Here is a 57,671-nt window from a genome sequence, read left to right on the forward strand (position 1 = left end):
CCCAATCAGCCTTCAAATTGCTTTCATTGCGTGTCGACGACGAAGTGAGTCCGCAAACCGGCGCGAACTCAGTCGGACCTTGAAGTGTTTTGAATTACGCTTCACCTCAACTCCGACGGTCTCCTAGAGGCGAGGAACAAAATTGTGCAAAGAACGGGAACAAATTTATGCAAACCGACGGCGACGCATGAGCAAACTGCGATGCTGCGGATTAAACTTGACATAATCCTAATTATCAACATTTGAACGATCGTGCTTTTTTGCGAGATCGCACCCGAGGGACCGCGATCGGAGTCAATTCAATACCATTTTCCGCTTACTGTGCCCGAGACGCGGCCTCCATAACGTCTCGCGGCGAAGTCGTGACTGGTCAGTCGAACCGGATAGCCCGGCCGAGCCCGCATTTTTCTTTGCGCGACCGCGACGACACGATTCCGGCCGTCGTCGCACGCCTTGAGCATGCGGCTCGCATTAGCGCGTGGTGCGGTCAATTGGCTCCAATAGGCGTTGGTGACAACGCCTATTCGCGTTAAGCTTGGTCCGCCCCCTAATTCTGGCGCCCCTTCCGGGTACCCAGCGTCTTCTCTTCAGACTGTGACAATGTGGCGCCCATCAGATAGCAAATGATGGGCATCACTTTTGGTGTCTCTCTCAGTCACCGGCTATAACGGCCGGCGCCAGTTCCCCATGGCCACCCGACCTGACAAATGCCGGCCTTCGGCGAGCCGGCGACAAGCAGTTCGCATAGGATATGCAGTCGACTTCCTGTATCAACAGAGTGTCGGGCCGAAGTCCGGGTGCGCAACGCGCAACCGGACATCCATACCACTAAGCCTATAGCCAGCAAGACCGAACTTCCCCCACCAAAAGTTCGGCATCTTCAACGATTCACTCTTCCGTTCTAGTCGGGTCTACCCATCGCCTCCTGGAAGATGGAACTCTCAGCGAACCTCGCCATCCTGCGGTTACGGGGGCAGTTGGTTCGCGGTCAGCTCGTTCGTCCTCGTTGCTGAACTTCCAGCCTAAGGCCGCAATACTGGTGCTAGCGGTCAATGCGCATTCCCGCCGAAGGCTGGCCATCGCCGAGGGGTACCAATCAGGCCGTCCTGCTTGCAAAGAACGTTTTCAAACGCTACTATGGTACGCATGCACACTATACATATTACGTACTAGTTTGCCTGAATCGAGCGGCGCTCGTCGATAGAACGGAGCACGCCACCCATGGCGGAGACACTGCCGGCGCTTCCCCGCGTCCGAGACGATCATGGTCCGTCTGATTCGAATCGTTGCGCTTAAAGACGCGCGGAAGTCCCGACATCGAATTGCAACGTCGAGGCCATCGACACAACGTGAGGAGAAGCGAGTATGGATGACAGAACGAGTCTCAAGTATCAGCTCATCAGCGCATGGTGCGGTCCCGCTTTTCTGGTGACATTCGTTTTCTTTTGGGGGGTCTTGGGGCACAACCTGCCTAACCCGTCGCCAGCGCTGAGCGCCTCGGACCTGGCAGCGCGTTATCTCGCCAACCTCGGTCAAATTCGTCTTGGCTTCATCGTTTCGATGATCACGGTGGTCTTATACATGCCGTGGACCGCGGTACTCACCGCACAAATGGCGCGGATCGAAGGGAAGTTCCCGGTTCTTAGCTTTCTTCAATTGCTAGGCGGCGGGTTAACAGTGATGGTGGTCTCTTTCAGTGTCATGTTCTGGGCCGTCGCTGCTTTCCGACCCGAACGGGATCCGGCGTCTATTCAACTGCTCACCGATCTGGGCTGGCTGTGCATCGATCTCCAGTACGCCTGCACGACGCTACAAATGGTGGCAGCAGCGCTGGTCGGACTGGCCGACAAGAGCAAGGTTCCGCTGTTCCCCCGATGGGTCTGCTTCCTGACAATCTGGTGCGGCATCAGCTTCTTCCCGGCAAGCCTGACTGGCGTGCTACAGACGGGGCCATTCGCGTGGAGCGGGGTACTGAGCTACTACTTTCCGTATTTCTGTTGGCTGTGTTGGTACATTACGGCAAGCATCTACATGATCAAAGAGATTCGCCGTCGTATGGCTGTTTCCGGTATTCCGGAAACAGCTGGCGGCTTTGCGCACCGTATGGGCAGTTGAAGTTTCGCATACAGCGTCCAAGCTGATCTCCTCCGACCTCGGCCGTTCCGAGATCGGAGGAGTGCCTAGTTTAACTTGCCCATCTTTTCGACGGAGGTGCCACCCGCGTGGCAACCGCCGCTTGCTCCGGGAGCTTTTACTCATGGCGGTCGGTACAGCGCCCCCGGCGGTTGGCACAAGCCCCATAGCGCGCCACCTGCCGGGAGACAAGGATGTCTGGGTCTTCATCATTGCCGAGCTTCTTATGTTCGGCGTCTTCTTCGCCATTTACATCGTGAATCGGTTCTTCGAAGTCGAGATGTTTAACGCCTCGCAACTCACGCTGAATCGGAATCTGGGTGTCGCCAACACGTTTTTTTTAGTGACAAGTTCCTGGGCTGTGGCGTTATCCGTGCACGCAGCACGCAGGAACAGGCGGTCCAAAATATCACTATATCTCGGTGTCGGGATAACGCTAAGTTTCGCCTTCATGTTGGTGAAGTACGTCGAGTATTCGGCCAAGTTCAACGCCGGCGTCACAATGACGACCAACACGTTCTACACGTTCTATTTCTGCCTGACGATGATTCACCTGCTACACGTCATCGGCGGGACAATCATCCTGATTGTCATGTGGATGAAAGCGAAAGAAGGCGTCTACCATGCGCGGAACACCAAGGGACTGGAGACCGGCGCGTCATACTGGCACATGGTCGATCTGCTCTGGATTTTCCTTTTCCCTCTGCTCTATCTGTTGAGGTAACCGGCCATGCTCCGACTGCTGCGAGAGCCGCTTCACCGAACCTGGATAGTGCTGATCATCGCAACCAGCGTGACGTTCTGGCTCCGTGCCGACGGCGTTGTGGGACTCGCCGCTGGTGCGGGCACTCTGGCGATCGCCTATCTCAAGGGGCGACTCGTCGTTCTCGATTTCATGGAACTCAGGCACGCCCCACCCGTCTGGCGGGGTATTCTTGAAGGATGGCTTCTAGTGATTTCTGTCGCCCTGCTGGGCGTTTACTGGATCGGACTGAATGACTTTCACCGTGTGTGACGTTGAGACATTCATGCGGCGAATCATACGGGGCAAGTCCTGGCTCTTATTCCAGCAACTGCAAACGCAAGCGTCTTGACCGCGCAGAATCCAGTCCACACGCTAGTGCGAGATAGGCCACCATACTGCCAAAATCGCGTTCGATGGCGTGCAGGGCGGCCCCAAGATACTCTTCGCGGACATCCGCAATGGTGAGCATGGCGGCGCGGGTGGTTGGCGACTGTTGGGTGAGGTCTGGGCCCACCAATGTGCGCAACAATGCTTCGGGAGATCGCCGATTGCGGGTCAAGAGATAGTCTTCGAACACCTCATCACGGGAAACGCCCAGTGCCAGCAACACCATGGCACTGGTAAATCCAGTCCGGTCCTTGCCGGCAGTGCAGTGGATCAAGGTCGCGGGCGCGGAGGGCGCGCCAAGACGGTCAAATACCGAGACGAGGACCCCGGCAAACAATCCTGGCATTTTGGCGTAAGCATCCTGCATCCAGTGGCAAGCGGCCGCTGCATCAAACGTCGGATCGGCGATGCGCGCGCGCCAGCCGAATACGCTGAGGGCCTCAAACTCGAGCGAATCGATCCCGGCTACGGTTTCAGGTGTCTTGCCAGGTGGCCATCGATTCGATGCGCGTGTTCGCTCGTCAGCATTGCGCAAATCGTACACCAGTGCAATGTCCAGGCTCGCGACCTGTGCGAGATCGGCATCCGTCAGCCGCGCGAGCGACTCGGAGCGGAATAGCCGCCCCGGTCGAACGCGAGATCCGCCGGCAGCACGGAAGCCACCGAGGTCGCGAAAATTGGGTGCGCCTTCAAGCCCCGATGGGGAGATTTTCATCAACGTCGCTCACCTTAGGATGGAGGGGGAAGTCCTCTTCTGGCCCCTCGCCGTGCCGATCGAAAATGAACGTGCCGGCCGACGCTGCCTGAAGATGGTTGAATGTCAGTGTTGCGCCAATAGGTCTTCGATATCCGGCAGCGCAGCCGGATCCGCCTCCCACCCCTGCATCTTCATCAGCGAGCGGTCGCGCAGGAGTTGGTCCTTTGACATGTTGAGAACAATTTTTTCCACGCGCAACTGCGTGTCGAGATCGGCGGTGCCAGCCGCCGCGACCACGACTGATCCCATGGCCACGCGCATGTCGCGGACGCTCTGCGTGAGTAGCACAGGATCGAGCGTACATCGATCCAGTACGGTGCAGGCGGCGGCACTGATGACGGCGAGTTTGTCCAATGCCGCCCTGGTGCCTGGATCGTTTGCGGGAGTTGCCTTCAGGGTTTCCGCATTCGCAAGCAGCCGGCCAAGTTCATCGCGATCAAAGCGGAACTGCAGGGGCAACTGGGTATTCAACAGACTCAACAGCCCGATGATCAGTTGGGATTGTTCGATCGCAAGCCTGTTGGCAGGATCGATCGCCGGAATTACCACATCCGTCATCGCCTTGATCACGCTGGCGATCTGTACTTCTGGCCGCATCTGCATATCAGTTCTCCATCGCTATCAGGGTTCGCACTTCCTCGAGAATCATGTACCCGATTCCTATCAGCCAGGTCACCATTACATCCTGGTGCGTCTTGCCATTACGCGCGATCCGGTAGCCGGTGGCAAGCGTAAGGACAGCGATGCTGTAACTGTTGTAAATCTTGTACCAATGCACAGTCCTGGCGGACACCGGCATCCCCGATGCCTTCTCGTATTGTTCAAAAAATTGCGCTTCCGGCATGAGTCCGCAAACAAGAAAGGTTTTGCCATCCTCATCGAGGTGGCCGAACGCACGATTGGTCGTCCACGCCAGGTCCTGGTGTCGATCGCCAATGCGCCCGAGTTCCCAATCCAGCCAGGCGGAAATCTTGAGGTCATGCTCGGTGAACAGGAAATTGCCCGTGCGGTAGTCCGAGTGCACAATGGATGCGCGATCCAGAAGAGGCATATTGCGGCGCAGCCACGCGGAGACGACCCGCATCAGCGGAATATCCTCATCGCTGTCTTCTTCCCAGATCCGGTCCCAATGGTCGATGCCCCACTCGGCACACTGCGTCGTGCCGATGCGTGGCACGTCGAACGCACTAAGGTCCGCATTGCGATAGTCATGAAGATGGATTGCTGCGAGGTTGGCGACGAATTGCGGCGCGAGGCCGTTGCGCACAAGTTCGGGCAGGTGGGTTGCCAGGCCGGAAACGCCGCTGCTGGCATTGGAAGGCTTGGTCACGCCGGGCGCAAAACCATAGATCAGTGCCGGATAGGGCAAATGCCTTGCTTGCGCGTCGCACCAGAAAACAGATGGGACGGGTACCACGGCTTCGCACGCCTTGAGCAACTGAAACTCGCGCAGGCGGCTGGTTTCGACGATCGACTCGGCCGGTTCCATGCGCAGCACCATCGCGGTATTTTCAAAGCCTGCTCCGGGACGATTCCATTCAAGCGTGAACGCCATTTGCAATTTCGAGGCGCCACCGGATAACCAGCGCGTATCCTTGATTTCGAAGGTATCGCCGATTTCGGTGCGGAGCAAGGACTCGACACTCTGCACCAGCGACGCGAGCGTTACGGGTGAATAACCCGGCCCGCTGCGCCGTTCAAGCTTGCGGGTCAGGATGTGGTCGATTTCCTTCTCGACGGTGAAGCGCTGGCGGATGGCGCTGATCCATTCCGCCGACGGACTGTCCTTGTTGATCTCTTGCATTCTCGTCTCCTCAGTATGGAACGAGCCATAACGGCTTTCGGCGATACATGTTTTTTTAGAGGTGGAGCATGCTGCGGTTGGAGAGGGCCGCGGATTCAGGTCGCGCCTGTTTTCGCCATATAGTCCAGGTAGGATTTCGGCCAGCACATCTCGACATGGCCGACACCCTTGACGCCATCGATCTCGACCGACATCGATCCTTCATTCAGGGTCGCGAGCGGACTGGCCTTGAATTCGAATAGCGCAAACGTAGTGCCGCGCACATGCGTGGTTCTTCCGAGTGCATCGGTCACGGTGGCATCGATGCCCGTATGCTTGAGCAGCGCATCGTGCTGGAATGCAACGTCAACCGCGCTCACTTCGGCAATTTTTCCATCGCGCTGCACGTAGCCGCGCAGAATATTGCGACCGAGTGCCTGGATATCAAAAAAATGCACGGAAGTATCCGGCCCGGCTTGCGCCTCCAGCCACTTCCAGTGCTGTGCCACACCCCAATCACGCGTACCCCAGGAGTGGTCGCGGTGACCCATTGTGTCGAAAGGAATCTCGCGATCGCCCAGGCGCAATACGCCGCTGACCTGGCCGGCCTGCTCGAAGCGGTCGTCGGCCAGCCATTGCGGACAGCCGTCGGCATGCGAGCCGTAGTTGTACGCGGAATGCGTTGCTTCGAAGTGGTATTGCAGGCTTACCCCATCGCCGGAATAGGAAAGGTCCGCCGTCTGCAATGCCGCACCATGCGCGACGCGCACCTTGCCGACGCGCCAGTCGTCGAACCCCTGTTCGTGCGGAACGGGAATGCCGTCGACCGCTTCAAAAATTGGCACGGAACCCGCTCCAGGGCCAAAGACGCATAGTGCGGCGCCGGCTTTGCTTTCGCCATTGACCCATGTATAGACAAATGCCGCAATTCTCTCCTCGGGCAGTTGCAACATGAATACCAATGATTCGCGCGCGAGGGGATCATTGCGCAGGCGATGGCGACCGTCATGCACCGGGGCGAGGGAAAACTTCGTTTTGAACTGCTCTGATGGTTCGCTCATGTCACCTCGTTGTCAGAGAAAGTTTCAGCAATGTTGCAATACGTTTCGGCCCTAACGCAGGTACGTGATCAAAATGACTGCCGTACAAGCCACTGTCCATGCTTCGAACAGCAAGCGCCACCGAACCGGAGCGCGACCCAGCTCCATAAAATTAATCATGATCAGTCTCACTTTGATGGCCGCAATCGCCAGGATCAGAACCGTCACGGTAGCCGGGGCAATGCCATCTTTCGACAGCCACCAGGTGCTCGCACAGGTAGCGAGCATGAGAAGCATCCAGACAGCACTCAATGGACTTAACAGGATGCGCATGTTCTACTTCATCAAATAAAGGAGTGGGAAAAGAAAGATCCACAGCAGATCGACCATATGCCAGAACGAGGCACCGCTTTCGAGCCCAGCGCAATTCGTGCCGTTGTAGGCGCCAAGCCGCGCTTTCTTCCAGAGGATGACGAGAACTACGATGCCGCCGGCGACATGTAATAGATGGATACCCGTCAAAATGAAATAGAACATGTAGAAATCGTTAGTGAGCATCGATATCCCGGCGCTCAGCTTCCCGGTGTATTCAACGATTTTCAACACACCGAACGTGATCCCGCAAAGAACTGCAAGTGCGAGGAAACGGGGCACCTGCCGCAGCCTGTTCGCTTTGGCGGCGTGCACCGCGAGGACCACGAACCAGGAACTGGTCAGCAGGATCAGCGTATTGATCCCGCCGTAGTTGAAGTTGAGCGCGTGCCTGGAGAGATTGAAGAGATCGACGTTTTTGCCGCGCTCAAGAACGAACGAGGCAAAGAGCAGGCCGAACACCATCATGTCGGCGGCGATAAAGACCCAGACGCCTTCCGCTCCCGGCAAGCGTCGTGGGTGATTCAGAGTGGCTATCACGATCTTTCAAGTTGAAGGGATTGCTGGAAATCCGGCGTCGGAAATGGAACTGGCAACAAGGTCCTTGTCCTCTTGCTCGATCCGAGTGATTGCACGAATCACATAGAAGGACGTGGCGAATACCCACGCATACCAGGCGAGAAAGGCGACCCAGAAATTGAACATGCCCTGGAAGGCGAATGGACCGGTCTTGAAGAAGGGGATGAGGCTGACTGGAAAGAATGTTGCGCAGGTAAAGAAGCCCCACCAGCAGACCCAGGCCGGCATCAAGGGCTCGGCGCGCTTGTCGCGCAGAAACACCACACAGATCGCGAAAATCTGGAACGTTGTCACCATGTAAGCGAGGTCGATAATCATCCAGCCCATGTAATAGAGCGTGTGAATGAGTTCCGGTGTCAGAATTGATGTTTCCATGGCGGCGGTCAGCCAGGTACCGCAGGCGATCAGCAGAGGACAAACGGTGATGGTGGCGCCCATCATCTCAAGACTGGACAGAAGACCGTCCGGCCCCTCGATGCGGCGCATGACTTTGGACACCGCACAACCCCAGGCCATGTAAAAGGCTGCGCCGACCATGCAAACTGACATGCCTACACGCAGCGCCAGATTGTTTTCAAGGTAGTGGGCCGCGATCTGCGTTGGTGTGACGTCGGCGCCGATCGGGGGCATGTTATGGGACAGGATGCCCCAGAAGTAACAGAAAACCGCCATGAAGATGGGACCGCACCAGGCGAGCAACCGCCACATCCCGTAGTCAGTACCTTGAGCATTTTGATTCATGATTGCCTCTTCCAAATTGAGTTGACACTACGCCAATAAAAGGCTGGGATCACTACACTACGTCCAGAGTCGGCGCCGGCACGGCGGCCGCCCGTGCTACACCGACGGTGAAACCCGTGAGGACCGCATTGCCACTGGGAATGTCGATGTCGAATTCCGAGGCGACCAGATTCGAATTGACGCCAGGCCGTGTGCGCGCGTAGGACAGACGCGCATCGGGTGCGTCGTGTCCCCAGCCGTGCGGCATGCTGATGACACCGGGCATGATTTCGTTCGAAACGGTCACCGGCACGGTGATCGTCTTGTCGTGCCGGCTGATCTCGACGCGGTCGCCCGTCTTGACGTGAAGGCGCTCCGCGTCGTTCGGATGCAGCAGGGCCGTGCACTTGTCGGGGCCGCGATTCAAGGCGCGGATGTTGTGCATCCATGAATTGATCGAGTGCAGTTGGCGCCGGCCGATCATGATCATTCGGTCGCTGGTCATGTACTGCGTCATCGCTTCGCGCAGGCGCGGCGCTTCCCGCATCAGCAGTTCGGGCGCCAGTTCGACCTTGCCGCTCGGCGTGCCCAGCGCCTGCGGCAGGCGCTCGAATAGCGGGCCCAGGTCAATGCCGTGATCCGCCGCCTTGACCTTCGATAAGGTAAGGCCGTCAGGCCTGGCTCCGAACTTGTCGCCGAAATGATGCGTGCGCAGCAGGATTTCATAGATGCGGTCGCTGCCCTGTTTTTCCTCGAGCAGCCCTAGGGCCTGGGCAGCCGTCTTGCCGCCCAGGCCACCGCCGGCCTGCGCGCCCTGCAGGAAGAACCCGGCGAGCGCATTGTCGACGGCCTGCTCGGAGGTGTCGGAGAGCCTGGCGGCCAGGGACAGCATGATCTCGCCATCGGACTTCGTACCCGGGATCGGCTCGAAAACCTTGTCGACCCACTTGGCGACATGGCGCACGGCCAGCGTCGTCGTGAAAATCGGCCAGTCCGAACGGTCCAGGTGGCCTGAGCCGGGCAGGATCAGATCCGCGTGGCGGCTCGTCTCGCCCACATAGATATCGACCGCCACCATGAAATCAAGCGAGGACAGCGCCTTCGACAACTGCGGGCCATTGGGCACGCTGATGACCGGATTGGCGCACATCGTGAGCAGGCCCCGGATCTGTCCTTGTCCGGGCGTGAGAATCTCCTCGGCCAGGACGACCGCGGGCAACTGGCCGGCGACTTCCGGCAGTCCGCGCACCCGCGAATGCCAGCGGTGATGCGGCGCCACACCGTTCCGGTAACGTTCGTTCAGGAAGATCGAAGGCGTCACTCCCATAGGGATCATGGCGCCGCCGGGACGGTCGAGATTTCCTGTCAGCGCATTGACCACGTCGATCAGCCAGCTGGTCACCGAGCCGAAAGGCTGCTGGGATGACCCGGTTCGCCCATAGCAGACGGCCGATGGAGCGCCGGCAAAATCGCGGGCGATCTCCCTGATCGTCTCGGCAGGGATGCCACTGGCCGCGGCGAGCTCCGGCAGCGAGAACGACCTCGCCAAGGCGGCGACCTCCTGCACGCCATTGACATGGGTCTCCAGTCTGCCGAGCTTGACAAGGTCTTCGTCGAAGAGCACCCGCAACAGCCCCAGCAGGAAGTAAGGGTCGGTGCCCGGTCGGATGGACAGGTGTCGATTCGCCAAGGCCGCTGTTTCGGTTCGGCGCGGGTCCACCACTACCACCTGGCCACCACGCTGCCGGATTTCCTCCATGCGCCGGCCGAAGCCGGGCGCCGTCATCAGGCTCCCCCCCGAGATACAGGGGTTAGCGCCCAGAATGAGAAGGTAGTCGGTGCGCTCGACGTCCGGCACCGGAATCAACGACTGGTCGCCGAATATCAGGCCCGTTGACAGCACCTTGGGCAGATGGTCGACCGAGGTTGAAGAGTACAGCGAGCGTGTGCCCAGCGCCATCGCGCAGCTCAGCGTGTACAGCAGTGCGCCCGGATTGTGTGCGGTAGGATTGCCGACGTAAATCGCGTTGGCGTCCGCGCCATACTTGTGCGAAATGTCCTTGAAGCGTTCGGCCGCCAACTCGAAGGCATCCTGCCAGCTGATTTCCTCGAAATGCTTGCCTCGGCGGCGCAGTGGTTTGGTGAGTACATCACGGTCTTCACGCAACACTTTCATGCCCTGGCTTTTTGGGCAGACGAAACCACGGCTGAGCGGGTCATGCTCGTCGCCGCGAATATCCAGCACGGTTCGCTTTTCCCTGTCGACAGTCACCACGACGCCGCACCCTGCTTCGCAGATGGGGCACTTGCGAACGTGCCGGCTCAGACTTCCTTCCATGCTTGTAGCGCTCATCGTACGTTCCTCCAACTTCACACCTAACGGCGATCACTCGCTCTGTGGCTGTTCGCTGAAGAATTTCTCGAACTTGCCCGACATCCCCTTGTATTCGTCGGCGTCGGGGAAGTCCCGTCGGTGTTCGACCATTTTTGGCCAGACGGCCGAGAGCTGCCTGTTGAGCGCCAGCCAGCGCTCGGCTTCCGGGTTGCTGCCAGCGACAATGGCTTGACTGGGGCAGATCGGGACGCAGGCAGCGCAATCGATGCAGGTCACCGGATCGATGACCAGCATGACTTCGACGCCGCGAAAGCACTCCACCGGGCATACGTCAACGCAGTCTGTGTATTTGCATCGTATGCAGGAGTCTGTAACGACATAGGTCATGATCGTTTCCTCACTTCGTTTTACGCGCTCGCAGCGCTCACTCGGTCAATACCGCATATGCCTAACATTTCTTCGACGGTTTGAAATTTCCTGCGGGGCGCTCCTCCGGTCGCGCGTGTGCATTCAGCGCGATCGATTGCCTTCCAGTCCTCGAACACGACAGGACGGATGCCGCGTTCTGCCAGCAACTTGTCCAGCCCAGAAGGACCTTCACCACCGATAGCGGAGACTTCCTTACTGATGCGAGCGGCGATCTGAGCGGCATCGGCTCTATTGGTTGCGATGGTTCCACCCGGCCCTCGTCTCGCCCATCCGGTGCAGTACAGGCCTTCCTCGATTCGACCATCCTCATGCAGGAAGGACCCGCGCCGCTCATCGATATTCAGAGGCGCCAATCGCTTCACGCGGTAGCCGATACAACTGATCACCACATCGCACGGAACATTAAAAAATGAGCGCGTGCCTTCGACGATGTTTCCATTCATCCGCATTCGCTCGAAGCGCATCGCTTCCACTCGCGTGCGGCCGATGATCTCGACTGGCCTTCCGAGGAATTGAAGCTCGATAGCGCGGGCCTTTCCTGACATTGCAGAGTTGGAGAAGCGGGCCAGAGCATTCAGCATGGACGCTTGCGGCGCCGGAAGGCCCGCGACGACCGCGCTATCCGGAAAAGCTGTTCCCGTCGGCAAGGATAGGGAAACATCTGCTGCATCGCCCAACTCCTCCAACTCCTTGACCGAAAAGCGAGCATCCATGGGGCCGCGCCGTCCGGCCAGCACGACTTTTCGTACGCGCGACTCGCGCAGCATGTCCATCGCGCGAGGAGATATATCGGTCTGCGCAAGCGAATCGACGGGCTTTGTGAGTAGCCGAGCCACGTCAATCGCGACATTGCCGTTGCCGATAACCATCACGGTTTCCGGCAGCTCGGCAATTTCCAACTCTGCGTGATCAGGATGGGCGTTGTACCAACCGGTGAATCGAGCCGATCCCCACACGCCAGGCAGGTGTTCTCCAGGGATATCCAGCGTGTTGTCGACAGGACAACCACAGGCTAGTACCACTGCGTCGTAGAGTTCTCGCAGACGGTCGAGTGAAACCGCCTGGCCAATCTCGACGCCGCCGAGAAACCGAACACCATGCCTGGAAAAGGCCTGTTCGAAACGCTGCGTCACCGCTCTGACAGACGCGTGATCTGGCGCAACGCCGGAGCGAACGAGCCCGAACGGCGTCGGCAGCCGATCTATTACGTCGATCAGCGGTGGAGTCGGTACATGCCTTTGCAGAGCCTCCACGAGATACATACCCGCTGGACCGCTGCCAACGACTGCTACAGAAATCGGCATCACAAATTCCTCTCCTCTCACAACGCGCGCAGCGACGTCTGCGTCAATCATTGGCGACGCTCCGGCCTGGTTTGTTGCTCACTGCCCGGGTGGGGCACTCCCACGCCGGATCCTCCACCTTCCGATGCCGTTTGGCCGGCGTGCTGTATTTTGACTCGCTGCGTTTTCCCACGATGAACTCTGGCCTGAAGACGTAGACCATGGCGGGCATGATGAACAAGGCACTGAATGCCGAAACGAAGAGCCAGATCGCCATCAACAGCCCCATTTCCGCCTGAAAACGCAGCGACGACTGCAGCCACAGCACCACGCTCACGGTCAGCGTCAGAGACGTGATCAGCACGCCTTTGCCCGCAGTGCGCAACGACTGTTGAATTGCCATCTTCAGATCGTTGTGGTGATGGAGTTCCTCGCGGATCCCATCGACGACGTAGAACGCATAATCGACACCTAGCCCAATCCCGAGTGCGGCGACAGGCAACGTGCTCAGAGTCATGCCAATACCCTTCCAGGCCATGAAGCTGAAGGTAATGGTGTTGGAAAGCATGACCGGCACCATGAAAAAGATCCCTGCCCGCGTCGAGCGATAGGCGACGGCGCAGCAGATGACCAGCCAGAGTAGTGCCAGCGCAACGCTTTCGATCTGCCCGGAGAGGATCACTTCGTTGACGGCCGCGGTGACGCCGATCACGCCCCCGGCCAGTAGGTAGGAGCCTTGCTTCAACGGGTTGTCAGCGATGAATTCCTTGAGCCGTTGCACCGCCGTCCGAATGCTGCCACCGCGATGATCCTTGAAATAGAAGGTCACCGGTGCGTGTTGAAACTTGGCATCTACAAATTGAGCAGACTCACCGGCATCGGCCCCCCACATGTAGAACAACTCGCCATTCTCGTTCTTGGTTTTGCCGAACTCCTGATAGCGCGGATTGTCCTCGCGCAGGATCCGGTTGACTGACGGAATGATGTCCGCGATCGACAGACTCCCCCCGATCTCCGGCTGCGCGGCCATGAAGCGCTGCATTGAAACCATATTTTCGAGCACCGCAGGCTCTTTGACGTCGTCAGGCTTCGTTCCTGCGAAGACCGCGTACATGCGGTCCGCCCCCTGGAACTGCCGGTTGACCGCCGCAGAGTCCTGGTTATAGCGCGAGTCTTGCCAAAGAATCGGCGAACCGGCATCTGCGTCGCCGATCTGAAGCCTGAAGGCATAGAGGCCCGAGCCGACGAAAACCGCCGCGGCACCTGCCACCACTACGTAACGCCATCTGGAGGCGGCAACCGAGATGGCCAGCGTAAGCACGCGATCGAGCAGCGGCGAAACGTCGAACGGGTGAGCGCAGCCCTTGGGTTTCTTGAGCCACGACAGTAGCACCGGCGTCATGACGCAGGCGCTTACGGCGATGGTCAGTACCCAGATGGTCCCGATGACCGCTACCTTCTGCATGAGCGGAATCGGCGTGAGCACCACCACGACCATGCAGCCCGCGTCGGCGATCACCCCGAGCATGCCTGGCTTGAAGAGCTGGAGCATCGCGGAGCTGGCAGCCGCACGCGTCGTCTCGGCCCCAGCCGCCAGTTCATCGCCGAATCTCGACACCAGTTGCACCGAATGCGAGATGGATCGGGCGGTAATCAGGAAAGCGATGACAATGACCAGTGGATCGAGGTTGAAACCAAGGAGCGAGGCGAAGCCGAGCGCCCAGATCGCACTGGTCAGGCCTGCCAGCAGGGGCAGTAGCGTGCCGCGCCAGGTCCGCGCGATCAGAAACAGGAGTGCTACCAGGCAGCCGATAGTGAAAAGAAAGATGTGCAAGGTTTCCGGGACGTAATAGTTCACCCAGCCATAGAGCATCGGCTCGCCGACCACGCTGACCTGCACGCCTTCGCCCTGCGCGGCCTCGGCCAGCTTGTTGATCTGCGGAAAGATCTTGTTGTAGTCGACCAGGCTCTCATAGAAGTCGACCGTAATCAGCGTTGACTTCAGATCTCGTGAAACGTACGGCCCGTAGATCAACGGACTGTTGAGCACAGAGGACTTCAGCGCCTGCATCTCTTGTTGCGTCTTCGGAATATCCGGCCACATGACAGGCCGTGCTTCAATGGCGTCGGTCGACGCCCTGATTTCCCTTAGCTTGTTCGAAGCAAGCGAAACGATCTGGGTCGAGTTCACGCCATCGACCAATGGCAGTTCATTCGTAATTTTTCTGACTTTTTCGAGCACCTTCTGATTGAAGATATCGCCCTGCTTTACCTCAAGCATGATGCTGATCACGTTTGAGCCGCCAAAGTGCTCCTGAAATCGCTCATGTACCTGAACGTAAGGGTGACTGCGCGGCAGCAGGTCTTCAAATACCGTCTTGACGTGTACGCGTGCGGCGAAGAGCGTCAGCACCAGCGTCAACAGGAGGTAAACTCCGGCCACGGCCACACGGTTTCGGATGCAGAACTCGACGAAGTTCTGAAGCTTGGTATACGTAAGGTCTTTCACAGTGTTGCTCTCCGGATTGCCGCGCTCTTTGCTCGCCCCGTGCCTACAGGGCCTTCATTTCCTGGGTGGTGACCACTCGCGAACCTACGAGGTAATACTGCGTTGGGCTCCGTGCAATGCTCGTGTACCAATTGCGATCATCCGGCGACAGGCGGGTTGCTTTCCACTCGCTGGCGTCTGTCGATCCAATGACAACAATGCCTTTGGAGCCCACGGCAACCCAGCGCTCGCCGTCCCAAATCACGTCAAGCAGATGCTCCAATCGTCCGCGTTCATACACTTTTCCTGCTTCCAGACGATCGTCAGTCTGGATGGTCTGGGGCGACTGATCGGGCGATACAAACCTCTCCTGGGTCCAGGTTTTCCCGCCGTCGTGCGAAACAAGAATGACGCCGTTCAGGCCGACCGCCACACCGTTTTCGGCATCCTTGAACGCGACTGACATGAGGCTCATCTTCGTCGGGCTTTTGACCTCGTGCCATGAGGCACCATCATCGTTCGATACTCGAATCCGGCCATATTCGCCCACCATCCAGCCAAGCTTCTCGTGGAAAGAGATGTCGTTCCACGCGATGTCCTCTTCGGGTCCTACCTGACGCCAGGTGCTCCCGAAGTCGGTCGAACGAAGCACGCTTCCGCCCTCGCCCACGGCCCATGCCTGTCCGCCGGCCAGCGCCTTGACGCGCATCAGCTTATTGGCAATCTTGTTGTGCGGCGCCTCGACGCCACGCCACAACATTCCGCCGTCATCGGTAACGATCACGGCCCCACCGTTGCCGACCGCAACAGCGTGGCGCCCATCCCACGCCGCCACATCCTGCAGCGAGACATCAACAGCGGATCGCTGAATTCGCCACGAGCGCCCGCTGTCCTCCGTGCGCGCGATCTTTCCGCCGCTGCCCACCACCCACGCCCTCCCGTCCTGCTCCACGGCCAATCCATAGAAGCGATCACCGCGTTCGAACACCGGCCTTGCTAACGCAGCCCCCTGCGGCTGTGGCTTGATGAAAAGCCCGGCATACAGCAATCCACCGATGATGACCAGCGGCAACGCAGACGTTAAAAGATTGAATATGCGGTTCACGTTGATGTCCTGATACGTTGCGGCAAAAGCCGACGAACGCGGGCAGAAATGGATTTGGCGCGTGCGAGGCCCAGGGGCGAAAGCCGGACCCGACAAAGGCGTCGGATGGCCCCCGCCCGCGAACGCTCGAACCGGCGCCTTGGCTCAGCCGCGCTATTGCAATGCCTCCAGAGCTTCAGGCGTATATTGTCCCCACTTGGCGCCGTGATCGACTATGCCCGGAGCGATGAACTGGGTCTCGTGCTTCGCCTTGAAGTCGATGAACTCCCCGCCACCAGGCGTGTAATAGTTAATTCCGGATGTCTGCCCAGTGCTCCAGCCGTAACCGTATTCGATGTATCGCCATAGATCACCTTTCTTGTCATATGTCTCGGCCATGTAGACAGCCGGAACCTTGGTGTCCACGTACACAATCTTCTTGCTGTAGGGATGCTCGGAAGGGGGCGTACCCTCGACGACCCAGACCTCGCGCGGCGTATAGGTCATTTTTTGGTACCAGAAGGGCGCAGTCCCGCTCGAATCGATTATTGGCCACTCTGCCAGGGTTCCCGCCTTGGCGGCATTTTGTGTCACTTTGTAGTCAACGTCGGCGAGGATCCAGCGCTTGCCGATCAGCTTGTTCTGCTTGTATTGAGATGGACGCGCGTTGTAGGCGTAGATGTCGTCATTCAGGAAATCCAGCCCGCCTACAGGGTCCATCCATGCGTTTCCGGTCAGTCGACGGATTCTGCGAGCGGATTTGATATACGCAAACTGATCCTCGAGCTTCGAGGCGCTTATGTCGTAGCGAACCGTGAAGGTACCCGTCCCTTTGATGTCCTGCGGCTCCACAGCGACAAGCATCGTTTTGGTTAACACCTCAGGATCGCCTAAAACCGTTTTTCCTTCCCCCAAACGTCCCTTATTGAAAAGTCGATCGAAGATATAGTGTTGCGTCGCTTCGTATCCCGAACTATTGATTGTCACGAAATAGACATCCTTATGCATGTCTCTGGGATAGGGTGACCCATAGTAGAAGTTCCACATCACCTTTTCCCCCGCGTCCGGATCCGACTCGGAGATATCGGGGAACGGCAGACCCGCAACCCAGCCCGTGACTTCCCTTGTCTTGGGATCGAACTTGGCCTGTTCGGAATACTTCTTCGTGGCTTCCGCGTACCTTGGATCAAAAACCGGCTCTTTTGCCTTGCCTAGCGGCATCTTGAGACCGGTGTTTCGTATTTGCCATTCGACTTTTTCGGTAAGAAGGCTTGCGATCGTATGCCCCAAGAACGTGTCATTCTTGATCTGATCGAGGTTGGCTTTGCTGATCACGGTTCCGTCAGGAAGCTCCGCCGCAAGTGCGGAAGCGCTCACCGCGATCAAGCATGCACCCGCCAACGTCGTAAGACGGCACGTCACGCTTTGCTTAAATGGATGTTGCATAATTTGTCTCCGATTGTCCTTTGGTTAGAACTGGTACGTTGCGCGCAGCAGCAACTGGTCGTGGTTGCCGAAGCCCGCCAGCCCATAGGTGCTCTGTCCCAATTGCGCTGGGCTGGTACGCGCATGCCGCGGCAGGAAGATGTCCGCTTCGGCCAGGAATCTCCAGTGATTGCCGACCGTGTAGGTGAGGCTGGGAATAATGAATGCATCGCCGGTGCTGATGTCTACTCCCCCGGCCAAGCTCGGGTTCAAGCGGCTATTCATGTAGTTGAGCGTGAGGAACGCCGTCAAGATCGTGTCGTGCCTCTTGGCTGGTGCGCTCCAACCAACCTGGGCGACGATGTCGTCGTTGGATTTGAAATTCTGAATCCACTGGTCGAACAACTGGATCGAAAGAAGCGAGGCAGCATTCGTTCCGAGCAAGGATTCGAGACTCAGCTCCTTGTCCAGACGGATCGTCGTTAAGATAACGTTTTTTCTGATCACGGGCCCGCTGCCCTGCGTGCCGTTGGGCAGCCCTGTGCCGGTATTGAAATATCGATTCGGCTGGTAGGCTATCTCCGCGTTGACTATGGTGTCGATTGCCGGGATCTGACTACTGATGCTTGCGTCATAAACATTGATCTTCGGGAAGAAGAAATCCCCGAGCGCTCCAGACGGTGTCTTGCCGATCGGATTGGCCGCCGGGTTAAGGACAGGATCGGGCGTAAACGTGTTGAGATACGAAAACGCATAGTTCACTGGGCCCGCAACCGCCGTCCATCTGGCGCCGCCCGTCGGGGAACTGGCTTTGCCATAGGGGTGGTCATAGTCATAACGGAGAATGCCAGAGAGAAAGTCGACGCCCTGGAATGGCTGTGTGCTCCAACGCCCACCGTAAATATCGTACGTATTGCCAATATCCCGCTTGCGATCCAGCCCCGGGCGAATCACCAACTGCAGTGTTCCGTTAGCCTCAGGCACGGCGATCTTTGCGTTGGCCATGATCAAGGGCTTACGGACCTCATCACTCTCCGGCTCGACAAAGGAGCGCCACCGGTAGTCGTACCCCTGAATCAAGTCGGTCGGGTGGAAGAAGTCCGTCTCGCCCCAGACGATCTGCTGCTTGCCTAAGCGGAGATGGACTCGGTCTCCGACATCGGTATCGACGTAGAACTCCCTGAGCTCATCCTGATTGTATTGCGACAGCAGGCTGCTTCCCGGCCCCCCTGGGGTATGCGCACGAGCAAGGTCTTGCAGATCTTTTTCGTAGGTAGTCAAAACCTCCCGATCGGAACGACCAACCGCCGTCCATTTAAGTGGGCCGGTTTTCAAGCTCGCATCAATTTCGAGCGACCCTCGAAGCATCTGAAAGGTCCCGGCGTCGTTCCTCGACGTTTCCGGATGGTTTTGGAGGTTCATCGACGCCCACGTACGGACGAATCCGCCAAGCTTAAGGTAGTTGTCCGTCAACCCGATTAGCCCACTTAATCCGGAGCGTTGTTCAACGGGGGGAGGTGGTTCGTCATCTGCGTACGCCGCGGCGGGCGAACCCAGTGCGATCAGCAGCGCTGGAAGCGCCGCGAGAACCGACACTCGACTCGGCGTTTTGTGCCAGCGCGATATGCCGTCGTCATTGAAAAGTGAATACTTCATTCCTGCCGTCTCCTATCGATTTTGGTTTTTTTTATTACACACGTATGCAGTACGAATTACTTGCACCTGTCTCACTCTCGTTGAAGCGTTCCTCCCGAATCAACCCTGATGTACCGCAATCGCTCGACAGGTAGTCCATGACGGGAACGACACGACTGCTCAACGCCCATGGAATGAGGGCTTGCGCCGCTCAAACATCGCTGCCACGCCCTCCAGGGCGTCCTGCGTGCCCGATATGCGCGCCAAAGTAAGAGCCTCATCCTCAAGACGTTCCTCGAGTTGCGCATGGCCAGCCTTTAGAAAAAGCCGCTTGATCTCACCGTAGGCCAGGGTCGGGCCGCCTGCCAGCTCCGACGCCAAGCCGCGTGCGAATTCTGCCAACTGCGAGTCCGGCACCACCCGGTCCACCAGCCCTGCGGACAAAGCCTCAGTGCTGCCAAGCACTTCTCCCATCAGGACAAAGCGGCGGGCGCGAGCGGCTCCCATACGGAATGTCAACGTGACAGTGGAGCCGCTGTCGCACGAAAAACCGATCCGGGAAAAGGCCGAGCCAAAGCGCGCGGACTCGGCCGACACCACCATGTCGCAGCCGGCAATCATGGCGACTGCGCCGCCCATCGCCCAGCCCTGCACTTCGGCGACGATCGGAACCGGCAGTTGCCACGCCCGCGACAGTCCCATGTGCAGGTCGCTGGTCAACCGCCGAACCAGAGCAGGAAGTTGATCGCGTGCGGGATGGAAGGTCTTGAGGTCTCCCCCGAAGCTGAAATTTTCGCCCTCCGCACGCAACAGCACGGCGCGCAAGCCCACCGTGTCCCACAGTTCGAGAAAAACTTCCTTGAACTCGCGGGTGAAATCGGCGTCGATCGGATTGCCGCGCGACGGCTGCGTCATGGTCACCGTTGCGAGACCGGCATCGATCTCGAGGCGAAGCGACGAATAGTTCGTTGACATAGGACTGTCTCTCTGGCCAATCTGTCAGCTCTGATCACTGGCGAAGGCGATCGCCCGCTCGCGCAGCCTGAACTTCTGCACCTTTCCGCTTCCGGTTTTCGGCAACTCCTCGCAGATCACGATTCGCTCGGGCCAATACTGTTTGGCGGTCTTCGACGCCCCCATGTACTGCGCCATGGCATCGGTGTCGAAGGTGCATCTCGGCTTGAGGACGATGAACGCACAGGCGCGCTCGCCGAGTCGCTCGTCCGGATAACCCACGATCGCTATCTCAGCAATGGCAGGGTGACGCAGCAGCAGCGATTCGATTTCGAACACCGGTATGTTCTCGCCACCACGAATGATAATGTCCTTGCTCCGCCCGTTGATCCGGATGTAGCCCTCGTCGTTCAACAGGTAGGCGCGGTCTCCTGTGTCGAACCAGCCTTCGGCGTCGAGGGAATTAAGCTCGGGACGCTTCAGATAGCCAACGAAGAGCGAACTGCCGCGGAACAGCAGGCGGCCAGTGGTGCCCAGCGGCACCGGCCTTCCCTCTTCGTCAACCACCCTCACTTCGTTGCCGCGCGCGGCCCGGCCATCGGCCACGGCAGACAACTCGCGCGCACGCTCAACCTGTGTCAGCGTTCCGGCCACCGTTTCCGTCATGCCCCAGATCGAGCACACGGTCAGGTTCATGCACGTAGCCGCGCGCTCGACCAGCACTGCGGGCACCGGTGCGCCAGCGCAGCCGAGCAGCCGGAAACTGGGTGCGCCAGGGTCACCCGCTTCCACGGCATTGAGCAGATCAGCGAGGAATGGCGTGGCCGCGGCGCTGAAGCTCACCTTTTCGCTGCGCATCAGTTCGAGCGCGACGCGCGGCTCCCACTCATCCATCAGAACGGTCGTTGCGCCAAGCATCAGCGGCATCATCGTCTGATACGCATAGCCAAGCAGATGGCCGACGGGCGAAATGGCCAGCACCACGTCGTCAGAGCTCAGGTGCAGGTCTTCGATCGACGTGAACAGCGTCGACAGCAACGTGTTGGACGTGTGCATCACGCCCTTGGGGGCGCCGGTAGTCCCCGAACTGAACATCAGGAGTGACACGTCATCCGGCTGCAACCTGGCCGCAGCGGCGCTCAGAGAAACGGGAGCCTGCATGTCCGGATTCAGCAGCACACGATCAAAGCCGTCTGCACCATCATCTCCCACAACCACAAGCCGTTTCAGCTTCGTCAACTGAGGCAGCAGGCCGCGCGCCATAGCGGCATGGTCATGGCCCCGGTAACGGGACGGAACGACCAGAACCTTCGCCTCGCAAAAGTCAAGCATGTAGGCCAGTTCGCGCTCACGCAGGATGGGCATCAATGGATTCACGACCGCCCCGATGCGCGAGGCCGCTAATGACGTCACTACGAACTGCCAGACATTGGGCAATTGAATCGACACAACGTCCCCGCGCCCGACGCCGAGCGCGCTCAACGAAGCGGACGCCGTGGCGACGAGCCGGTCGAGCTCCCGGTAGCTGATGCGGCGCGTTGCCTCGTTACCCCGGGTATGAGCCACAAGCGCTGTCTTGTCCGGCGAACGCTCGAGCACCTGCTCAAAACAGGCGTTAATGGTCTTGTCCCGCCACCATCCCTGAGCGCGCAGGGTGTTGGCCCGTGCCTGGCTCAGTGCGATTTCAAACGGCATGAGATCTCTCTGTGTTGTTCGGAAAAGTTCGGCGCTTCTTGCGCTGCTTCCTTGGCCACATCGGCGAACGGTCAGCGGCTTCATGGGCGAGACCAGAACATCGCTCGCCCGTGCACGGACAGCACGACCTCCCCGTCCTGATTCACAGCCTGCTGCAATAAACGTACGACGCCACGATCGGGCTTGCTGCGTGAACGGCTGGTCTCCAGCACTTCGACGCGCACGGACAGACGGTCTCCTGGTCGAACAGGCTTGAGCCACCGCAGCTCATCCAGGCCGGGCGACGCCATTGCCGAGCTGGGCGAAAGGAAGTGCGCGCACATCAGACGCGTCAGGACTGCACCCGTCATCCAGCCGCTGGCGATCAGCCCGCCGTAGGGCGATTGCATCGCCGCGACCGGATCAACGTGGAAAGGCTGCGGATCGTAGCGTCGCGCGAATTCGACGATCTCGTCTTCGGAGACCAGATGTTCGCCGAACACCGCCGTTTCGCCGACGGCGAAATCGTCAAACCATCGCTCTTTCCAAGGAATTGGCATCGCATCCTCAACTGCGCGTGGGCAAAGCACGATGAAAGCCGTCAAACGGCGGTACCCGCGATTCGGTGGCCAGCGTTCCGGTCTGTCGCGCATTCGGACTGCCGCCGTCAACGCGAATGTATGTGCCGGTGATGTACGACGCGGCTGGCGACAGGAGATAGACGATCGCCGATGAGACCTCCGCTTCGTTGCCGAAGCGCTGCAGGGGCACCCCGCTCGCCACCTTGCGTATCTCCTCAAAAGCCTCGGGTGTATAGGTGTCAAACCCGCTCGAAGCAATGCCGCCTGGCGCTACGACGTTCACCCTCACGCCCGATCCGGCCCACTCGGACGCAGCCGACTGGCTGAGCGTGAGCATGCCGCCGCGCGCCGCGCCCGAATGCGCAAAGTTCGGCCAGCCATTCCAGATATCAGCGATGATGTTGACGATCGAGCCGCCGTGGACTTCCATCCAGCGCGTATAGACCTCGCGCATGAAGATGAAGCCTCCGGTCAGGTTATTGCGCACGACCGCCTCGAATCCTTTCGTCGAAATGCTCTTGAGCGCGGCACGGTACTGACCGCCCGCATTGTTGACGAGCCCGTCGATACGGCCGTGTTGCGCGAGCACTGCGTCGATCGTGGCCTGCACCTGCGCCTCCTCGCGGATATCGCAGATGTGCGTGCTCGCCTTGCCGCCGTCCTGCTCGATTTCAGCCTTCACGACCTCGAGCTTCTCTGCCGTGCGGCCAACAATGGCGACGTCTGCGCCAAGCGCGGCGAGTTCATGCGCGGCACAGCGGCCGATGCCACTGCCGCCGCCCGTCACGATGACGCATCGGTCTTCGAACAGACCATGGCGGAACGCGGACCGATAACTCACAGACACCTCCTGGTTATCCTCATGATTTCGCTCTCATGCATACTGCACAGCGGCACGGCCAATGCGTTCGCGCGCGATGATCAGTTTCATGACACCGGCCGTGCCATCCCCGATCTCCAGGCCCATTACATCGCGCATGCGCTGCTGGTGCGGCAGGTCTTTTGACCAGCCGTAGTGGCCGAACGTCAGCAGGCATTGATGAATGACATCGAAGGCGGTTCTCGGTCCCATCCACTTGACCATTGCAGCTTCGGCTGTATGCGGCAGCCCCGCGTCACGTAGCGACAACGCGTGGTACGAGAGTTGCCGGATGGCTGCGATTGAGGAATCCCCTTCGACCAGCGGGAAACTCACGCCCTGGAACTGCCCGATTGGCCGGCCGAACGCCTCCCGCTCCTTGGCGTAACACCACGCTTCGTCAAGCGATGCCTGGGCAGCGCCAACGCACTGCAGCGCGATCAGCGCGCGGCTGTAGTCGAAACCTTGCATGACCTGGGTAAAGCCTCGCCCCTCCTCGCCTAGCCGGTGGTCGAGCGGTACGCGCACATCATCAAAAAACACCGAGCCGCGTCCGGTGATGTGGCTTCCTACATCGTCGAAGCGGGTACGCTGCACCCCGGGTGAGTCGGCCGGAATGAAGAGCGCCGTGATGCCACGCGCACCTTCCTCCGGACGGCCGGTGCGTGCAAAGACCAGGAAAGCGTCGGCGCAGTCGGCAAAGGTGATAGACGTCTTCTCGCCGTTCACCACGTAATGGTTGCCGTCAATCCGGGCACGCAATTGCAGATTGGCTGCATCCGACCCGCCGCGCGGTTCCGTCACGCAGATGCCGACGATGACCTCGCCGCGCGCCATGCGGGGCACCCATGCATCTATGAGGGCCGCACGCGCATTGCGCAGGATGATCGCAGCGAGCAGCGAAATGGCGACGGACACACCGCTGATATTGAAATCGCCGTACGCGACTTCTTCTGCGATCAGGCCCGTCGTCACGCCATCCATCCCCAGGCCGCCGAAGGATTCGGGAATGTCTGTTCCCAGCAGGCCCAATGCACCCATCTCGCGGATCAGGGCCCGGTCAAGCACCCTCTGCTTTTCCCGCTTCTGGTAGTCGGGGAGTAACCGCTCGCGTGAAAATCTTCGCGCGGTCTCCTGAAGCGCTTTCTGGTCTTCGGTGAGGACCATCGATTCGATCTCCTGGGTTATGCCGGGCTGGCGCCATCTCCATAACTAGTACAGTAGTGTACCGTACTGTAGCTATCTATTAGTGTTTGCACTACCTCGGAAGACATGTTCAGCGTGGTCTGCCCGGTTGCCGTGTTCTTTGGCGAGTGTGAATCGGCAAATGCAGTGCAGGGGTCAGCCACCCGGCACCCCATCGTGGCCGTCTGTGAACTTGTCGTAGTAAATGGCCTCGAGCGTAACCCCGTGCTGCACCAGCATTGCGATGCCTGCGTCAATCATGGGCGGTGGTCCGCATAGATAGCCTTCCGCACCGTCAGCCATCGCTGCGGTGATGAAATCGCTGACCAGGCCTCGGGCACCTTTCCAGGGGCTGCCTGGAGAATCGTGAGACAACACCGGGATAAATTCGAAAGGATCGAGCCAGTTTCCGGCAAGCTCCCGGATGGCATCGAGCATGTACAAATCGGCTTGCGTACGAGCGCCGAAGAGCAATGTGCAGGGGCGGCGGATGCGGCTCCTGCGCGCATCCTCCAGGATGCTCAACAATGGCGCCAAGCCACTGCCACCTGCGACGCACACCATCGGCGCGTTGCCGCCTCGCAAGTAGAAACTGCCGTGGGGCGCCTCGATCGCGAGCGACTGACCGGTGAGGCTGCCACTGAACAATGCATCGGTGAAGGCGCCACCCCGCACCTTGCGGATGAAAAACGCAAGCTCTGTCCGGCCGCCCCGCTGTGGCGCGTCGGCGAACGAGTAGTGCCGGCTGCGAGGCAATCCGGGCGCGAGGACGCTAGCGTACTGCCCGGCCACATAGTTCACAGGGCGGTCTGTACGCATCGTAACTTTCAGAATGTCGTGGGTCAGCGGCTCGGCAGCGACAATGTTGGCCGCGTAGGACTCCGCCGCTGGCAGATCGGCACTCGGGGGGGCAATCTCCACGACGGTGAGATCGTCGCGCGCAAAGGCCTGGCAGGCCAGGATGTAACCCGCATCCAGTTCCTGTTTGGACAGGGTGTAGCCAAAAGGCGTGGCTTCCCGCACGCGGCCCTGGCGCAAGAGCGTCTTGCACGAAGCGCAGGTGCCCACAGTACAGTTATGAGGATAGTGAACGCCATTGGCCAGTGCCGCTTCCAGCAACGTCTGACCCGAGGCGACGTCAATGGTCACCCCCTGCGGGAGGATCTGGACCTGCCGCTTGATAGGGGGCCGCGGCAGCAAGGAGTTGAGGAAATTTCGCATGGAGTGTGGAGAGTCCGGAAAACGGAAAACGACGCCGTGGACAAAGGCTTAGCGCAAAGCCCGATACGCCAGCAGCACAACCGCGACGATGGATACGAGGGTGAATAGCAAGGCAGGCGCGAGGCCGATCACCGTGAACAGGTTGGATGACCCGAACCGGTTGTCCGCAAAGCTCAGCGCGCGATTGGGGGCGAACATCGCCGCCCAGTAAAAGACGGTATTAGCCCACCCCGTGCCCACGAACATCCAGCCTAGGCGGCGCCCGCCAGGCACGTCGAACCCGACCACCGGCATAGCCAGTGCCGCCAGCATGATCAGGAAGGCGTTGAGCATGCCACCGAGGTGTGTGCGCACCCACGCGTCGGTTGAAATCGGCAGGTGCAGTGGAATCGTCTTTCCGGGCCACCACTCGAGTCCTCCTACCAGACTGACAAGCAGGCCCGCGCCTGCCAGCATCCCGATAAGGAGGATGAGTGCGGCATGACCAATCATGCGCCGCTGGATATCGACAATCATGTTCGCGCTCTTCAATGGATCGGTTCGTCAGGGGCGTAGTCCATCAACTGGATGAACTGGCCGTTGCAGGAGGTTGCGCTAGCCAATCTTCCCAACCCGCGCGACGGTTCTGCTCGGCAGCCAGACGGCGCTCTTCCGCGGATGCCCATTCGTTGTCCCAGCGCCGCAGGGCCGGCTTGATGATCAGACTGAACCACACCGGCGGCAACAGCGCCGCCATGAAGCAACCGAACACACTGGGCATGCGGATCGCCTCGCGGTGAGGCACCAACTCGTAGTAGGAGAGATAGGTGTTCAGGTGGTGGTCAGCGTGGTTGGTGATCTCGAAAGCGACCAACCGTGACAGCGGACCGAAGTGATTCCATACATGGCGCTTCTCGATCGGGCTGCCAGCCACGCGCACCTGCCCATAGTGCTGGAAGTAATTGAAGGTCTCGACCCAGAAGCGGGCAATCACCATGGCAACGAGCGCGAGCCCTACCGACGCCCAACCGCCGATCCAGTAGATCAGTGACTGGAACAGCACCTGCGCCAGGATCGCGCGCCAGAGATGGTGGCGAATCGACCAGCGGGCGAAGCCGCGCTTTTCCAGCGCATCCGACTCGATACGTTGGGCCAGCAGTGTGGATTCAAGAACGGCTTTGGGTGCGAACGAATACAGGGTTTCGCCACGCGCTGCAGTGTCGCTGTCGTGAGCAGTGCCCACGTCACGGTGATGACTCACAACATGCGCCTCCATCCGCGTCGGGTCGAGGAAGCATATCTGCGCATAGCGTCCGAACGTGCGGCCGATTCTGCCCCGTGCGTGGTAGAGCTCGTGAGAGGCTGGAACCATCGGCACCACCGAGAGCCATGCGCAACTCATTACGCCGCCGAACATCTGCCAGCCGGTCAGATCATGATGGGCGACAGACCAGGCCAGCATGAGGTACGTGGCCGGTCCCAGCAAGGTCGAAAGCCAGATCGGCACGAAGGCCCAACCCCGGCTTTTCATCTTGCGCGCCTTCAGGTCCAGCGGCAGCATGCTGTCAATGGCTGCCATCAACGGAAAGAAACCGAGGCCGACCCAGACATAGTCACCGCCCATGTAGAGTCCCAGCATGCTTAACGCTTGCGTCAGCGGCGCCAGATAATATTTGAGGTAATCCCACATTTCACGTTCCTCCAGGAGCCCGCAGTGCGGGGCATTTGGGTTTCATTTCAGTCGTCGAGCAACGCGCAGACCGTCTTTGTCTCGGTGTAGGCCAACAGCCCTTCCTCGGACACCTCGCGCCCCCAGCCGGACTGCTTGAACCCGCCGAAGGGCAGTGCTGCGTCGATGATTCCGTGGCAGTTGATCCAGACCGAACCGGCCTCCAGCCTGTGCGCCAGTCGGTGGGCCTTCTTGATGTCACGTGTCCAGATGTTGGCGGCCAGCCCGTAGGGGGTGTCGTTGGCCATTCGGGTAACGTCCTCGACGTCTTTGAACCGCATCACGCTGACCACCGGTCCGAAAATCTCCTCCTGGGCGATCTTCATCGACGGGTCGGCATTGGCAAACACGGTTGGCTCCATGAAGTAACCCTTGTCTCCCGTCTTCTTGCCGCCACAGACCAGCGTCGCGCCCTGCTCCAGCCCTGAGGCGACGTAGCCTAGTACGCGTTCCTGCTGCTTGCCGGAGACGAGCGGTCCCATCATGGTTTCCGGGTTCTGGCCATTGCCCACCTTGAACTGGGAAGCCGCCGCCGCCACCGCCTCAACCACCTGGTCGTATACGCTGTCCTGCACGAACAGCCGGCTGGCGGCAAAGCAGATCTGGCCGGAGTTGAAGAACACGGCAAGCGCCGCGCCGAGGCCGACCTGGTCGAGGTCCGCATCGGCAAAAACGATGCTGGGCGACTTGCCGCCGAGTTCCAGCGAAACCCGCTTCATGTTGCCAAGCGAATACTCGACGATCTGTTTGCCCACTGCGGTCGAGCCGGTGAACGTGATCTTGTTGACGGCGGGGTGCTGGGCCAGCGCAGCGCCGGCTTCGTGGCCATAACCATTGACGATGTTCAGGACACCTTCTGGCAGACCTGCTTCGAGGCAGAGCTCGGCAAGCCGCAACGTGCTCAGCGGAGTGAGCTCCGTGGGCTTCAGCACCATCGTGCATCCGGCCGCCAACGCCGACGCGATCTTCCATGCCCCAAGCGCGAGCGGATAATTCCATGGCGTGATGGCGCCCACCACGCCCACTGGCTCGCGGCGCGTATAGGCGTGGTACTCCTTGCCGTCGAAAGAGACGGGTAAAGTCTTGCCGCCGATCTTGCTGCACCAGCCTCCCATGTAGCGGAACACCTCGACCGTGGACGGTAGATCCAGGACTTTGGCAAAGGTGATGGCCTTGCCGGTGTCGACCGACTCCAGGTAGGCCAGTTCTTCTGCGTGCTCCTCGATCTTGCGGGCAATGTTTTCGAGCAGGCGACCCCGATCGATTGGGCGCATCTTGCGCCAGACATCGCTCTCGAAGGAGGCCCGAGCCGCCTTCACCGCGCGGTCAATGTCTTGCGCTGCGCTACGCGGCACAGCGGCGATCAGGTCCTGGGTCGCGGGATTCTCCACCTCGATGGTCTGGCCCGAAGCGGCGTCCAGCCATTGACCGCCAATGAGATTCTTGTTTTGCACCGCCTTGATTCGGGTTCCGAACTGTACGGAAGTGTCCATCTGACTGTCTCCTGAATTCGATACGTGACTACGGCACATGGGAGCGCGAGCGTTGCGATTCAAATGAAGTTGTCGGCCCGCTGCAGCTGGCCGACGCCCTCTACAGGCTCATGAAGATGCCGCCGTCGACTACGATGTTCTGGCCATTGACGGTCGATGACTCATCGCCTGCGAGCCACAAGGCGGCGCCGGCAATGTCCTGCGGCGTCTGCGCGCGCTCGATGGTTCGCATCTGGGACGCCACCGCCTCGAACTGTTCGTGCTGCGCTGCGTTGGCCACCGCGTTGGGCGAGTGGATATAACCGGGGGAAATCGCGTTGACCGTGATGCCAGCCTTCGCGGCGGCGAACTCGCGAGCCATCGCTCGCGTCATCGCGGCCAACGCGCCTTTGCTCGCCACGTAGTGCAGCATGAACGGGATGCCGACATGCGCAATCACAGAAGCGATGTTGATGATCTTGCCGCCGCCGTTCGCACGCATATTCGGCGACACCGCACTTGCACACAGCCACGGCCCCATGACGTTGACCGCCAGGATTTTTTGCCAGTCAGCAACGGCGAGTGCTTCCATGGGCGTGTAGTTGAGCCCGGTGAAAATGCCGGCGTTATTGACCAGAATATCCACTCGCCCGAATCGATTGATCGCCGCCACGGCCATCGCGTGGGTGCTCTGAGGGTCGGAAACGTCCGTCGTGATGCCCAAGGCATTTTGGCCTATCTCGGCGGCGGCCTCGGCGGCTCCCCGGACGTCGGCCACGACAACGCTGGCCCCCTCCCGGGCGTAGCTCTCGGCAATCGCGCGACCGATGCCTGTCGACGCGCCGGTGATGACCGCGACCTTGTCTTTGAGTCTCATGGTTGGCTCCTTGGTTTATCGCCCCGCCATGCTGCGATGCAGCGACGGTGGTGGACTGGTGCGAGTCCCCGATGCCGATGAATCGGCGCACGGATTCCTCATTGGCGAACTGTTGTAATTAGAATGGCGAGGAGGATTGATAACCCCATCCGAAAGATTGGGGTCCGACTAGGACAAACCCGAGGCATCAAGACACCCGAGCAAGCTCACAATCGGAGAAACCGCCAGAAGAGGCGAGACCTTGACTACCATAAACATGAATATGGTATATGTCACTTACAATGCACAAGTGAACTTAGTTCGGGCGTATCAATGAAAGCGATCTCGCCGCCGGTGCCTCGAGTCACCGTAAGTGGACATGACGACCCACGGGGGTCAGAACCGTCGGATGACGTGGCGGATCAGCACTTTGGGGCAATCCTCGCTGAACATTCTGCGGGTCGCATGAAGCGGGATGAGTGGTCCAGGGGACGTCTGGCACCTCCGGGTTTCGGCTTCGAGTGCGTGCCGACGCGCGCCTTGTCGCAGCTGCAGGCGGACGCTCTGCCCAAGTTGACGGCCGTGTGCGCGCCGCCTGGATACGGCAAGACGGTGCTGCTCAGCCGGGTCCATGAGCACTTGCGGTCGCGCGGCGAGCACTGTCTGTGGCTGTCGCTCGACGACCGCGACCGCGACTTGCTTTCGTTGCTAGCTTTACTGCGTGATGCACTGGCGCAATGCGCAGATGCCCCCGCCGATGAGACCGAAGTTGAGGTGCTGCCGTTCGCCGATCCCGGCGAAATGATGGATAGGGTCGTCGGGCAACTCCGCCGGCTGCCGGGCAGGACTGTAGTCTTCATCGATAACCTGGGCTTGTGCGAGGACTTGCGGCTTTCTGCGCTGCTGGAGCGCCTGGTGTTCGACAGCGGCCCCGAGTTGCGTCTGATCATCTCCAGCAACCGCACACTGCCGATCGACATCGTGCGGGTCAAACTGGAACTGGGCGCGCTTGAACTGCGCGCAGAGCATCTCTGCTTCGATTGCGTCGCGACCCGACGGTTGCTCCAACTGGCGGGCTTTTCTTCGCTCGACGCGACTATGCTCGACCACATTCAGACGCAAACTGAGGGTTGGCCCGCAGCCGTGCGTCTGCTGCAGGTACTGATGTCTGCCGAGCGCGGCGTCGATGCAGGCCCTGTTCAAGGCGTCATTCCTGCAGCGGTGCTGGAGCACTTCGGTGGCGACCAGACGGATATTGCGCGCGTTCTCACGAACCGCGTGTTGGCCGGAATCGAGCCCGCGCGTGTCCGGTTTCTCATGGAGATAGCGCTGGTGCGGGAATTCAGCGCGGAGTTGGCGCAGTACATGACCGGATCTGTTCAGGCCCAGGTATGGCTGGAGGACCTGGTGCTTCGCAACATGCTGATATTCCCAGTGGATCGCAATCGCCGCTGGTTCCGCTTTCATACGCTGTTGCGGGAATATCTGCTGAACGAGGGGCAGGAGCGCCTCGACAACGGTCGCCGCAGGGAGGTATTGCAGCGGGTGGCGAAATGGCATGCCAGCCGTGGCGATTACGTCGCTGCCATCGGGTGCGCACTCGATGCACCCGACGTCGAACTGGCGCAGGACCTGATCGGCCGGGTCGCACGGCAGGTGGCCGGGGACCGTGGGCAGATGACGCTTTTCGTCCAGTGGGTTGACCGTTTGCTCCTCGCCGGTGGCCGTGTGCCGGCGGAAGCCCAGGGCTGGTATGTATGGGCCTTGTGCCACACGATGCAGTACGAACGTGCGCGGCTTGCATTGGACGTGTTCGACCGTCGTTTGCAGCAGGGCACGGTGCCTGACACGGATGCAAGCCAGGTGAGTGCGGATCTCCCGTTCCTCCGGATGGTCTTGGGCGTATACCTGGACACGCTGGACGTTGCCCATGCCGAAGCGCTGGCCTGGCTTGCCAGCGACCATCCGAACGACCCGTTGCACACCGGCACGGTTACAGCGATCGCAGCCATGGCAGAGATCGATTGCGGAGATCTGGCTGATGCGCAGCAGCACCTGGATCGTGCCGAAGGCGCCATATTGCGTTCGCAAAGCGCCTTTGCACAAGCCTGGGTGGAGATCCTGCGGGCGATGGCCGAACTGGCTCGCGCGCGGCCCGACGTGGCAGACCGACTGTTGATCGAAGCGCGTGCGAATGTGGCTGCCCAAATCGGGGAGGATGCTGGCGTCGTCGCGGCGATCGACTTCGTGCACGCGCGTGCCCTGGTGGACTCGGGGCGACTTTCGGAAGCCCTCCTGCCAGCCCGTCGTGGGCTGGCCCGTGCGCATCACCACGGCGTGGTCATGTCCGCCGAATCGGGCCTTGGCGCGTGCGTCGCCTTGTTGCCTGACCAGCCCGAGGATGCGTTGTCGGAGTCGGCGCTTGATCGAATCGCCCGCAGCTATCCGCCCAGAGTGCTGAGGCTGCTGTCGGCCCAGCGCGTACGCCGGCAATTGCGGTTGGGAAATACCCAGGAGGCGGTGAACCTGGCGGAACGATGCAATCTGCTAACCCCGCGATCACGCCACGCCATCGATCCGCCCATGCGTGCACGCGGCGATTGGCTGCTGGCCGGTATTGAACTGTTGATCGGGAGAGGCATGTGCGAGCAAGCCTTGAACGAGATCAACGCGGCTATGAAGGTTGCTCAGGCTCAAGGGCGCCAGCACGATCGCGTCGAGCTCCTGCTGGCCGCCATGGACGCGCACGTCAGGCTGGGCGATTCGACGAAGGCCTTGCGGGTCCTGTCGATGGCGATCTCATTGGCCTGCCCGGGGCAACTGGTTTATCCCTTCATGGTGTGCGGTAACGCGCTAGGCAAAGTGCTGGACAGCGCCGGGCCGCGCGATTTCGGCTTCGTTCATCCGAATGAAGTCAGGTTTCTCGAGCGGCTTCGGGCACTGGTCGAGCTGCCGGATATGGCCGTCCCCGGCGACGCAGCCGCGACGCCGGTCGGGACCGAGCAGAAGAGCGCGTTGCCGGCGCTGACGGTACGGGAAACGCAGTTGCTGCACCTCATCAATGAAGGTCTCAGCAATCAGCAACTAGCCGACCGGTTGTCCCTGACAGTACCCACCGTGAAGTGGCACCTGAATAACCTCTACACGAAGATAGGCGTGCGCAGCCGATCGGCTGCACTGGCCAAGGCTCGCGCCTACGGCCTGTTGGTCCAGCCCTGATCCAACCGAAATGTTTGCTGACGATTCTTTGACTTTATAGTACACTAGTGTAATATATGCTACGGAACGTAATCAAATGGCTGATTTAGAGCACGACGGCACGAACTTCCCCGGCGAATGACCGGCGGGTGCAGTCGGCAAGTGGGAAGCGGGAAGTTATCGACATCGGGAGCGCGAATGAGCAAGTTGCTGGCAGGAAAAGTCGCATTGATCACCGGCGGAGGCCGTGGCGTCGGCCGGGGCATCGCACTGGCGCTGGCTGCCGCGGGGGCCAGCGTGGTGGTCAATGATCTTGGCGCGGGACTCGATGGCAGCCCGGAGGCGGAACGCCCGGCGCTGGACGTGATCCCGGCCATCGAAGCGCTCGGCGGCCGAGCCGTCGCCGACGGTGGCTCGGTCGCCGATTGGGCGGCCGCGCAAGCCATGGTCCGTGCGGCCGTCGATGCCTTCGGCCGGATCGACATCGTGGTCAACAATGCCGGCATCCTGCGGGATGCGATTTTTCATCGCATGACCGAGCAGGAATTCGACGATGTGGTCTCCGTTCACCTTAAAGGCTGCTTCAACGTGAGCCGTGCTGCTGCCCCGTACTTCAAGGAACAGGGCGGAGGCAGCTTCGTGCACATGACCTCGACCTCGGGCCTGATCGGCAACGTCGGCCAGGCCAACTACAGTGCGGCCAAGCTCGGCATTGCAGCGCTCTCGAAATCGATCGCCATCGACATGCAGAAGTTTGGTGTCCGTTCGAATGCGGTCGCGCCATTTGCCTGGACGCGCATGGTCGACTCCATTCCCAACGAGACGGCCGAACAGAAGCGACGTGTTGATTCTCTGAAAAAATTATTGCCGGAACGGGTGGCGCCCTTTGTCGTCGCCTTGTGCGCCGATGCAGCGTCTGATGTCACGGGGCAGGTTTTCGGCGTACGCAACAACGAAATCCACCTGTTCAGCCAGCCACGGCCGATCCGCAATGCACACCGCGGAGAGGGCTGGACGCCTGAAAGCGTGATCGATACCGCGTTGCCGATGCTGCGCCCGGCTTTCTACGCGCTGGACCGATCCGGAGATATATTCACGTGGGATCCGGTTTGAACTATTCAGGGCGCACGTCTGGCATCGTTCATTCCAGACACCCGGTTTTTTGCTTGTCTCATTTAGTTCGCTAGTGTACTGTATGCATCATCACATCATGACGCGATCGAGCACAGGAAAAGGATGACGGACCCAATCAACCGCGGACACGGCGTGCTCGCCACCAGCCGCTATCTGCCTCGCCTGAGGCTTGATCGAGCCGCAATTTTCGCCCAGCACCAATGGATGGCACCCGGGCTCAAATCGCTGGCGCGCGGTATGCGCACCATGGCCTCATGGGATGAAGACAGTGTGACGATGGCGGTCGAGGCGGCACGGGAACTGGTCCGGGCCGCGCCGTCCATCGAACTGGGCGGATTGACGCTGACGTCGACCACCCTACCCTTCGCCGAAAGATCGAATGCCGGCATCGTTGCATCTGCGCTAGGTTTGCCCGAGGCCCTGTTGGTGCGGGACCTGAGTTCCAGCCCCCGCGCCGCCGCAACCGAGTTGGTCGCCCTGCTGCGCCAGGGCGGCGGTCCGGCACACATGCTGGTGGCCTCGGATCGCCGCCTCGCCAAGCCTGGCAGTCCACAGGAGATGATATACGGCGATGGCGCAGCCGGAGCGGTAGTGGGCAGCGGCCTTCCGATCGCCACGCTGGTGGCGAGCCACAGCGTGCATGCCGACTTCGTTGACCGTTTCCGCGCCGCCGGTCAGACCTACGACTACGGCTGGGAGGAGCGCTGGGTACGCGACGAAGGCTATATGAAAGTGGCCCTGCCGGCGGTACGTCAATGTCTGACCAGTGCCGGCGTGGATGCCGCTGATATTGCTCAATTCGCGATGCCGGCACCGATCAACCGCATCAACGAGGCGATGGCCAAAAAGCTGGGCATCCGCACCGAAGCCCTCGTCGCAGTCGGCTCGGAACAGGCAGGTGATCTCGGTACGGCGCAGCCGCTTGCCCTCCTTGACGTGGCACTTCGTCGTGCCGCACCCGGCGAACTGGTGCTGCTGGTCGCGTTCGGCAGCGGCTGCGACGCATTGCTGCTGCGCCGCACCGAAGCGCCCTGCCCTGGAACTGTGCCGTCCGCAGGTCGGCCGGAGACAAGCTACATGAAGTACCTCTCATTCACCGGCCAGATCGCGCTCGAATGGGGCATGCGCGCCGAGATGGACAACCGGACGGCACTGACCGCCGCCTGGCGTGAAGGCGCCCGCGTAGCCCACTTCGAGGCCGGAAGATGCTCAGCCTGCGGTACCACGCAGTTTCCCCGTTCGAGCCTGTGCGTCAACCCGATCTGCCGTGCGCAAGACACCCAGACGCCCCAAAGCCTCGTCGACACCGGCGCACGTGTGCTGTCACACACCAGCGACTGGCTCGCTTACACGCCGGCGCCTCCCTTCCAGTTCGGCCACATCGACTTCGACGGTGGCGGACGTGTACTGATGGAGTTCGCTGACACCGACGCTGGCGAGCTGAGCGTTGGCGTGCCGCTGCGCATGGTGTTCCGCGTCAAGGAATACGATACCAGACGTGGCTTCCGCCGCTATTTCTGGAAAGCAACGCCCGTGCGGGCGGTAGAGCAAGGAGCATCCGGTGGCTGAAGGTATACGCGACAAGGTCGCCATTCTGGGGATGGGTTGCACGCGTTTTGGCGAACGCTGGGACAGTGGCCCGGAAGATCTGATGCTTGAAGCTTTTAACGAGGCGATGGCCGACGCGTGCATCGAAATCGGCCAGATCGAAGCCGCCTGGCTCGGCGTCTGCCTTGAAGAAAACAACGTCGGCAAGACCGCAGGACCGCTCGCGCAGGCGCTGCGGCTGCCTAGGATAGCCGCCACGCGGGTAGAGAACGCCTGCGCCACCGGCACGGAAACCTTACGCGGCGCCGCGTATGCGGTGGCCGCCGGCGCCTACGACATCGTGCTCGCGCTGGGCGTCGAGAAGCTCAAGGACACGGGCTACGGCGGCCTGCCGGTGCGAACGCGCGGCGTCAACAATGACCTGTGGCTGCCAAACGCCACAGCGCCGGGCGCTTTTGCGCAACTGGCGGCGGCTTATGCCGCCAAGCATGGCGTGGACAAGATCGATCTCAAGCGCGCCATGGCGCACATCTCGGTCAAGAGCCATGCTAACGGTGCTCTGAACCCAAAGGCCCACCTGCGCAATCTCATCAGCGAGGAGGATGTGTTCAAGGCGCCGATGATCGCCGAGCCGCTTGGCCTCTACGACTGTTCCGGCGTGAGCGACGGCGCGGCCTGCGCGATTGTGACTACACCCGAGATCGCACGCTCGCTCAAACCGGGTGCGGAAATTGTCAGCATCAAGGCGCTCGAAGTCTCAGTCAGCAATGGCGAGGAGGCCGCATTCAGCAGTTGGGACGGCGCTCACATCGCAACGGCGCGCACAGCCAGCGCGCGCGCCTATCGCAGTGCCGGCATCACGGCTCCGCGCGAGCAGGTCCATATGGCGGAGGTGCACGACTGCTTCTCCGTTACCGAGGCGGTGCTGATGGAGGACCTGGGGTTCAGCGCACCTGGCCGCGCGATCTACGATGTACTGGATGGGGTGTTCGACCGCAACGGCCTGCTTCCCGTGCAACCTGACGGCGGGCTCAAATGTTTCGGCCATCCGATCGGCGCATCGGGACTGCGCATGGTCTACGAAATCTACCAGCAAATCCTCGGACGGGCGGGCGAGCGTCAGATCAAGCGCATCGACCTCGGATTGACGCAAAACCTGGGCGGTCATCCGCATCAGAATGTCAGTGCCGTGGCGATCATCGGACGTCACAGGGCCTGAGCGCAGATCCATGCCGATCCGCCGTCGGGCGCGAGCAGCGAAACATATCCACTCTTTTCAGGAGACGCAGCACATGAGAGGACTCAAGGGAAAAACCGCCATCGTGACCGGCGCGGGAAGCGGCATCGGCCGCGCAATCGCCCTGCGGCTTGCGGCCGAAGGGATCACCGTCGGCGTCTTCGACATCAGCGAGAAGGGGGCGAACGAGACAGTCGCCGCGATACAGGAAGCCGGCGGCAAGGCCATCGCGGCGATCGCCGATATCACCCAATACACGAGCGTGGTGGAGGCCTTGAAGGCCTTCGAGGAAGCGGCTGGCGCGGGTACTGACATTCTCGTGAACAACGCTGGCTGGGACACGCCGATGCCTTTCCTGAAGACCGACGAGGCCTTCTGGAAGAAGGTCGTCGAGATCAACTGGTTCGGCCCACTCCACGTGACCCATGCGGTGGCCCAGGGCATGGCGGCCCGCAAGGCCGGACGCATCATCAACATTGCATCCGACGCAGGCAGGGTCGGCTCGAGCGGCGAGGTCGTCTACTCCGGTTGCAAGGGCGCGACCATCGCGTTCGCAAAGGCTCTCGCGCGTGAGCTCGCACGCAACCAGATCACCGTCAACAACGTGTGCCCCGGTCCGACCGAAACGCCCGCCATGGAAGCCTTCGTCGGCAGCGGCGAGCAGGGCCAGAAAATCCGCGACGCCATGGTGCGGGGCGTGCCGCTCGGGCGCATTGGCCTGCCTGACGATTACCCTGGTCTCGTCGCGTTTCTCGCGAGTGAGGACGCCGCTTTCATCACCGGCCAGACGATCAGCGTCTCGGGCGGTCTCACCATGCACGGATAAGGAAAACTGAAAATGAGCACCAGTTACAAGGATGTCCTCTACGAAGTTCGCGACGGCGTGGTCCGCATCACGATCAACCGGCCCGAAGTCTACAACGCGTTCCGCCTGCAGACGCTCGAAGAACTGATCGACGCTTTCCAGCAGGCGGGCGAGGAGAAGTCGGCCAATGTCATCGTATTCGCCGGCGCCGGCGACAAGGCGTTCTGCACTGGCGGTGACCAGAAGGAGCATCTCAGCGAAGATGGTCTCTATGGTCCGCGCGGCACGGTGGGCATGCCCATCGAAGAGTTCCAGACCGCGCTGCGCGACGTGCGCAAGGTGACGATCGCCAAGGTGCAGGGCTTCGCCATCGGCGGCGGCAATGTGTTCGCGACCTTGTGCGACCTGACCATCGCCTCGGAGAAGGCCACGTTCGGCCAGGTCGGACCGAAGGTCGGCTCGGTCGATCCGGGCTGGGGCACCGCCTACCTCTCGCGCATCGTCGGCGAGAAAAAGGCTCGCGAAATCTGGTTTCTGTGCCGCCGCTACAAGGCGCAGGAAGCGTTCGACATGGGGCTGGTCAACAAGGTCGTCCCGCACGAGCAACTCGATGCGGAGGTCGACCAGTGGTGCAAGGAGATCAACGAGATGAGCCCCACGGCCCTGACCATCGCCAAACGCTCCTTCAACGCCGACTCGGAAAATATCCGCGGCATCGGGTTTCTCGGCATCCAGACCGTCAAGCACTACTATCAGACCGAGGAGTCGAGGGAAGGCGTACGGGCGTTCAACGAGAAACGCAAACCGGACTTCAAGAAGTATGCCGGCTGACGAACCGAGGGAGTTGCCAATGTTGATTCGCAGCGAGTTGGGCGACGATGGCGTGCTGCTGGCCACCATCGACATGCCCGGGCGATCGATGAACGTGTTCTCCGTCGCTTTGATGGATGCACTCGAAGCCCTGCTCGACGACGTGGAAGCCACGCCCGATGTGCGCAGCGTCGTGCTGACCTCAGGCAAGTCGTCTTTCCTGGCCGGCGCCGATCTGGCGATGGTTCGCGGTTTCACCGAACCTGGACCCGGCGATACCGCGGAGGTGATGTTCAAGCGCTGCGGTCGGCTGGGGCGCCTGTTCCTGCGGGTCGAGGACTCGACCAAGCCCTGGGTGGCTGCGGTCAACGGCACCGCGCTCGGCGGTGGCCTCGAACTGGCGATGGCCTGCCGGGAACGGCTTGTCGTCGACGACGCGCGAGCCCTCATTGGCCTGCCCGAAGTGCGTTGGGGCTTGCTGCCGGGCGCGGGCGGCACCCAGCGGCTGCCCCGGCTTGCCGGCTTTGAGCAGGGCATGTCGATGCTGTTGACAGGTCGCGCCATCACACCGAGGCACGCTGCGGAACTGGGGATCTTCTCACGGGCCTTGCCAGCGCCCGAACTGCTCGCCGAGGCACGCGCCGTGGCGCGCGAACTGCAGGGCCGCTCGCCCGACCAGGCCGCCAAGTACCTCCATCACGCCCAAACCGATGTCCCGGTCCACTCGGACGAGCAGGCACGCCGCATTGCGCGCGCACACGGCGTTTCCGATCCTGATTTCGAACGTTATCCTGCCTACAGCGCGATCATCGACAGCGTGTTGCTCGGCGCACGCAAGGACCTGGCGGAAGCGACCGACATCGAGATGCGGCAATTTCTGCGGCTGATGTTCGACCCGGTCGCAGGCAACATGGTGCGAACGCTGTTCCTCAATCGTCAGCGCGCTGATAGGGAACTGGCGGCGCCACGCGATTTGCGCATCGAACGCATCACGCTCGGCCCGCTGTCCACTACGCGTCGCGCATGGCGGGAAGCCATCGAGAAGTCAAAGCTGGCGCATGCCAGCGATGCTGCATTGTCTGCCGACACGGCGCAGATCGTGGACAGCCAGGGGCGCAGCTATCTCGTCGCCTTACGCACGCTCGACGACGCAGGCGGAGAAGAATTCTTCGACGTCACCGCAGCCGTGCTTTCGCCTGCCGGCCCCTATGGGCGCGCCATGGAAATCGTGGCGACGGACGACGCTGTGGCACAGGCGCTTGCCGCGCTCGCCAACGGTCTCGGCGCCCTGCCCTACCGGACCCGAGCCGCCCGGAGCGCTCTGCTGCGGCTTGCCGCAGCGACGGGCGACAACCCGCTTGACGCGCTCGCACTGAGCGCGTTCGATCTCGCGGCCGACGGCATGGTCGACGACACCGAACTGTTCGACGTCGCGGCATGCGCAGCCGGTATTGCCCCCGCCTTCAGTGGCGGCCCGTTCACCCGCCTGTGGCAGGAGCGCAGTCGGCTGACCGCCCGGCTGCAGGGCCCGGAGGCCGAGACCTGGCGTGCACTCGAGCATCGGCTTGGACCAAGCTACCCATCATGATCGACAGCGCCCACATCGGCTTCACCACCGCGCCCACGTCGGTCACGATTGACGCGTGGAGGGTCAAGCTCTTCTGCCAGGCCATCGGCGAAACCGACCCGGTGTATTGGGACGCCAGCGCTGCGGCCGACGCGGGATATGCGGCTTGTCCGGTCCCGCCCACCTTCCTCAAGGCGATCGAAACCGATCACTTCAACAGCGCGCAGCTCATGGAGCAGCTCGGTGTGCCACTGCGCTCGGTACTGCACGCGGCGCAGCGCTTCGATTACCTCGCACCACTGCATGTCGACGAACGCATCGAGGTCAGCCGACGGATCACCGACAGCTACGACAAGCGCGACGGAGCACTGAGCTTCATCGTGATCGACACGCAGTACCTGCGGGATGGCGTCACCATCGGCACCAGCCGGCAAACCATCGTGGCCCGCAATAGCATCGCAGCCGAGGCATCAGCAGCATGAACGTCGTGTTGAACCCGCCACCCGCGTCCATCCGGCTCGAATGCGGTCCGGTCACCGCACTCGATCTCGCCCTCTATGCGGCATCGTCGTCCGACCACAATCCGCTACACCTCGACGACGAAATCGCGCTTGCTGCCGGCTTCGAGCGGCCTGTCGTGCACGGCATGCTGACCATGGCTTTTGCGGCCAGGCTCCTCACGGCGCACTTCGGCGCGCAGGCTTTGCGCTCGCTGGAGACGCGTTTCGTGAGCGTCGCACAGCGCGGCGCGCGCATCGTCTTGACGGGCACGCTCGAGCGGACGGAAGACCTCATCGCCCACTACGCGCTCAGCGCACACAACGACGCGGGCGAACTCCTGATTTCTGGGAGCGCGCAGATTTCGCTGCGGATGTCTGAGGAAGGAGAGGCGAAGTGAAGCGGCTCGTCGATGCACTGCGGCCGCAGACGCGCGTTTTCGTGCCGGGACTCAGTGGCGAATCTCCACTGCTGCTGCGTGAACTGACGGATGACCCTGAACGTGCGCGCGACGTCGACTTCATCGGCGTCCAGTTTCCGGGCATTGGTCACGCCGACTACTTGAGCGTCCATCCACAGGCGCGGCAGACGGCGTTTTTCATGTCACCGTCGATACGAAATGGCATTCGGGAACAGCGCGCCGACTTGCTGAGTCTGGATTATCCCGGCATTGCCCGCTACCTGAAGCAGTGCATCCCATTCGACCTCGCCATCGGCCACTTCAGCCTGCCCGACCCGGATGGCTGGTGCAGCACGGGCATTTGCGGGGATTTCCTGCCCATTGCATGGCCACGCGCGGCGCGGCGCGTGGCGCATCTCAACCGAGCCATGCCACGCACGGCCAGCGGCTTTCGCGTGCACCTTTCCGAACTCGACGCGGCGGTCGAGTGTGATGCGCCGCTGACCGAGTTCTCCGAAGCCGAAGGGGGCGGCGAAACCATGTCGCGAATCGGCCGGTTGGCGGCCGAGTTCGTGCGCGATGGCGACACGCTCCAGTTCGGTATCGGCTCCGTACCGCTGGCGCTGGCTCGCGCACTGACCTCGCACCGCCATCTCAGGCTGCACACCGGGATGGTCTCGCAGGCAGCGCGCACGCTCGAGGACGCTGACGCACTGGAGCCTGGCGCCACCATCATGACCGGCGTCGCACTCGGCGATGCGGCCTTTTATGACTGGGCCGGCAGCCACCCGCGTCTACGCTTCGCCGACGTGCGTGAGACGCACGACGTGCAGGCGATTGCAGCGAAGACACGCTTTGTCGCCATCAACTCGGCGATGGAAGTCGACCTGTTCGGCCAGGTGAACGCCGAGCGCGGCGCTGGCGTACTGCAGGCCGGCGCCGGCGGCTTGCCGGCCTTCGCGCAAGGCGCGCTGAACTCAACCGATGGCCGCCTCCTGATTTGCATGGCAGCCACGGCAAAGCGCGGCTCGGTTTCGCGCGTCGTACCTGCGCTGGATGCACAGAGCCTTTGCACGCTGCCCCGGCATATGGCCGACGTAGTTGTCACAGAATACGGTGCGGCCCAGGTGCGTGATCTGTCGCTCGACGCCCGCGCCCATGCCCTCATCGCCATTGCAGCGCCGGAACATCGCGCGGCACTCCAGGAAGCATGGGGCACCATCCGTCGCCGCCTTTGAACGGCGGGGGCCAACTTCGCCCCGCTCCATCGCATCCCGCCCTGCTTGAGGCTTCGGAAAGCTTCGATCCGATGCGCCTCGGCACTTGCCGGGACCGCCTCCGCTCGCCGCTCCTGAACCTCAAAAGCCGACCTGATCGGCACCTTTAAGCGACAGAATCTCGCGCGCCTCATCGGGCGTTGCGATTTCCAGGCCGAGCCCCTCGAGGATCTCCCTCACCTTGAGCACCTGCGCCGCATTGGACTCGGCGAGCCGCCCCGCCCCGATCCAGAGACTGTCTTCAAGGCCGACCCGGACGTTGCCCCCCATCGCGGCGGCCATCGCAGCCACTTTCATCTGGTTGCGTCCGGCGCCCAGCACCGACCAGCGGTAGTCATTACCGAAAAGCCGGTCGGCCGTGCGCTTCATGTGCATCACGTCGTCCGGATGGGCGCCAATGCCGCCCAGGAGGCCGAACACCGTCTGGACGAAAAAAGGCGGCTTCACCAAGCCGCGCTCGATGAAATGGGCGAGGTTGTAGAGATGCGAAGTGTCATAGCACTCGAATTCATAGCGCGTGCCGCTCGATGACAATTCCTGCAGCGCGGTCTCGATGTCTCCGTAGGTGTTACGGAAGATCAGATCCTTGCTGCCCTCGAGGTAAGGCCGCTCCCAATCGTGCCGGAATTCTTTGAAGCGCTGCAGCATCGGGAACAGGCCGAAATTCATCGACCCCATGTTCATCGAGGCGACCTCCGGCCGCAGTTCGACGGCCGGGCGAATGCGCTCCTGCACCGGCATGTAGGGGGAGCCGCCTGTCGTGAGGTTGATCACCGCATCGCACGCGCTTTTGATGCGGCCGAGGAAAGGCGTAAACGCCTCCGGCCGCTGGTCGGGCTTACCCGTCACCGGATCGCGCGCATGCAGGTGAATGATCGCGGCACCTGCCTGAGCAGCGGCAATGGACGATTCGGCGATCTCCTCGGGCGTCACCGGCAGATGCGGCGACATCGACGGTGTGTGGATTGCACCCGTGACCGCACAACTGATGATGACTTTCTTTTGCTGGAACATGCTTGTCTCCCTGGTGGTTTCTAAAGAGTGAAAAAACGCGACCGCCTGGCGCCTGACCCGTCGACCGGACGCGCCGCCCACACATGCCGGGCGTTCGATCTCAGCCTCATCGACCGAGCAGATCGCGTAGCACGCGGCGCAGCACCTTGCCGCTGGCCGAACGCGGCAGGGCCTCGATAATGCGGATCTCCGAAGGCCACTTAAGCCGTCCGAGGCGCTGGCGGTTGTGCGCCTCGATCGCCGCCATCAGCGCCTGCTGCGCCCGAACCTCGCCGTGCTCCGGTACCACAAACGCCAGCGGGCGCTCGCCGAATCGCTCGTCGGCCACACCGACTACGGCGCATTCGGAGACGCCCGGCACCTCGAGGATGGCCTGCTCGATCTCCTGCGGGTAAATGTTCACGCCGCCGGAGATAATCATGTCGTCCTTCCGGTCGCTAAGGTAAAGATAGCCGTCGGCATCCACATGGCCCACGTCGCCGAACGTCTGCCAACCCTGCTCGCTCGTTCTGGCCGCCGTCTTTTGCGGCTCCTTGAAATAGGTGAACGGGGCGATGCCCGAGAAGTGGACGACCCCAATCTCTCCAGCCGCCAATTCCTGCCCGTCGGCGCCGAGGACATGGATCTCACCCTTGCGGGCACGGCCCACGGAGCCGGGCTTGCGCAGCGCCTCGACGGAATCGATCAGCGTCAGGCCTATACCCTCGCTGCCCGAGTAATACTCGAGCAGGATCGGCCCCCACCAGTCGACCATGCGCTGCTTGAGCGTGGCGGTGCACGGCGCCGCTCCATGTACCGCCACGCGGTGCGACGGGGCCGCGAAGGCGCGCCGGCGGCTTTCGGGCAACGCCAGCAGGCGCTGGAACATCGTTGGCACCCACTGGCTGTGCGTGATGGCCTCGCGCACCAGCAAGTCGAGCGCCAGTTCGGCGTCGAAGCGCTCCATGATATGGACCGTGCCACCGCCGGCCGTGACGGCCAGAGCAAAGCGCAGCGGCGCAGCATGGTAGAGCGGCGCAGTGGAGAGGTAACGAACGCCCTTCCCCCCGAGTCCGAAGAGCTGCAGAAGGTCTGCGGCAAAAGCGGGCGGCCCGCGGTAGTCGGCCGCCGGCAATGGCCGCCACACTCCCTTGGACGCTCCGGTGGTTCCCGAGGTATAGACCATGAGGGCGCCGGGCGGCTCGTGCGCACGTGCTGTCGGCGGCTCGCCCGCTGCCAGGGTTTCGAGCGAATCGAAGTGTTCAATCGATCCGCCGATCGAAAGCCAGCTCACCGGTTCGTGTTGCAGCGCGGCGCGCAGGTCCGCGCCCAACTCGGCTAGCGCGGCATCTACCGCGACGAGTTTCGCCTCTGCGTTCCCGACCATGTACACCGCCTCGGGCAACGCCAGCGTAGTCGGCATCGGCGTGAGATAGAGGCCGCAACGGTAAGCTCCCCAGGCAATCGCAAGCGCCTCCGGCCGGTTGCCGCACAGACTCACGAGATGGTCGCCACGGGCCAGCCCCCGGCTTTGGAATACCCGCGCATAGCGGTTGGCGAGCGCCTCCAGTTCAGCGTAACTGAGGTGCATGTTGCCGAACACCACCGCGGAACGATGCGGCGTGTCCAGTGCCCAGCGGCGCAGATCGGCGGCTGCAGTCATCGGTTCAATCCTTGCGCAGCAGGCAGAGGCGGAAGATCTCATAGCCGGAGGTGTACTTCATCGCGCCCTTACTTCCCTGCCGCCCGTTCCGCCTTCTCGGCCTCTGCGCGCGAACGCACAACGGCCTTCGCCTCGGCCCAATCGGACGCCGTTAGCTGGGACAGGTCGGCGAAAGTGCTGGGCGCTGCAAGGTGGTGTCCGCCATCGATCGCAATGTTCTGCCCCGTGAGGTAGTCGCATCCGTCGGACTGCAGCAAGGTCAGCAGGTTCGAGAGTTCCTCGATCCTGCCGAAACGGCGCATGGGAACCTGCTCGGACGAGACCGCGCCCACGTTGGCTTTGGGAATCGGAGACAACTTCTCCCAGGCGCTGTCGGTTGGAAAGGGACCTGGCGCGACCGCGTTCACGCGGATGCCGTGACGGCCCCACTCCACTGCGAGCGACATCGTCATCGCATGCACGGCCGTCTTCGCCATCGCCGAGGGCAACACATAGGCCGAACCGGTCCAAACCCAGGTGACGAGCATGCTGACCACGGAGCCCGGTAGTCCCTGCTCGATCCAGCGGCGACCGCAGGCCAAGGTGGAAAAGAGCGCCCCATCCATCACGGTCGAGCGCACGGCGGCGAAGCCGCGCGGGCTGATCTCAGTCGATGGCGCGATGAAGTTGGCGGCGGCGTTGTTGACCAGACCGGTGAGCGGACCGGTCTGCCATATGGTCTCCACCATCGATTCGATCTGCTCGGCCTCGCGCACGTCACAGACATGCGCCTCGATCGAGCCGCCATGCTGCGCCTGTGCGCCAAGTTCGGCCACGGTCTGCTCGAGCACGGCCGGACGGCGTCCGCAGATGTGCACGGCGGCGCCGCGCGCCACGAAGGCACGCGCGAGCTCCTTGCCAAGGCCGGTGCCACCGCCGGTCACCAGAATACGCTTACCGCGCAGCACATCCGCGCGAAACGGATCGCTCATCGAGTCTTCCATACGTGTCTCCTGTCTTTTTTAAAGCGGTCTCAAAACCGCATTGCCTCCAACCGCTCGCTAGCGCGCCTCTGTTCGCGGCCGGAAATCCGCGAATAACTGCCGACCGATGATGTGCTTCATGATCTCGATGGAGCCCCCCGCGATCTTGACGATACGAGCATCGGCATAAGCCCGCGCGATTGGGTATTCCCACATGTAGCCCCACCCGCCGAACAGTTGCAGGCACTCATCCACCACGCGGCAGTGCAGATTGCTCAGGTACATCTTGGCCATCGCCGCGTCGAAGGCATCGAGCCGGCCTTCCATGAACAGCTGGATGCATTTGTCGGTGAACTGGCGCCCTACCGCCGTATCGGTGGCCAGCTCCGCCAGCTTGAACTGCGTGTTCTGGAAATCGCCGATCGTCTTGCCGAAAGCCTTGCGTTCGCCGGTGTACTGGATGGTGTATTCGATCACACGCTCGGCAACGGCCGCCGACCGGATCGCCTGCGCAAGTCGTTCCTGCGCAAGCTTGGTCATCATCAGTTCGAAGCCTCGTCCTTCCTCGCCCAGCATGGCCGACGCCGGCACGCGCAGATCGTCGAAGAACAGTTCCGAGGTGTCCTGCGCCTTCATGCCGAGCTTGTCCAGGTTCTTGCCGCGGCGAAAACCCGGCAGGCTGGTATCGACTAGGAACAGGGTGATGCCCTTCGCGCCCGCGGCCGAGTCGGTCCTGGTCGCCAGCACCAGCACATCGCACAGTTGTCCGTTGGAGATGAAGACCTTCTGGCCGTTGATCACATAGTCGTCTCCGTCGCGCACCGCCCTGGTCCGGATAGCCTTCAGATCGGACCCGGCATGCGGCTCGGTCATGCCCAACGAGCCGATGGCCTCGCCCGCCACCATCTTCGGCAGCCAGTACTTTTTCTGCGCCTCGCTGCCGAAGGACTTGATGTACGTAGCGACCAGGTCACAGTGGATCAGAAAGCCCGGTCCGGTGTAACCGGCGGCCCCAATCTCTTCAAAAACTACCACGTCGAACAGGTAGTCCGCGCCTAGTCCGCCATACTCCTCCGGGATGGTGCAGCACAGCAGGCCGGCTGCCCCCGCCTTTCGCCACAGTTCACGCGGCACGATCCCATCCTTTTCCCATTGGGCGTGATGCGGTGCGATCTCCTTGTCGATGAAGCGGCGCACCGTATCTCGGAAGGTCTCGTGTTCCGGTTGAAATAATTCTCTCTTGATCACGACGGCACTCCGTTTTCAGTATGACTTGGGAAGATCCAGCACCTTTTCGGCGATAAAGGAGAGGATGAGCTGTTCGGTGATGGGTGCGATGCGCGTCACCGTGACTTCGCGCAGCAGGCGTTCGACGTGGTATTCCTTGGCGTAACCGAAGCCGCCGTGCGTCAGCACCGCCTGGAGCGCCGAGTCATAGCCGGCCCGCGCACCAAGGAACTTCGCACTGTTGGCTTCCGCGCCGCAGGGCTGGTGCTGGTCGTAGAGCCAGGCGCCCTTGAGCACCATGTTCCAGGCTGCTTCCAGCGCCATCCAGCGCTCCGCCAGCGGATGCTGGATGCCCTGGTTCTGCCCGATAGGCCGGTCAAAGACGATACGCTCGCGGGCATACCTGGTCGCCCGGCGCAGCGCGTCCTGGCCGATGCCGATCGCCTCGGCCGCGACCAGCAGGCGCTCCGGGTTCAGGCTGTGCAGGATGTAGCCGAAGCCCTTGCCCTCCTCACCGACGCGATCGGACTCGGGGATAAACAGGCCGTCGATGAAGATCGCATTCGAGTCCACCGCCTTGCGGCCCATCTTCGCGATGCGGCGAACCTCGATCTTGCTGCGGTCGAGCTCGGTATAGAAGATCGTGATTCCGTCGGTCGGCTTGGCGCAGTCCTCGAGCTTGGTCGTGCGCGTCAACAGCATGATCTTGTTGGCTACCTGCGCCGTGGAAGTCCAGACTTTCTGGCCATGCACGATGTAGCCGCCTGGCACCTTCTCTGCGAAGGTCTTGATCGCGGTGGTGTTGAGCCCCGCATCGGGTTCCGTGAAACCGAAGCAGCACTGGTCGCGCCCTTCCACCAGCCCCGGCAACCAGCGCTGGCGCTGCTCCGGCGTACCGAAGACCACGATCGGGTGCGGCCCGAACAGGTTGATATGAACGGTAGAGGCCGCCGCCATGCCGCCGCCGTGGCTCGCCACCTCGTGCAGCATCACCACCGCCTCGGACACGCCAAGCCCCGCGCCACCATACTCGGGCGGCATCGTAATGCCGAGCCAGCCGGCGCGCGCCATGGCCTGGTGGAATTCGCGTGGAAACTCGCCGTCCTCGTCGCGCGCCAGCCAGTAGTCGTCGCCGAAGGAGCGCACGATGGCGCCCACGCCTTCTCGGATTGCGCGATGGTCCTCGGGGATTGTGAAGTCCATTGTTTCCTGTCTCCGTCGTTAGTCGTCAAGGCCCAGCGTGCGCCGGGCCTGCTTGAGATGCGGCAGGTCGACCATCACGCCGTCGAAGCTCAGCGTGCCCGCCTGCGGCTGGGCGGCAAAGGCGTCGACAATGCGGCGTGCGGCCGCAATTTCCGCCTCCGAGGGCGTGAACGCCTCGTTGATAATGTCCACCTGGTCGGGGTGGATTGCGATCTTTCCGCGAAACCCACGGCGCCTCGCGACGGCGCAGGCGGCCGCAAGGCCGTCGCCATCGCGGAAGTCGGCGTGCAGCGTATCGATGGCGTCGACGCCGGCCGCGGCCGCCGCGCACAGACACATCGAATTGGCGAATACGTAGAGCGGCGAAAGGCTGCCGTCGGCCTCACGGTTCGAGATTGCGCCGAGCGCAGCCGACAGGTCTTCCGCTCCCCAGGTCAACGCTGCCAGGCGAGGAATGCCAGGCACGAAGGACGCCATCGTCAGCATCGCCTGCGCGGTCTCGGTGGCCACCGGCACGACGTGTACCGTTCCCCGAGCCATGCCGGCGCGAGACTCCAGCGCATCGAGGTAAAGCCCAAGCCGGCGCACATCCTCGGCGCTCGTGGTCTTGGGCAGCATGATGCCGGCGAGTCCCGGCACGACCACGGCCGCGAGGTCGTCGAGGGCAAGGCCTGAGTCGAGCGGGTTGATGCGCACAAAAAGGCTGGCCGGAAGCGCCTTCGCCTGCGCGGCCACGAAGGCCGCGGCGGCCTCGCGTGCCGCTGGTTTCCGGGCTGGTGCGACCGCGTCCTCCAGATCGAGAATCAAGGCGTCGGCGCGGCTACCAAGGGCTTTGTCGAGCTTGCGCTCGCTGTCGGCCGGCACAAAAAGCATCGAACGCAATTTCATGCCGGCCTCTTGAGCATCAGCGCCTGGCGGCGGCAGGTCACCACTTCCTCGCCGCTCTGGTTGAGTCCGCGGTGCACGAAAGTGACGATGCCCGCATTCGGCCGCGAGCGGCTCTCGCGCAACTCGGCCACCGTCGTCACCGCGCGGATCGTGTCCCCGGCGAACACCGGCGACGCAAAACGCACGTCCGTCATGCCAAGATTAGCCACCGTGGTACCCAGCGTCGTTTCCTGCACGGACAGGCCAATCACCAGGCCGAGCGTGAAGATGCTGTTCATCAGTGGCCGCCCGAACTCGGTAGTCTTGCAGTACTCGGCGTCGATATGGACAGCGGCCGGGTTGTAGGTGGCGCCGCAGAACCACACGTTATCGGCCTCCGTCACCGTGCGCCGGATTTCGTGCTCGAACACCTGATCGACACGGAACTGCTCGAACCACAGGCCTGCCATCGGGTTTCTCCACAAGATGTGTTAATATAACGTGTACATATGCATAGTACACATGCGTACTATAGCAAAGGAAAATTCAAAAGTGAAGCGCAACACTTGCGGTCCATTCAGGCACACGGATGCGGGAAAACCCGATTGAGCGGATGCTGCTCGCATGCTTCGCGCAGCGTTCGTGGAAACAAGGGGGCGTTGCGCTTCGCTTTTGAATCCACAAAATCCGCCGATGTTGGGTGTCGGTGAGAACGTTGAGAAGGAGACGTACATGACCGCTACAGTCAACCGCCAGGTGCTCTTGAAGTCACGCCCGGAGGGCATCCCGGAGAGCCGGCATTTCCAGATCGTCGAGAGCGCCCTGCCTACGCTGGTCGGGAACCGCGTGCTGGTGCGCAACCTTTATCTGTCGGTCGAGCCGGCTATGCGCGGTTGGGTCAGCGCAGTGAAAAATTATTCTGATCCGGTGCCTGTCGGCGGTGTCATGCGCTCTTTCGCAGTCGCGCGCGTCGAGGCCTCACGTCATCCGGACTATCGCGTGGGCGACCTCGTTACCGGCCTCTTCGGCTGGCAGGACTATGCGGTGGTGGAAGCCGAGGCAATCCGGCGCAAGGTCACCGAGACCGACCTTCCGCCTTCGACCGCGCTGGGCGTGCTGGGAATCAACGGAGTGACCGCGCACTATGGCCTGCTTGAGATAGGCCAGCCCCGGCCCGGCGAGACGGTCGTCGTCTCCACGGCCGCCGGCGCCGTAGGTTCCTGCGTCGGGCAGATTGCGAAACTCAAGGGTTGCCGCGCGGTCGGCATCGCGGGCGGCCCACAGAAGACGCAGCTGTGCACCCAATCATTCGGCTTCGACGCAGCCGTCGACTACAAGACGCCGGACTTCGCGCAGCAGCTCGCCGCTGCCTGCGGGGGTGGCGTGGACGTCTACTTCGACAATACCGCCGGCCCTGTCAGCGACGCTGTCCACGAACACCTGAACATTGGCGCGCGCGTCGTCATCTGCGGAACGGCGTCGGTCGCGAGCTGGGATCCGCCGCCGCAGGGCCCGCGCATCGAGCGGCATCTGCTCGTCAAGCGCGCCCGCATCGAAGGCTTCGTCATCTTCGACCACCCCGAACACGAGGACGTCGCGCTCCACGACCTGGCGGGCTGGTTGCGCTCGGGACAGTTGCGCTACCTTGAGGACGTGCTCGACGGCATCGATCAGGCGCCGGGGGCGATCGCCGGTCTTTACCGCGGCGACAACCTCGGCAAGCGCCTGATCCGGCTCACCCGCGAATGACACAACCGGTCGCACACCTGGGTACTGTGTGTCTGTAAAATGTTCACATCCGCAAAGTAAAAGATCACCCAATCCGGAAAACAGATGAGCAACGACGCAAAAAGTACCGACTGGGAGCTACGGCTCGGCTTCCTCATCCACGACGTCTCACGCCTGCGGCGCAGCGCATTCGACCGCTGCCTCAAGCCGATGAAAGTTACACGCTCCCAATGGTGGGTGCTGGCCTATCTATCGCGCCAGGACGGCATGACGCAATCGCAGCTGGCCGAGGAGCTGGATCTCGGCAAGGTGGCCATCGGCGGGCTGATCGACCGGCTGGAGAAAACGGGCCTCGTGCGCCGCGAAGCCGACGCCGGTGACCGCCGGATCAACCGCATCTTTCTTGAGCCCACGAGCAAGCAGCTCATTACGAAGATGCGCAAGCTCAGCCATCAGCTCAACCAACAGATCCTCGCCGGACTGCCCGATACGCAGCTCGAAACCGCGGCCGTCACGCTCGATACCATGAAACATAACCTGCTGACCTACCTGTCAGCGGATTCCTGATCGGGCCTGCTTGAGGCATCTGTACGAGGGTGCGTCCCAAGTCAATTTGCGCTTGACTATTTCGTACGCTAGTGTATTGTAATGTAAAGAACCACTTTGGACATGCCGTGCGCGTGTCCGAGTCGTCCTCCCCAACATTCCCGGAGTTGAGCCCATGAAGGTTCTGGTGCCCGTCAAGCGGGTCATTGACTATAACGTCAAGGTTCGCGTGAAAAGCGACGCAAGCGGTGTGGACATTGCCAACGTGAAGATGAGCATGAACCCGTTCGATGAGATTGCGGTCGAGGAGGCGGTGCGCCTCAAGGAAAAAGGCGTCGTCACCGAGATCATTGCCATTTCCGCCGGCGCTGCCCAAGTCCAGGAAACCCTGCGCACGGCGCTCGCCATCGGGGCCGATCGTGCCATCCTCATTGAGACCGCCGAGGACCTCCAGCCTCTAGCTGTGGCCAAGCTCCTTAAGTCCATCGTCGACAAGGAACAACCCCAGCTCATTATCCTCGGCAAGCAGGCCATCGACGACGACGCCAACCAGACGGGCCAGATGCTGGCCTCGCTGGCCGATCTACCGCAAGCTACCTTCGCCTCTAAGGTGGAAGTCAAAGGGGACGAGGTTGAGGTCACCCGTGAAATCGACGGCGGCCTGGAAACCATCTCGCTGTCCTTGCCGGCGGTCATCACCACCGACCTGCGCCTCAACGAGCCGCGCTACGTCACGCTGCCCAGCATCATGAAGGCCAAGAAGAAGCAGCTCGATACACTCAGGCCCGAGGACCTGGGCGTGGACGTCAAGCCTCGCCTGACGACCCTCAAGGTCTGCGAGCCTCCCAGGCGCGGGGCCGGCATCAAGGTGCCCGACGTGGCTACGTTGGTCGACAAGCTCAAGAACGAAGCCAAAGTGATCTGAGAGACTGAAAGAGGAGAAAGGAAACATGACCGTACTCGTTATTGCCGAACACGACAACGCAAGCGTCAGGCCCGCCACCCTCAACACCGTGACTGCCGCCGCCCGTGTCGGCGGCGAGATCCACGTGCTGGTCGCCGGCTGCGAAGCCTCTGGCGCCGCTCAAGCGGCGGCCGCGATCGCCGGCGTGGCCAAAGTCATCGTGGCCGATGGCGCCAGCCTGAGCGAGAACCTCGCCGAGAATGTCGCTGCGCAGGTGCTCGCCATCGCTGGCGAGTACGGATACATCTTCTTCCCCGCCACGGCCAACGGTAAGAATATCGCCCCACGCGTGGCGGCGAAGCTCGATGTTGCCCAGATAAGCGACATCACCGGGGTCAACAGCCCGGACACTTTCGAGCGCCCAATCTATGCCGGCAATGCGATTGCGACCGTGCAGAGCGTCGATGCGACCAAGGTCGTCACCGTGCGCGCCACGGCGTTTGACGCCGCGGCGGCGACTGGTGGCAGTGCCCGTGTCGAGCATGTGCAAGCGGTAGCCGATAGCGGCAAAAGCAGCTTCGTGGGCCGTGAACTCACGAGGAGCGATCGACCCGAACTGACGGTCGCAAAGATCGTTGTCAGTGGCGGAAGAGCCTTGGGCAGTGCCGAGAAATTCACCGAAGTCATGACACCCCTTGCCGACAAACTGGGGGCGGGCCTGGGCGCCAGCCGCGCCGCTGTGGATGCGGGCTACGCGCCGAACGATTCGCAGGTGGGACAAACGGGGAAGATCGTCGCACCGCAGCTCTACATTGCCGCAGGCATTTCTGGGGCGATACAGCATTTGGCCGGCATGAAGGACTCCAAGGTGATCGTCGCGATCAACAAGGATCCTGAGGCACCTATTTTCAGCGTGGCCGACTATGGCCTCGAGGCTGATCTGTTCAGCGCCGTGCCGGAACTGGTCAAGGCTCTCTGACCACGCGCCTTAGCTAGCATTCTGTTTGAAGGAGAAGCAGATGAGCATCGCAGAAAAGTCCTTGCGCTTGCTGGTTGAAAAATGGCTGACACCCACTCCGGCGACGCCGATTCGGGTAACCCGGTTCAGTCGCACGCACTCTAATTGGAGGCGTTATGTCCGCGTCGAAGCACTGCGGCCGCAAGGCTCGATCACACTTTTTTTCTTCCAGCACGATGACGGTACGTGGCGTGTGTTCCCGCCTGAAACCGGGCGCTTGACTCGGCGCAGTTACATGGGCGCCATATGATTGGGTTATCTGCCCGGACGAATGGCAGCGAACTCGTCCGCCGTCGGCTTGCCCTATCACCCCGAAACGGCGACCTTGGAGCGTCTGTGGGGCTGCTTAAAAGCCGGTCTTAGCCTTCCGCCAGGTACCGGTGCACGAACGCTACGGCCATTGCACCCTCGCCAACTGCCGAGGCACAGCGTTTCACCGCACCGTGACGAACGTCACCCACTGCAAAGAGGCCTGGAACGTTGGTTTCCAGGTAATACGGGTCACGATCGAGAGGCCAGTTGGGCGGCTGCCGCCCGTCGCGAAGAAGGTCGGGACCTGTCATCAAATAACCACGCTCGTCCCGCATGACCCTTAACTCTGGAGCCCATTCAGTGTGTGGCACACCGCCGATACAGACGAACAGCCAGTGTGTGGCAACCCTGCGTTCCTGCCCCGTGTTGCGATCCTTGAGCGTTATCGCTTGAAGCTGGGAATCCCCTTCCAGCCCCGCCACTTCGGTTCGCGTAAGCACCTCCACATTTGTGGAGGCACAAATGCGATCGACCAGGTATTGCGAAAGTGAGGATTCCAACGAATCACCACGGACGACGATGCTGACCCGCGAGGCAAACGGAGCAAAATGCATCACCGCCTGTCCTGCCGAGTTGCCGCCGCCGACGACATAGACGTGCTCGGTCCGGGTGAGCGAAGCTTCGCTCGAGCCCGCGCCATAGTACAAACCGGCTCCGATATATTCCTCCTCCTTCGGCAAGCCGAGGTGCGCGTATTCGACGCCGGTCGCACAGATGATGGCGCGGGAGACAATCTTCGTGCCATCAGCAAGGTAGCCGACGCACCTGCCCGGCTGGAATTCGCCGCGGACGCCTTCGCGCGCCACGAGAATCTCCGTTCCGAAGCGACACGCCTGTTCCCTCGCTCGCTCGGCCAGTTCCGCGCCGCTGATTCCTCCGGGAAATCCAAGGTAGTTCTCAATCCTAGAGCTGCTGCCGGCTTGCCCGCCGATGGCAGATCGCTCGATCAGAACAGTTTTGAGCCCATCAGATGACGCGTAGACGGCGGCGCTCAAACCTGCCAGGCCCGCACCGTAAATGGCAAGATCGTACTCGGCACGCGACGGGGAGAGGAACCAGCCGAGCCTCTCCGTAATCTGGCGTACGGTTGGTGCCTCGATTCGGCTGCCATCCTGAAATACACAAACTGGCAGACGCGGATCATGGAGATGCTCCACACCTGCCCGCGAGCACGCCTCTTCGTCAGTCGTAAGCTGAACCCATTCGAAAGGCACGTCGCTGCGATGAAGAAAATCCCGAATGGTGTACGCCATCGGCGAACCCGCCTTGCCAATGATCCTGACAAGGGGAGGTAATGTCGTCTCTGAGTTCGCCGGCACGGTCTTCTCCCTGCTTGCGGTTCACTTGTCAGCAAGCGCGGCCCGGCGCGATCTGTCGCTTCCACGAAGCCTCACTCGCCAGAACTCATGTTACTCCCGTTCCGTTTTGCGACGGCGGACCGCGCGCCGCCTCCAGGCCCGCAATAGCCTTGGCAGGGACTCCGGCCGGCTCCGATTTAATGGGCGACTCCGTCTGCGAAACGGGCAGACCTATGCCAAAGTGGGAAATCGTTGTTCCCCCTGCAAGGGACAGGAGAGTCGGCAATGAAGACTACGACTATTGGCGTGGATCTGGCGAAGCGCGTGTTATCGCACCAAACTCGATGCATTGGCCGCCACCCGGCGCCATGCCCCGATGATGGCTTTGACCGCCTGGTTCACGTCCGGTTGGGTGGTCGCCCATGAGATGACCGACACGCGAATGTGCGCGGCGACAATTGTTCTGCCACGACGACACAGACTCATGGCAGCAGGTCGCGCATGCTCATTCGTCAGCCTTGCCGAGGCCACTCCATACGACCTTGACAGCCTTGCGGAAGGCATGCAGTTGCGAGGGGTTGTCTTCACTCCAGCGAAGGAAAATAACCAGGCCCTGGCAACTGGACAGGATCAATGCGCCACGCAATTCGCGTTCTTCCATCGACAGTGCCGGATTGAGTTCGCCAACGAGCTTCGCAAAGAGCCTCGTGAACTGCTTCTGTATCTCTATGAAGACATCGCGCGCGAACGGTTCATGCAGCGCCAATCCCCAACTTTCGAAGGTTCTGGTGCAAACAGTTGGTGAAGCCGATACGTCTCCAATACATAAGGATGCCTTATTTATTGAACAGGACGGCATTCCAGACGGCGGGTGCGGTAGTATCCTTGAGTCCGAGAGTGCGGAGATTGAACTGACCCTTGCGGATGCGGTGCATCAACTCGATGCCTGAAATCGTGGTCTTCGCACACCTGAATCGTTTTAATCCGAGCATCACGTTCGTTCTGAACTTGATGTTTCGATGATCCTGTTCGATCACGTTATTCAGATACTTCGAGGAGCGCACTTGCGTTCCCTCAGGCAGCAGAGCGTCAGCGATCATCTCCCGCACGGCCCGGTGCGAGGCGGCATACCCATCGAGCGTGATCGTCTCCGGTGGCTGCCCCTGATGTTTGATGGCCTTGCTGAAAAAGGCTTTGGCCGCGCTTACATCGCGCTTCGCCCTGAGCATGAAGTCCACTGTCTGGCCGACCCTATCTACCGCCCGGTAGAGATAGACCCACCTGCCACGAATCTTCAGATAGGTCTCGTCAACACGCCATGACCGGCCTGTGGGTATGCCAAACCGGTTCCAGCGCTTGACGAACTCCGGCGTAAAGCGCTTTACCCAACGCATGATCGTGGTGTGTGCCAGCGACAATCCCCGCTCGGCCATCATCTCGACCAGATCGCGCAGGCTGAGCTTGTAGCGAAGGTACCAGCGCACGCAGAGAATGATGATCTCCCGATCAAAATGTCGCCCATCAAACAACGCCTCCAGGCCTTTCCGCTTGCTCATCACCGACCACCAGATTGTTGGGCTAAGTACTCTAACCGATTCGCCGAGCCTATTTGCACCAGAACCGACAAGACTACCCCGGCCTGCATACGGTAGTCGTAGCTGGCTGAGGGGCAGGCCGGCCTGGGAAGCCAAGGCTCGCACCACGACCGGCTGTGCAGGAGTTATCCACGGCCGGCCGGCGGGTTGCCTGTTACGACCGTGACGCTGGCCGGCGGTGGATAACTCCGGATCACCATGAGGCAGGTCCCTCCTGATAGCTGTTACTGCGATCCATGCCATGTTTCATGTCTGAAGTGGATCGTCGCGCACGTAAGACTCCAACGTCTTACTCACCTTCTATCCGCTGGCAGGTAGCCAGCCTTATCCTGCATGCGCATTGCGCCGGAATCGTGACCGGGAACACGCCCAATCTTGAAACATCGGTTGCTGTGGCAACCCAGGGCAGGCACGGGCGTGTTCACTTCAGACCATGTGAGTAGCAAGGCGCGTGAGGGGCGTCACCCGGCGCACCGGACGGGCTGGCCGGGCTTCAGTTGCGCGCCTTCGGGAATTACGCCATCCTTAAGATAACGCCACAAGGCAATCGCCAGTCGCCGTGCGACGGCGACGATGGCGATGCGTCGGGCACGGCGGTTGGGGCCAGTGCCCTGCGTGCGCTGGTTGAACCACTGCGTCAGTGCACTGTCGGGCTGGTAGCGCAGCCAGCACCACGCCATCTCGACCAGCAGCGCACGTACCCGTCGGTTGCCCTGCTTACTGATCCCGTGGTCGACCTGACTCTCGCCGCTGTCGTAAGGCTGCGGCACGAGCCCGACGCACGCCCCGACCTGGCGCCGGTTGCTGAACTGCCTCCAGAACAGTTCGAGCGCCAGGCGCGACGCGCCCACTTCGCCAATCCCCTTCAGGCGCGCCAGGTCATCGCTTCGCTGGCGCGCGGGGGCCGGCACGCTCGCCTGCCGCGTCTTCTCGAGCGTCGTGAGCTGCTGCTCGGCGAGCGCCAGCCGTTCGCACTCGCGCAGCAGCCGCTCACGCAGTTCGCGCGGTAGCGCGGAGCCGTCGTAGCACCTCAGCTCGTCACGCGCGAGGCGGCCGGCGAAGGCATTGTGATCGACCTCATCCCAGCAGCCGAGCGTGGCCAGCAGCTTGCGCATGCGGTCGCGGTGCTGCAGCACTTCCTTTTGCAGTTGCCCGCGATCGCGCATCAGGTGGCGC

Annotated in this window: 53 protein-coding genes (1 of these 53 running past the window's edge); 18 read left to right on the plus strand and 35 right to left on the minus strand. The window is 61.4% G+C overall.

The genetic code is table 11. The features are described from left to right. Positions 1–1,365 precede the first annotated feature (1,365 nt). The 3 genes from GNZ13_RS21370 (at position 1,366) to GNZ13_RS21380 (ending at position 3,148) form a co-directional block, all read left to right on the plus strand. Positions 1,366–2,115 (plus strand): hypothetical protein, encoded by a 750-nt coding sequence (locus GNZ13_RS21370; RefSeq protein WP_172167850.1) that lies wholly within the window; start codon positions 1,366–1,368, stop codon positions 2,113–2,115. A 142-nt stretch (positions 2,116–2,257) separates the two neighbouring features. Then, the gene (locus tag GNZ13_RS21375; protein WP_172167852.1) at positions 2,258–2,857 is read left to right on the plus strand and encodes a cytochrome c oxidase subunit 3 family protein; all 600 of its coding nucleotides are present in this window, start codon (positions 2,258–2,260) and stop codon (positions 2,855–2,857) included. 48 nt (positions 2,858–2,905) lie between these two features. Then, positions 2,906–3,148 (plus strand): cytochrome C oxidase subunit IV family protein, encoded by a 243-nt coding sequence (locus GNZ13_RS21380; RefSeq protein ID WP_328807266.1) that lies wholly within the window; start codon positions 2,906–2,908, stop codon positions 3,146–3,148. A gap of 46 nt (positions 3,149–3,194) precedes the next feature. Here the strand turns inward: GNZ13_RS21380 and GNZ13_RS21385 are convergent, their stop codons facing one another. From GNZ13_RS21385 to GNZ13_RS21500, 24 genes are all read right to left on the minus strand, one after another. Next, on the minus strand, positions 3,195–3,980 hold the full coding sequence (locus GNZ13_RS21385) for a tyrosine-protein phosphatase (RefSeq protein WP_172167856.1): 786 nt from the start codon (positions 3,978–3,980) through the stop codon (positions 3,195–3,197). 105 nt (positions 3,981–4,085) lie between these two features. Next, a complete protein-coding gene (locus GNZ13_RS21390; protein WP_216674957.1) occupies positions 4,086–4,592 on the minus strand; it encodes a hypothetical protein in 507 nt (168 codons plus the stop codon). Positions 4,593–4,626: 34 nt separating this feature from the next. Further along, the gene (locus tag GNZ13_RS21395; RefSeq protein WP_172167858.1) at positions 4,627–5,826 is read right to left on the minus strand and encodes a phosphotransferase family protein; all 1,200 of its coding nucleotides are present in this window, start codon (positions 5,824–5,826) and stop codon (positions 4,627–4,629) included. Positions 5,827–5,921: 95 nt separating this feature from the next. Further along, positions 5,922–6,866 (minus strand): DUF7064 domain-containing protein, encoded by a 945-nt coding sequence (locus GNZ13_RS21400; RefSeq protein WP_172167860.1) that lies wholly within the window; start codon positions 6,864–6,866, stop codon positions 5,922–5,924. Between the two features lie 51 nt (positions 6,867–6,917). After that, positions 6,918–7,178: a cytochrome C oxidase subunit IV family protein gene (locus GNZ13_RS21405; protein ID WP_172167861.1), complete on the minus strand. Its 261-nt coding sequence runs from the start codon at positions 7,176–7,178 to the stop codon at positions 6,918–6,920. Between the two features lie 3 nt (positions 7,179–7,181). After that, positions 7,182–7,757: a cytochrome c oxidase subunit 3 family protein gene (locus GNZ13_RS21410; RefSeq protein WP_328807267.1), complete on the minus strand. Its 576-nt coding sequence runs from the start codon at positions 7,755–7,757 to the stop codon at positions 7,182–7,184. A gap of 6 nt (positions 7,758–7,763) precedes the next feature. After that, positions 7,764–8,537: a hypothetical protein gene (locus tag GNZ13_RS21415; RefSeq protein ID WP_172167863.1), complete on the minus strand. Its 774-nt coding sequence runs from the start codon at positions 8,535–8,537 to the stop codon at positions 7,764–7,766. 52 nt (positions 8,538–8,589) lie between these two features. Further along, positions 8,590–10,869, minus strand: coding sequence for a molybdopterin-dependent oxidoreductase (locus GNZ13_RS21420; RefSeq protein ID WP_172167865.1), 2,280 nt, complete (start codon positions 10,867–10,869; stop codon positions 8,590–8,592). 33 nt (positions 10,870–10,902) lie between these two features. Continuing rightward, positions 10,903–11,238 carry a ferredoxin FdxA gene (gene fdxA / locus GNZ13_RS21425; protein ID WP_172167867.1) on the minus strand — a complete coding sequence of 112 codons (336 nt, stop codon included), beginning with the start codon at positions 11,236–11,238 and terminating at the stop codon, positions 10,903–10,905. A gap of 20 nt (positions 11,239–11,258) precedes the next feature. Continuing rightward, positions 11,259–12,635, minus strand: coding sequence for an FAD-dependent oxidoreductase (locus GNZ13_RS21430; protein ID WP_172167869.1), 1,377 nt, complete (start codon positions 12,633–12,635; stop codon positions 11,259–11,261). Further along, complete coding sequence (locus GNZ13_RS21435; protein WP_172167871.1) at positions 12,628–15,072, minus strand: efflux RND transporter permease subunit; 2,445 nt, start codon at positions 15,070–15,072, stop codon at positions 12,628–12,630. Before GNZ13_RS21435 ends, GNZ13_RS21430 begins: the two co-directional genes overlap by 8 nt. A 43-nt stretch (positions 15,073–15,115) precedes the next feature. After that, the gene (locus tag GNZ13_RS21440) at positions 15,116–16,156 is read right to left on the minus strand and encodes a WD40/YVTN/BNR-like repeat-containing protein (RefSeq protein ID WP_172167873.1); all 1,041 of its coding nucleotides are present in this window, start codon (positions 16,154–16,156) and stop codon (positions 15,116–15,118) included. A 153-nt stretch (positions 16,157–16,309) separates the two neighbouring features. Continuing rightward, the gene (locus GNZ13_RS21445; protein WP_172167875.1) at positions 16,310–17,581 is read right to left on the minus strand and encodes a DUF1329 domain-containing protein; all 1,272 of its coding nucleotides are present in this window, start codon (positions 17,579–17,581) and stop codon (positions 16,310–16,312) included. A 24-nt stretch (positions 17,582–17,605) separates the two neighbouring features. After that, positions 17,606–19,216 carry a DUF1302 family protein gene (locus GNZ13_RS21450; RefSeq protein WP_236002113.1) on the minus strand — a complete coding sequence of 537 codons (1,611 nt, stop codon included), beginning with the start codon at positions 19,214–19,216 and terminating at the stop codon, positions 17,606–17,608. A gap of 159 nt (positions 19,217–19,375) precedes the next feature. Next, positions 19,376–20,170, minus strand: coding sequence for an enoyl-CoA hydratase/isomerase family protein (locus GNZ13_RS21455; protein WP_268959176.1), 795 nt, complete (start codon positions 20,168–20,170; stop codon positions 19,376–19,378). Positions 20,171–20,194: 24 nt separating this feature from the next. Beyond that, positions 20,195–21,928: an AMP-binding protein gene (locus tag GNZ13_RS21460; RefSeq protein ID WP_236002114.1), complete on the minus strand. Its 1,734-nt coding sequence runs from the start codon at positions 21,926–21,928 to the stop codon at positions 20,195–20,197. Beyond that, a complete protein-coding gene (locus tag GNZ13_RS21465) occupies positions 21,925–22,383 on the minus strand; it encodes a MaoC family dehydratase (RefSeq protein WP_172167881.1) in 459 nt (152 codons plus the stop codon). The genes GNZ13_RS21460 and GNZ13_RS21465 overlap by 4 nt, the downstream gene beginning before the upstream one ends. Before the next feature lie 7 nt (positions 22,384–22,390). Then, entirely contained in the window at positions 22,391–23,245 is an 855-nt protein-coding gene (locus tag GNZ13_RS21470) for an SDR family oxidoreductase (RefSeq protein WP_168435753.1), read from the minus strand. 33 nt (positions 23,246–23,278) lie between these two features. After that, a complete protein-coding gene (locus tag GNZ13_RS21475) occupies positions 23,279–24,430 on the minus strand; it encodes an acyl-CoA dehydrogenase family protein (protein WP_172167883.1) in 1,152 nt (383 codons plus the stop codon). A gap of 174 nt (positions 24,431–24,604) precedes the next feature. Next, positions 24,605–25,669 (minus strand): 2Fe-2S iron-sulfur cluster-binding protein, encoded by a 1,065-nt coding sequence (locus tag GNZ13_RS21480; protein WP_172167885.1) that lies wholly within the window; start codon positions 25,667–25,669, stop codon positions 24,605–24,607. Positions 25,670–25,717: 48 nt separating this feature from the next. Next, the gene (styC, locus tag GNZ13_RS21485) at positions 25,718–26,185 is read right to left on the minus strand and encodes a styrene-oxide isomerase StyC (protein WP_172167887.1); all 468 of its coding nucleotides are present in this window, start codon (positions 26,183–26,185) and stop codon (positions 25,718–25,720) included. 43 nt (positions 26,186–26,228) lie between these two features. After that, positions 26,229–27,338, minus strand: a complete 1,110-nt coding sequence (locus GNZ13_RS21490) for an alkane 1-monooxygenase (protein ID WP_172167889.1) — start codon at positions 27,336–27,338, stop codon at positions 26,229–26,231. Between the two features lie 47 nt (positions 27,339–27,385). Then, positions 27,386–28,870, minus strand: coding sequence for an aldehyde dehydrogenase family protein (locus GNZ13_RS21495; protein ID WP_172167891.1), 1,485 nt, complete (start codon positions 28,868–28,870; stop codon positions 27,386–27,388). Between the two features lie 100 nt (positions 28,871–28,970). Next, positions 28,971–29,726 carry an SDR family NAD(P)-dependent oxidoreductase gene (locus GNZ13_RS21500; RefSeq protein ID WP_172167893.1) on the minus strand — a complete coding sequence of 252 codons (756 nt, stop codon included), beginning with the start codon at positions 29,724–29,726 and terminating at the stop codon, positions 28,971–28,973. Positions 29,727–30,170: 444 nt separating this feature from the next. Here GNZ13_RS21500 and GNZ13_RS21505 point away from each other — a divergent pair, with 444 nt between their 5' ends. The 10 genes from GNZ13_RS21505 to GNZ13_RS53870 all read left to right on the plus strand — a co-directional run bounded on the left by GNZ13_RS21505 (position 30,171) and on the right by GNZ13_RS53870 (position 42,140). Next, positions 30,171–32,924 (plus strand): LuxR C-terminal-related transcriptional regulator, encoded by a 2,754-nt coding sequence (locus GNZ13_RS21505; protein ID WP_172167895.1) that lies wholly within the window; start codon positions 30,171–30,173, stop codon positions 32,922–32,924. Positions 32,925–33,101: 177 nt separating this feature from the next. Further along, a complete protein-coding gene (locus tag GNZ13_RS21510) occupies positions 33,102–34,016 on the plus strand; it encodes an SDR family oxidoreductase (protein ID WP_172167897.1) in 915 nt (304 codons plus the stop codon). Positions 34,017–34,169: 153 nt separating this feature from the next. Further along, a complete protein-coding gene (locus tag GNZ13_RS53865) occupies positions 34,170–35,606 on the plus strand; it encodes a 3-oxoacyl-[acyl-carrier-protein] synthase III C-terminal domain-containing protein (RefSeq protein ID WP_216674959.1) in 1,437 nt (478 codons plus the stop codon). Positions 35,607–35,637: 31 nt separating this feature from the next. Next, positions 35,638–36,804 carry an acetyl-CoA acetyltransferase gene (locus GNZ13_RS21520; protein ID WP_216674962.1) on the plus strand — a complete coding sequence of 389 codons (1,167 nt, stop codon included), beginning with the start codon at positions 35,638–35,640 and terminating at the stop codon, positions 36,802–36,804. A 73-nt stretch (positions 36,805–36,877) separates the two neighbouring features. Continuing rightward, positions 36,878–37,648, plus strand: a complete 771-nt coding sequence (locus GNZ13_RS21525) for a glucose 1-dehydrogenase (RefSeq protein WP_172167954.1) — start codon at positions 36,878–36,880, stop codon at positions 37,646–37,648. Between the two features lie 12 nt (positions 37,649–37,660). Then, complete coding sequence (locus GNZ13_RS21530) at positions 37,661–38,458, plus strand: enoyl-CoA hydratase-related protein (protein ID WP_172167901.1); 798 nt, start codon at positions 37,661–37,663, stop codon at positions 38,456–38,458. 19 nt (positions 38,459–38,477) lie between these two features. Further along, complete coding sequence (locus GNZ13_RS21535; RefSeq protein ID WP_172167903.1) at positions 38,478–40,025, plus strand: enoyl-CoA hydratase/isomerase family protein; 1,548 nt, start codon at positions 38,478–38,480, stop codon at positions 40,023–40,025. Then, positions 40,022–40,486, plus strand: coding sequence for an FAS1-like dehydratase domain-containing protein (locus tag GNZ13_RS21540; RefSeq protein ID WP_172167905.1), 465 nt, complete (start codon positions 40,022–40,024; stop codon positions 40,484–40,486). Before GNZ13_RS21535 ends, GNZ13_RS21540 begins: the two co-directional genes overlap by 4 nt. Further along, positions 40,483–40,902: a MaoC/PaaZ C-terminal domain-containing protein gene (locus tag GNZ13_RS21545; protein WP_154561681.1), complete on the plus strand. Its 420-nt coding sequence runs from the start codon at positions 40,483–40,485 to the stop codon at positions 40,900–40,902. The genes GNZ13_RS21540 and GNZ13_RS21545 overlap by 4 nt, the downstream gene beginning before the upstream one ends. Continuing rightward, positions 40,899–42,140, plus strand: coding sequence for an acetyl-CoA hydrolase/transferase family protein (locus GNZ13_RS53870; protein ID WP_172167907.1), 1,242 nt, complete (start codon positions 40,899–40,901; stop codon positions 42,138–42,140). The genes GNZ13_RS21545 and GNZ13_RS53870 overlap by 4 nt, the downstream gene beginning before the upstream one ends. 120 nt (positions 42,141–42,260) lie before the next feature. On the opposite strand, the gene GNZ13_RS21555 is transcribed toward GNZ13_RS53870, so the two are convergent. The 7 genes from GNZ13_RS21555 to GNZ13_RS21585 all read right to left on the minus strand — a co-directional run bounded on the left by GNZ13_RS21555 (position 42,261) and on the right by GNZ13_RS21585 (position 49,564). Next, complete coding sequence (locus GNZ13_RS21555; RefSeq protein ID WP_172167909.1) at positions 42,261–43,193, minus strand: BKACE family enzyme; 933 nt, start codon at positions 43,191–43,193, stop codon at positions 42,261–42,263. Positions 43,194–43,299: 106 nt separating this feature from the next. Further along, a complete protein-coding gene (locus GNZ13_RS21560) occupies positions 43,300–44,835 on the minus strand; it encodes an AMP-binding protein (protein ID WP_172167911.1) in 1,536 nt (511 codons plus the stop codon). Positions 44,836–44,903: 68 nt separating this feature from the next. Then, positions 44,904–45,818, minus strand: coding sequence for an SDR family oxidoreductase (locus GNZ13_RS21565; RefSeq protein WP_216674960.1), 915 nt, complete (start codon positions 45,816–45,818; stop codon positions 44,904–44,906). Between the two features lie 57 nt (positions 45,819–45,875). Then, positions 45,876–47,045, minus strand: a complete 1,170-nt coding sequence (locus GNZ13_RS21570) for an acyl-CoA dehydrogenase family protein (protein ID WP_172167913.1) — start codon at positions 47,043–47,045, stop codon at positions 45,876–45,878. A 15-nt stretch (positions 47,046–47,060) separates the two neighbouring features. Beyond that, complete coding sequence (locus GNZ13_RS21575; RefSeq protein WP_172167915.1) at positions 47,061–48,227, minus strand: acyl-CoA dehydrogenase family protein; 1,167 nt, start codon at positions 48,225–48,227, stop codon at positions 47,061–47,063. 18 nt (positions 48,228–48,245) lie between these two features. After that, entirely contained in the window at positions 48,246–49,115 is an 870-nt protein-coding gene (locus GNZ13_RS21580) for an HpcH/HpaI aldolase/citrate lyase family protein (RefSeq protein ID WP_172167916.1), read from the minus strand. Then, positions 49,112–49,564: a MaoC family dehydratase gene (locus tag GNZ13_RS21585; protein ID WP_172167918.1), complete on the minus strand. Its 453-nt coding sequence runs from the start codon at positions 49,562–49,564 to the stop codon at positions 49,112–49,114. Before GNZ13_RS21585 ends, GNZ13_RS21580 begins: the two co-directional genes overlap by 4 nt. A gap of 262 nt (positions 49,565–49,826) precedes the next feature. Between GNZ13_RS21585 and GNZ13_RS21590 the strand changes: the two genes are divergently transcribed. The 5 genes from GNZ13_RS21590 (at position 49,827) to GNZ13_RS21610 (ending at position 53,540) form a co-directional block, all read left to right on the plus strand. Then, complete coding sequence (locus GNZ13_RS21590) at positions 49,827–50,843, plus strand: NADP-dependent oxidoreductase (protein ID WP_172167920.1); 1,017 nt, start codon at positions 49,827–49,829, stop codon at positions 50,841–50,843. 84 nt (positions 50,844–50,927) lie between these two features. After that, positions 50,928–51,389: a MarR family winged helix-turn-helix transcriptional regulator gene (locus GNZ13_RS21595; RefSeq protein ID WP_097389308.1), complete on the plus strand. Its 462-nt coding sequence runs from the start codon at positions 50,928–50,930 to the stop codon at positions 51,387–51,389. Positions 51,390–51,543: 154 nt separating this feature from the next. Continuing rightward, positions 51,544–52,293, plus strand: a complete 750-nt coding sequence (locus GNZ13_RS21600; RefSeq protein ID WP_172167922.1) for an electron transfer flavoprotein subunit beta/FixA family protein — start codon at positions 51,544–51,546, stop codon at positions 52,291–52,293. A gap of 25 nt (positions 52,294–52,318) precedes the next feature. Beyond that, the gene (locus GNZ13_RS21605; protein WP_172167923.1) at positions 52,319–53,251 is read left to right on the plus strand and encodes an electron transfer flavoprotein subunit alpha/FixB family protein; all 933 of its coding nucleotides are present in this window, start codon (positions 52,319–52,321) and stop codon (positions 53,249–53,251) included. A gap of 40 nt (positions 53,252–53,291) precedes the next feature. Then, positions 53,292–53,540 carry a hypothetical protein gene (locus tag GNZ13_RS21610; protein WP_172167925.1) on the plus strand — a complete coding sequence of 83 codons (249 nt, stop codon included), beginning with the start codon at positions 53,292–53,294 and terminating at the stop codon, positions 53,538–53,540. Positions 53,541–53,649: 109 nt separating this feature from the next. On the opposite strand, the gene GNZ13_RS21615 is transcribed toward GNZ13_RS21610, so the two are convergent. The 4 genes from GNZ13_RS21615 to GNZ13_RS21630 form a co-directional block, all read right to left on the minus strand. After that, the gene (locus tag GNZ13_RS21615) at positions 53,650–54,855 is read right to left on the minus strand and encodes an NAD(P)/FAD-dependent oxidoreductase (protein ID WP_172167927.1); all 1,206 of its coding nucleotides are present in this window, start codon (positions 54,853–54,855) and stop codon (positions 53,650–53,652) included. Between the two features lie 550 nt (positions 54,856–55,405). Next, a complete protein-coding gene (locus GNZ13_RS21620) occupies positions 55,406–55,666 on the minus strand; it encodes a hypothetical protein (RefSeq protein ID WP_236002115.1) in 261 nt (86 codons plus the stop codon). 70 nt (positions 55,667–55,736) lie between these two features. Beyond that, entirely contained in the window at positions 55,737–56,456 is a 720-nt protein-coding gene (locus tag GNZ13_RS21625) for an IS6 family transposase (protein WP_172167957.1), read from the minus strand. A gap of 500 nt (positions 56,457–56,956) precedes the next feature. Beyond that, a protein-coding gene (locus tag GNZ13_RS21630) for an IS110 family RNA-guided transposase (RefSeq protein ID WP_456238730.1) crosses the window boundary here: on the minus strand, positions 56,957–57,671 show its 3' portion. The gene runs 461 nt beyond the window's last position; 715 of the gene's 1,176 nt are visible here — the last part of the coding sequence; its start codon lies off the right edge, out of view; it ends in the stop codon at positions 56,957–56,959.

The organism is Paraburkholderia elongata (assembly GCF_013177735.1).
In the GTDB taxonomy this organism is placed as follows: domain Bacteria; phylum Pseudomonadota; class Gammaproteobacteria; order Burkholderiales; family Burkholderiaceae; genus Paraburkholderia; species Paraburkholderia elongata.

Excerpts from the sequence above, each read along its gene's own strand:
- GNZ13_RS21370 (WP_172167850.1), top strand. The coding sequence starts at position 1,366 with ATGGATGACAGAACGAGTCTCAAGTATCAGCTCATCAGCGCATGGTGC.
- GNZ13_RS21375 (WP_172167852.1), top strand. The coding sequence starts at position 2,258 with ATGGCGGTCGGTACAGCGCCCCCGGCGGTTGGCACAAGCCCCATAGCG.
- GNZ13_RS21385 (WP_172167856.1), bottom strand. The coding sequence starts at position 3,980 with ATGAAAATCTCCCCATCGGGGCTTGAAGGCGCACCCAATTTTCGCGAC.
- GNZ13_RS21395 (WP_172167858.1), bottom strand. The coding sequence starts at position 5,826 with ATGCAAGAGATCAACAAGGACAGTCCGTCGGCGGAATGGATCAGCGCC.
- GNZ13_RS21400 (WP_172167860.1), bottom strand. The coding sequence starts at position 6,866 with ATGAGCGAACCATCAGAGCAGTTCAAAACGAAGTTTTCCCTCGCCCCG.
- GNZ13_RS21405 (WP_172167861.1), bottom strand. The coding sequence starts at position 7,178 with ATGCGCATCCTGTTAAGTCCATTGAGTGCTGTCTGGATGCTTCTCATG.
- GNZ13_RS21415 (WP_172167863.1), bottom strand. The coding sequence starts at position 8,537 with ATGAATCAAAATGCTCAAGGTACTGACTACGGGATGTGGCGGTTGCTC.
- GNZ13_RS21420 (WP_172167865.1), bottom strand. The coding sequence starts at position 10,869 with ATGAGCGCTACAAGCATGGAAGGAAGTCTGAGCCGGCACGTTCGCAAG.
- fdxA (WP_172167867.1), bottom strand. The coding sequence starts at position 11,238 with ATGACCTATGTCGTTACAGACTCCTGCATACGATGCAAATACACAGAC.
- GNZ13_RS21430 (WP_172167869.1), bottom strand. The coding sequence starts at position 12,635 with ATGATTGACGCAGACGTCGCTGCGCGCGTTGTGAGAGGAGAGGAATTT.
- GNZ13_RS21445 (WP_172167875.1), bottom strand. The coding sequence starts at position 17,581 with ATGCAACATCCATTTAAGCAAAGCGTGACGTGCCGTCTTACGACGTTG.
- GNZ13_RS21450 (WP_236002113.1), bottom strand. The coding sequence starts at position 19,216 with ATGAAGTATTCACTTTTCAATGACGACGGCATATCGCGCTGGCACAAA.
- GNZ13_RS21455 (WP_268959176.1), bottom strand. The coding sequence starts at position 20,170 with ATGTCAACGAACTATTCGTCGCTTCGCCTCGAGATCGATGCCGGTCTC.
- GNZ13_RS21460 (WP_236002114.1), bottom strand. The coding sequence starts at position 21,928 with ATGAAGCCGCTGACCGTTCGCCGATGTGGCCAAGGAAGCAGCGCAAGA.
- GNZ13_RS21465 (WP_172167881.1), bottom strand. The coding sequence starts at position 22,383 with ATGCCAATTCCTTGGAAAGAGCGATGGTTTGACGATTTCGCCGTCGGC.
- GNZ13_RS21475 (WP_172167883.1), bottom strand. The coding sequence starts at position 24,430 with ATGGTCCTCACCGAAGACCAGAAAGCGCTTCAGGAGACCGCGCGAAGA.
- GNZ13_RS21480 (WP_172167885.1), bottom strand. The coding sequence starts at position 25,669 with ATGCGAAATTTCCTCAACTCCTTGCTGCCGCGGCCCCCTATCAAGCGG.
- styC (WP_172167887.1), bottom strand. The coding sequence starts at position 26,185 with ATGATTGTCGATATCCAGCGGCGCATGATTGGTCATGCCGCACTCATC.
- GNZ13_RS21490 (WP_172167889.1), bottom strand. The coding sequence starts at position 27,338 with ATGTGGGATTACCTCAAATATTATCTGGCGCCGCTGACGCAAGCGTTA.
- GNZ13_RS21495 (WP_172167891.1), bottom strand. The coding sequence starts at position 28,870 with ATGGACACTTCCGTACAGTTCGGAACCCGAATCAAGGCGGTGCAAAAC.
- GNZ13_RS21500 (WP_172167893.1), bottom strand. The coding sequence starts at position 29,726 with ATGAGACTCAAAGACAAGGTCGCGGTCATCACCGGCGCGTCGACAGGC.
- GNZ13_RS21505 (WP_172167895.1), top strand. The coding sequence starts at position 30,171 with ATGAAGCGGGATGAGTGGTCCAGGGGACGTCTGGCACCTCCGGGTTTC.
- GNZ13_RS21510 (WP_172167897.1), top strand. The coding sequence starts at position 33,102 with ATGAGCAAGTTGCTGGCAGGAAAAGTCGCATTGATCACCGGCGGAGGC.
- GNZ13_RS21520 (WP_216674962.1), top strand. The coding sequence starts at position 35,638 with ATGGGTTGCACGCGTTTTGGCGAACGCTGGGACAGTGGCCCGGAAGAT.
- GNZ13_RS21525 (WP_172167954.1), top strand. The coding sequence starts at position 36,878 with ATGAGAGGACTCAAGGGAAAAACCGCCATCGTGACCGGCGCGGGAAGC.
- GNZ13_RS21530 (WP_172167901.1), top strand. The coding sequence starts at position 37,661 with ATGAGCACCAGTTACAAGGATGTCCTCTACGAAGTTCGCGACGGCGTG.
- GNZ13_RS21535 (WP_172167903.1), top strand. The coding sequence starts at position 38,478 with ATGTTGATTCGCAGCGAGTTGGGCGACGATGGCGTGCTGCTGGCCACC.
- GNZ13_RS21540 (WP_172167905.1), top strand. The coding sequence starts at position 40,022 with ATGATCGACAGCGCCCACATCGGCTTCACCACCGCGCCCACGTCGGTC.
- GNZ13_RS21545 (WP_154561681.1), top strand. The coding sequence starts at position 40,483 with ATGAACGTCGTGTTGAACCCGCCACCCGCGTCCATCCGGCTCGAATGC.
- GNZ13_RS21555 (WP_172167909.1), bottom strand. The coding sequence starts at position 43,193 with ATGTTCCAGCAAAAGAAAGTCATCATCAGTTGTGCGGTCACGGGTGCA.
- GNZ13_RS21560 (WP_172167911.1), bottom strand. The coding sequence starts at position 44,835 with ATGACTGCAGCCGCCGATCTGCGCCGCTGGGCACTGGACACGCCGCAT.
- GNZ13_RS21565 (WP_216674960.1), bottom strand. The coding sequence starts at position 45,818 with ATGGAAGACTCGATGAGCGATCCGTTTCGCGCGGATGTGCTGCGCGGT.
- GNZ13_RS21575 (WP_172167915.1), bottom strand. The coding sequence starts at position 48,227 with ATGGACTTCACAATCCCCGAGGACCATCGCGCAATCCGAGAAGGCGTG.
- GNZ13_RS21580 (WP_172167916.1), bottom strand. The coding sequence starts at position 49,115 with ATGAAATTGCGTTCGATGCTTTTTGTGCCGGCCGACAGCGAGCGCAAG.
- GNZ13_RS21585 (WP_172167918.1), bottom strand. The coding sequence starts at position 49,564 with ATGGCAGGCCTGTGGTTCGAGCAGTTCCGTGTCGATCAGGTGTTCGAG.
- GNZ13_RS21590 (WP_172167920.1), top strand. The coding sequence starts at position 49,827 with ATGACCGCTACAGTCAACCGCCAGGTGCTCTTGAAGTCACGCCCGGAG.
- GNZ13_RS21595 (WP_097389308.1), top strand. The coding sequence starts at position 50,928 with ATGAGCAACGACGCAAAAAGTACCGACTGGGAGCTACGGCTCGGCTTC.
- GNZ13_RS21600 (WP_172167922.1), top strand. The coding sequence starts at position 51,544 with ATGAAGGTTCTGGTGCCCGTCAAGCGGGTCATTGACTATAACGTCAAG.
- GNZ13_RS21605 (WP_172167923.1), top strand. The coding sequence starts at position 52,319 with ATGACCGTACTCGTTATTGCCGAACACGACAACGCAAGCGTCAGGCCC.
- GNZ13_RS21610 (WP_172167925.1), top strand. The coding sequence starts at position 53,292 with ATGAGCATCGCAGAAAAGTCCTTGCGCTTGCTGGTTGAAAAATGGCTG.
- GNZ13_RS21615 (WP_172167927.1), bottom strand. The coding sequence starts at position 54,855 with ATGGCGTACACCATTCGGGATTTTCTTCATCGCAGCGACGTGCCTTTC.
- GNZ13_RS21625 (WP_172167957.1), bottom strand. The coding sequence starts at position 56,456 with ATGAGCAAGCGGAAAGGCCTGGAGGCGTTGTTTGATGGGCGACATTTT.